Here is a 40636-nt window from a genome sequence, read left to right on the forward strand (position 1 = left end):
GGCCACCCATCAGGATACCGTGTGGGTGGCCGGGTGGGGGAGCGGGCCGGCACCGCACGCAAACTCGCTCTTTCGCGAGTTTGCGCGACAGTCGCGGCGCTGCTGCTGACCGCGCAAGCCAAGCCCGTTCTGGTCCCCGACGTGTCGCAGCGCGAGGTCGAGATCGTCTACAGCTTCACCGGCGCCGACCTGCTGCTGTTCGGGGCGATCCTGTATCCCGGCGGGCGGGTGGCGGCGGCGGAGCGATCCGCCGACATCGTCGTCGTGGTGAAGGGGCCGACCCAGTCGATCCTGATGCGCGAGAAGGAGAAGGTCGCGGGCATCTGGGTCAACGCCGCGCGGCTGCGCTATCGCTCGGCGCCGTCCTTCTACGCGATCGCCTCGTCGAAGCCGATCGACCGGCTGGTCGACGAGCGCACCCGTGCGATCTACGAACTGGGGCTCGACAGCCTGCAATTGTCGCCAGCCTCGAGCGCGCCGTCGGGCGAGCAGGACCGGTTCAGCCGCGGGCTCGTCGACCTCAAGCGCCGCGCCGGCCTGTATTACGAAGCGCCGCGCAGCGTCGAGATCACCGATGGCGTGCTGTACCGGGCCCGCGTCACCATCCCGGCGCGCGTGCCGGTGGGGCGGTTCACCGCCGAGACCTTCCTGATCCGCGACGGGCGCGTGCTGGCAGCGGCGGTGCGCGACATCGACATCCGCAAATCGGGGTTCGAACGCTTCGTCGCCCGCGCCGCCGACCGGTCGGCCTGGCTATATGGGCTGGTCGCGGTGGCGCTGTCGATCGGGCTCGGCTGGCTGGCGGGGTGGATCGCCGGGCGGCGCTGAGGTGAGCGCACAACGCCTTCTTTACCACTTGTGCCGTACGGTCGCACCATGAGTGCCAAGGATACCGCATGACCGAAATGCCCCGATCTGAGGTCTTCGACCGCGCCCGGCGCGATGCGCGCGACGAGCAGGAGCCGATCGGGTTCGTGCTGGCGGTGGCGGGATCGAGCAGCCGCGTCGTCTTCGATCGCGCCGCGTTGATGGGCAGCGCGGACGACGAGGATCTGGTCGCGGCGAGCGCGGGGCAGGTCGGCAGCCAGATCAAGATGCGCGTCGGCCCCGCCTGGCTGGTCGCCAACGTCCGCAGCCTGGCGCTGGAGGGCGTGGCGAGCGACCGGATCGTCGCCGACATCGACTTCCTGGGCGAAGGCGACGAGGAGCGGCTGACCGCCAAGCTCTATAATTTCCGCCGCGGCGTGACCCGCTATCCGGTGCCCGGGTGCGACGTGTTCGCGGTGACGACCGCGGACCTGAAGCAGGTCTATGCCGCCGAGGACCGTGCGAGCATCGGCATCGGCACGGTCTATCCGACCCGCGACGTGCGCGCCTCGCTCTATATCGACGCGATGCTCGGCAAGCATTTCGCGCTGGTGGGCTCGACCGGCACCGGCAAGTCGACGACGGCGGCGCTGATCCTCCACCGCATCTGCGAGCTGGCGCCGCAGGGCCATGTCGTGATGATCGACCCGCACGGCGAATATGCCGCGGCGTTCAAGGGCAATGGCGCGCTGTTCGACGTGTCGAACCTGGCGATGCCCTATTGGCTGATGAACTTCGAGGAGCATTGCGAGGTGTTCCTCACCACGCAAGGGTCCGAGCGGCAGGTCGATGCCGACATCCTGGCGAAATGCCTGCTCGCGGCACGCGCCAAGAACCGGCTGGGGCAGGAGATCGCCAAGCTGACCGTCGACGCGCCGATCCCGTACCTGCTCAGCGACCTGACCAGCCTGATCCAGAACGAGATGGGCAAGATGGACCGCGCCGGCGACACCGCGCCGTACCTGCGCGTGAAATCCAAGGTCGAGGAGATCAAGGCCGATCCGCGCTACGGCTTCATGTTCTCAGGAATGCTGGTCGCGGACACGATGGCGGCGTTCCTGGCGCGCATCTTTCGCATGCCGGGGGAGGGCAAGCCGATCTCGATCGTCGACGTGTCGGGCGTGCCGTCCGACATCACGTCGGTGGTGGTGGCGGTGCTGGCGCGGACGACCTTCGATTATGCGATCTGGTCGCGCAACGAGCCGCAGCGGCCGGTGCTGCTGGTCTGCGAGGAAGCGCATCGCTACATCCCGAGCAGCGGCGGCGCGAGCTCCTCGGTCGGGCGCATCCTGGGGCGGATCGCCAAGGAGGGGCGCAAATACGGCGTCAGCCTGGGGCTGGTGACGCAGCGGCCGTCGGACCTGGCGGAGGGCGTGCTGTCGCAATGCGGCACGATCATCGCGATGCGCCTGAACAACGACCGCGACCAGGCCTTCGTCCGCGCCGCGATGCCGGAGGGCGCGCGCGGGTTCCTCGATTCGATCCCGGCGCTGCGCAACCGCGAGGGCATCGTCTGCGGCGAGGGCGTGTCGATCCCCATTCGCGTGTCGTTCGACGCGCTGGACGAGGCCAAGCGGCCGGCATCGAGCGACCCGCTGTTCTCCGAATTGTGGTGCGAATCGGGCGGCGAGGACCAGATCATCAGCCGCACCATCGCCCGCTGGCGCGCGCAGGGGCGCTGAGGCACGCGGAAGGTGAGGCTAAGGTGAGGCCAACGCGGCTACGGGCGCAGGCCCGGAAGTTGGCGAAGTTGCCGCCCATCGCGGCCATTGCCCCCGTGATCCTTGCGGCGTGATCCTCGCGGCGATGGAAATGAGCGCGCCCGGGCGGACACCCGAGTCGGACGCGACCATGCACGGGTTCGGGCTTGTAGGACAGGCGGTCGGCGCGTGGGTTGCTGCCGTGGGGTGAGCGCGCCGATCCGGGGGAGGCATGGTCGGCACCGGACGGGACGTCGAGCGCATGTCCGCGGTGGCGGGTCGCAGGCAGCCGCATTGTCGGCGTGTCCTCGGTCGCATGCGCCAAGTAGACCTTGAGCCGAGTCGCGCTGTCCGCTGAGTCCGGCAAGATGCTGTCCGTGGCTTCCGGTCGGCTTGGAAGAACAAGACCATGCCGTTCATCGCGAGTCGCCGCCGTATGTACCTGGAAAGCTGGGCGATGTCCTCGCCATCAGAGTCGCCGGGCAGTCGTTTCGCAGCGATTTTCACCCGCCGAAAGTATTGCACGTCACACATCCCCATCGTATCCTGGTTGCCGAAGACCGACTTCGCAGGTGTTTGGAGGGGGAGAGGAAGCGTGCGCTACGCCGGAATGCACAATCAAGTGTTCAACCTTGTTCCGCAGATCACGTTGCCGGGCGCGAAACGGCAGAAGAAGCCGATCAGGGTCGCGACGGGCGGTACCGCCGGCGACCTCACGGAGCAGGAGATCGCGGACATCATCAAGGGGCGATCGGGCCGCAACGTCAGCAATATGGCGGCGCTGTCGTGCGCGAACTACATCACCGGGCATCCGGGCGGCGACAAGGCAGGCGAAGCGCTTGGCGGCATTCAGTACAAGGGCCATGCCGTCTATCACCATACCCGCAACAAGCCGACTACCTCTCAAGGGGTATCGGTGTTCTTCTGCGATCCCGGCGCGGGCTATGCCAAGATCCTCGCGGTCGCAAACCACATCGGTGCGGCGCCCGAAGTGTACGCGATCGAGTGGCTGGCCTCCGATTTCAAGCCTGCGGGTTGGGCAGTCGGCACAAGCATCAGCCTGTAGACCGGCCAAGCCGTTCGATACCGGCGGCAGGCGTCCATAGACCAGGACTCCCAAGTGTTGGTCTGTATTGGGTCGATCTTCAGCAACTCTTTCCCGGAGGGGAGGGGGACCTGCCGCAGGCCGGCGGAGGGGGTTCTCCGCGGGCGGTGTCGCTCGTGGCGATCCCCCTCCGCCACCGCTTTGCGGAGCGCAGGGTCGACCCGTCCCCCGGACGGTTCTTGAACACGCGGGGCGCGTTCCACCCTGCACTTCCCCTACCCTTCCGGGGAGGAATTTGCGACCGATCCGCTGAATGTCGACCCGCCCGAGCGATGCAGACTGAAATCGTCAAGCAGCCGGGCGCGGTTGTCTCGGCACCGTACGGCCGCGCCGCTCAGCTCCCCGGTCGCACCGCGAGCAGCCCCGCCACCTTCGCCTTGAACGCGCGCAAGGCGGCACCCGAGAGCTGGCCGACCTGGGCGAAGGCGATGCTGCGCGGGTTGACCGAGGCGCCGTTGCGCCAGACTTCCCAGTGGAGGTGGGGGCCGGTCGACATGCCCGTAGACCCGACGTAGCCGATCACCTGACCCACGCGGACCCGGTTGCCGCGCGCGACAGCGATGCGGCTCATGTGGCCGTAGCCGCTGGCCAGGCCGCCGGCGTGCGCGAGCTTGACGAAATTGCCGTAGCCCGCGTTGCGCCCGGCCGACGCCACGACGCCGTCCATGGCGGCATAGATCGGCGTGCCGTAGGGTGCGCCGATGTCCATCCCCTTGTGCATCCGCATGAAGCCGAGCAGTGGGTGCATCCGCATCCCGAAGGTGGACGTCACCCGGCCCGCGACCGGCAGCCCCATCGTGCCGCGGCGCTCGGTCTGGCCGTCCGCGTCGAACCAGTCGTTGTTCTTGCCCCAATGAAGTAGCTGGATGCGTTTGCGGCCCTGGTCGAGGCCGGCGAACAGCAGGTCGCCGGTCCGGGTCTCGCCGGTCGCGGCGCGGTCGCGTTCGATGACGATGTCGAACGTGTCGGCGGCGTCGACGTCGCGGCCGATCGACAGGCGAGTGGCCAAGGCCTTGATGTAGCTTTCCACCGCCTTGGCGGGGACCCCTGCGGCGCGCGCCGAGCGATAGAGGCTCGCGCCGACGAGCCCCTGAATGCGCCACGGCGTGTGGTCGATCGCGATCGGCTGGCGGGTCATCGTCAGGCCGTTCCCTGCGCGCGTGAGCGTGACCGCGAGGTCGAAGCGGGCGCGCATCCTGAGCGATTCGAGCGGGCGCGCGACCGTGCGGTCGGGGCGGCGGCCGAGCGTCAGCGCGATGCGGGTGCCCTCGGCGATGTCGCCGCGGCCGACCGCATCGGCTACCAGATCGGCGGCGGCCTTTGCGTCGGTGCGGCCGACCCCGGCGCGCACCAGCGCGCGGTCGAACGCGTCGCCTTCGCCGATGGTCGCGGAGAGTTCGACGCTCGGGCGCTCGGGCGTTTCGGCGAGCGGCGCGACCAGGTCGTTGGCGGCCATGCGGCGGCCGGTGTCGGCGCCCCATGCCAAGGGCGCGATGCCTTGCGCGCGGGTCTCGTCCCACGCGGCCTCGCCGAGCGGGGCGGCGACCACGCCTGGGATGGTGCGCCAGCCCGGCGCGAGGCCGGCGGGCGACAGCGCGACCGCGGCGGCGCAGAGCGTCAGGCAGGTGGCCGCGCCGCGCCACCAGTCCCGCGTGCCGATCCGCGCGCCGAGATCGGGCACCCAGTCGACTGCATGAAGCCGGGCGGCATGAAGGCGGTCCGCGAGCGGGCGGGCGGCGGGCAGGCGCGGCGCGGACGGACGGCCGAAGGCGCGCGTGCCGCCGCCGGCAAGTTCCAGTCCCTGATCGCTCGGCATGAACACGGCGGACGGCTGCCCTCGATTACGCGTCGCCGTTCCCCCCGGCGCCGGTGGCAGCGTTGTGAAGGCGAGGTGCTAAAGTCAAATTAACCCTGTCACGGCACGACTTCGATGACGACGAGCCGTGGCGTGGGTGCGCCGGGATGTGGCAACGATGCGGGAGTCCATTGCATGATCGGTGCGCACCGCCGATGTTGTGCGCATGACGTCGCACAGCGGGATCGCGCCAAAGGTCACGGCAGTCCTGGGGCCGACCAACACCGGCAAGACGCATCTGGCGGTGGAGCGGATGTGCGGGCATTCGAGCGGCACGATCGGCTTTCCGCTGCGGCTGCTGGCGCGCGAAGTGTACGACCGGGTGGTCGCGATCAAGGGCGCCAAGCTGGTCGCGCTGGTGACGGGGGAAGAGAAGATCGTGCCCCCGGATGCGCGCTATTTCCTGTGCACCGCGGAAAGCATGCCGGATCGCGAAGTTGGCTTCCTGGCGCTCGACGAGGCGCAACTGGGGGCGGATACCGAGCGCGGCCACGTCTTCACCGACCGGCTGCTGCGCGCGCGCGGTCGCGACGAGACGATGATCCTGGGATCGGCGGCACTCAAACCGATGGTGCGCGCGCTGGTGCCCGACGCCGAGATCGTCGAGCGCCCGCGGTTCTCGACGCTGACCTATGCGGGGGCGAAAAAGATCAGCCGGTTGCCCAAGCGATCCGCCATCGTCGCGTTTTCGGCGGAGGAAGTGTACGCGGTCGCGGAAATGCTGCGGCGCTTGCGCGGCGGTGCGGCGGTGGTGATGGGAGCGCTCTCCCCCCGGACGCGTAACGCGCAGGTCGCGATGTTCCAGGCGGGCGAGGTCGATTACCTGGTCGCGACCGACGCGATCGGCATGGGGCTGAACATGGACGTCGCGCATGTCGCGTTCGCGGGCCTCAGCAAGTTCGACGGGCGCAGGCAGCGGCGGCTGACCGTCGCCGAAATGGCGCAGATCGCGGGGCGCGCGGGGCGGCACCAGCGCGACGGGACGTTCGGGGCGCTGGTCGAGGAAGGGCCGGGGGCGTTCCTGCCCGAGGAGGTGCTCGCCATCGAGGAGCATCGCTTTCCGCGGCTCGATCACCTGTACTGGCGCGACGGCGAGCCGGATATGACCAGCATCGACGCGCTGGTCGCCAGCCTGGAGCGGCCGCCCGAGCCCGGCGTGCTGCGCGCGGCGCCGCCGGCGATCGACCTGTCGGTGCTGAAACGCCTGGCGGACGAGCCGTGGGTGCGCGACCGGGTGCGCCGGCCCGCGATGGTGGCGCGGCTATGGGCGGCGTGCGGCATTCCCGATTTCGGCAAGGCGGGGATCGACCCGCATGCGCGCTTCGTCGCGCGGGTGTTCGGCTATCTGTCGGAAGGGCACGGACATCTGCCGCACCAATGGTTCGCCGACGAGATCGCGCGGCTCGACACGATCGCGGGCGATGTCGAGACGATCGCGGGCCGCGTCGCGCAGGTCAGGACCTGGGCCTATATCGCGCAGCGCGCCGACTGGCTGGCGGATCCGGCGCATTGGGCGGAGCGGACGCGCGAAATCGAGGAGCGGCTGTCCGACGGGCTGCACGCGAGCCTGACCCAGCGCTTCGTCGACAAGCGGACGACTGCCCTCATTCGCCGGATCGGCGCCGACGCAGGCGTGCTGCCGGTGACGATCGGGGCTGAGGGCGAGGTGCTGGTCGAGGAACACGCCATCGGCCGCCTCGACGGCTTCCGCTTTACCGCGGAGCCCGGCGCGCGCGCGGCGGATATGCGGATGCTGCTCGCCGCCGCAGAGAAAAGGTTGGCGGGCGAGCGCGCGCGGCGGGCGGCGGCGCTGGTCGCGTGCGAGGACGCGGCGCTGTCGGTCGATGCGGCGGGCGCGATCCTTTGGCAAGGCCATGCGGTCGCGAAGCTGGCCGCGGGGCGATCGCTGGCGAGCCCGCGAATCGTCGTCCACCGCGATCTCGATTGCCTCGACAAGCCGGTGCGCGAGGGCGTCGCGGCGCGGGTGACCCGGTGGATCGGGGCAACGCTCGCGCGCAAGGCGGGCGGGCTCGTGCGACTTGCCGAGATGGCGCGCGATCCCGCGGCGACCTCCGCGCTGCGCGTCGTGGCGCAGGCGGTCGAGGCAGGGGCTGGCCTGACCGCGCGACTGCCGATCCGCGCCGCAGTCGAGGCGCTGTCTCCCGAAGAGCGGCGGCAATTGCGCAGCGCCGGGCTGACGATCGGTGCGCTCGACGTGTTCGACGCGCGGTTGCTCAAGCCCGAGGGTGCGGGCTGGCGGCGGATGCTGCTGGGGTTGCGGGGCGAGCAGCTGCCGCAAGCACCCGACGGCGCGACGGTGCTGCCGCGCGATGCGCCGGCGGCGATGCTGGCGGCGGGGTTTCGCCCGCTGGGATGCCAGGCGGTGCGCGTCGATCTGGTCGAGCGGGTGGCGCGTGCGGCGCACGATGCCAGAAAGGGCCGTGCGCCGTTCGCGCCCGATCCCGCGCTGGCGCTGTCGATCGGGCTGGAGCCCGCGACGCTGGAGCGGCTGATGGTCGAGCTCGGCTTCAAGGAATTGCCGGGCGACATGCCGCGGTGGGTCTGGCGAGGGCGGCCTCCGGCGCGCGCGGTGACCGTCACGCCGGTGCCGGGGAATGCCTTTGCCGAGCTGGCGGAAATGGTGCGCGGTGCCTGAAGGAGCCATGCGCCTCGACCGCTTCTTGTGGTTCGTGCGGGTGGCCAAGACGCGCTCCGCCGCGCAGGCGATCGCGGCGGACGGGCGGGTGCGGATCGATGGGCGTGCGGTCGACCGCGCGCATGCCGCGGTCCGGGTCGGCAACGTGCTGACCTTTATCTGCAACGGCGATGTCCGGGTGCTGCGGGTCGCCGCCTTGCCCCCGCGCCGCGGCCCGGCGCCCGAGGCGCGGGCGTGCTACGACGAGATCGGGGCCCCCGTTCTTGACGCTACGGGGAACCCCGCATAGCAGCGTCGCGTTCGCGCCCAGAGGTATTGCAAAACCATGACCTACGTCGTCACCGACGCCTGCATCCGTTGCAAGTACATGGACTGCGTCGAAGTGTGCCCGGTGGACTGCTTCTACGAGGGCGAGAACATGCTCGTCATCAATCCGTCGGAATGCATCGACTGCGGCGTGTGCGAGCCCGAATGCCCGGCGGAGGCGATCCTGCCGGATACCGAGAGCGGGCTGGAGCAGTGGCTGGAGCTCAACACCACCTTCTCGGCGCAATGGCCCAACGTCACCCGCAACGCGCAGCAGACGCCGCCCGATGCGGACGCGTTCAAGGGGCTGCCCGACAAGTTCGACAAATTCTTCTCGCCCGAACCCGGCGCCGGGGATTAAGCGTTTTTGCTGATCCGGTGTAGCGGGATCAGCGCGGTACCGGCCCGCTCCCCTACCCGGCCACCCAACGGGATATTCTATGGGTGGCCGGGTGGGGGAGCGGGCCGGTACCGCCTCCGCGTGAGCGGGGAAAACTGCCCCGCTGGTAATTTTGTTGCGGAACTGCTACATAGAGCGGGACGGACGCCGACCTGCGCCCGATGACGTTTGACCATCCCCTTTTCACGCGACCCGCACGGCGTACCGAGATCGTTCGCCTCCGCGGTCGTGGGAAAGATACGTGAAAGGCCCTTCATGGCTGCTGCGCCCAAGCCCCTGTTGTTCGATGTCGGTGATTTCGTGGTGTACCCCAAGCACGGCGTCGGCCGGGTGATCGAGCTGCAGAAGCAGGAGATCGCCGGGCTTACGCTCGAGCTCTATGTCCTGCGTTTCGAGAAGGAACGGATGACGCTGCGGGTGCCGACCAACAAGGCCGAAAGCGTCGGCATGCGCAAGCTGTCCTCGGAAAAGACGCTGCGCGAGGCGCTGGATACGCTCAAGGGCAAGCCCAAGGTCAAGCGGACGATGTGGTCGCGCCGTGCGCAGGAATATGAGGCGAAGATCAACTCGGGCGACCTGGTGTCGATCGCCGAGGTGGTGCGCGACCTGTTCCGCGCCGACGACCAACCCGAGCAGAGCTATTCCGAGCGGCAGATCTTCGAAGGCGCGACCAGCCGCCTTGCGCGCGAGCTGGCGGCGATGGAAGAGGTCGACGAACCGCGCGCGCAGGAGAAGATCCTGGAAATCCTCCGTGCCTCGGCCGCGATCTACAACAAGGAAAAGGTCGCGGTCTGATTTCCGCGCGGTCGGTGTCGGAAAGGGCGGCTCCGCCAAGGAGCCGCCCTTTTTCGTTTGCGCGAGCAGCGGTAGCGGTGTATTAAGACGGCAATACACAGGAGGATGCCATGCGCCGTTCGATCTTCGCCGCCCTGACCCCCATCGTGCTTGCCGCCTGCTCGATCGGCGGGAGCGGCGATGCCGATGCGCAGGGCCCCGGCGCACCGGCCAGCGGATCGGGCAATGCGCGGACCTTCGCGGTCGCCGATTTCGACACGGTCGACCTGCGCGGTGCCGACGATGTCGACGTGCGGGTCGGCAGCGGCTTTTCGGTGCGGGCCGAGGGGCCCTCCGACATGCTCGACCAGCTTCGCGTTACGCGCGACGGCAAATCGCTGCGTATCGATCGACGCGGTTTCCATTGGGGTAGCGGGACCGTCAAGGTCCTGGTGACGATGCCGCAAATCGCGGGCGCCAAGGTGTCGGGTTCGGGCGACGTGGCGATCGACCGGGTCGAGGGCGAGCGCTTCGATGGCGCGATCGCGGGATCGGGCGGGCTTGCCATCGCCGCGATGCAGGTGAACGCCGCCTCGCTGTCGATCGCCGGATCGGGGGACGTGAAGGCAGCGGGCACGGCGCGAAGGCTGACCGTCGACATTGCGGGATCGGGCAATGTGGATGCGGCCGACCTGCGCAGCAACGGGGCCAAGGTGTCGGTCGCGGGCTCGGGCAATGTGCGCGCAGGCGTCACCGGCGACGCGCAGGTCGACCTGGCGGGCTCCGGCGATGTCGATCTGGGTCCGGGCGCGCGCTGCACGACGCGCAGCCACGGATCGGGGACGGTGCGCTGCGGCGGTCGCTGATTCGCTTGCATCGCGGCGGCTGCGGTGGAACGTAGGCGCGATGATCCGTCTGGCTACCGCTGCCCTGTTGCTCTGCACCGCCGCCGCGGCATCGGCGGCCGATCGTCCGGTGGGCATCGGCACCTTCGACCGGGTGCGGATCGATGGCGCGTTCGACGTGCGGATCGCGACAGGCCGGTCGCCGCGCGCCACGCTGTCGGGCGACGCACGCGCGCTCGATATGGTCGACCTCAGGGTCGAGGGCACGACGCTCTACCTTCGCCGGCGCAGCAACGATGCGGCCGTGCGTGCCGTGTCGCCGGTGGTCGTCGTCACGCTGTCGACGCAGACGCTGGCGTCGGTGGCGATGCTGGGCAGCGGCAAGCTGACCGTCGCGGGCATGCACACCGAACGCGCGAACCTGTCGGTGGCGGGGACCGGCGAGATCGCGGTCGAGGGGATGGACGCGCAGCAGACCGACGCGCTGGTCGTCGGCGGCGGATCGATCGCGCTGGCGGGGCGTGCGATCAAGGCCAGGCTGTCGACCAACGGCCCGGGCGAGATCGATGCCGCCGGGCTGGCGACGGACGACCTGACGGTGCGGGTCGACGGACCCGGCGAGACGCGGGCGCAGGCGCGTTATCAGGCGGCGATCAGCATGACCGGGCTGGGGCGCGTCGTGGTGACGGGCAACGCGACCTGCACGATCCGCGCGCCCGCGGGCGGCGATGTGGTGTGCGGGAATCCTTAGGACTGTATTGAGACGTGACGATCCCCCGCAAGGGGGAGGATCGATGTAGACCCTAACGCACCGCCTGGATGTGGCTGGTGACGAAGTGCCCAGCTGCGGCGGGCTGGAGCGCGACCATGCCGATCGTGCCGAGCAGGAAGCCACCGGCGAAGCGGCGGAAGAAGCTGGATTTCAGGACGCTCGTCATGATCGGTTCTCGTTCGGGGATGCAGCGGGATACGCCGCATCGGATGTCGAGAATGCAGATCGTGTCCCACCGCTCCCGCGACAATGCCGTTTCTAGAAACGGTGCGATGAACGATGCGTGACACGCGCATTCACCGCAGGTTGTGGCAGGCGTCCTGGATTCGCGCGCACGCCTCGCGCAGCAAAGCGTCCGACGTCGCATAGCTGATCCGCATCGCTGGCGAGAGCCCGAAGGCGGCGCCTTGCACCGCGGCGACCTTCGCATCGTCGAGCAGATAGCCGACGAATGCCTCGTCGGTGTCGATGACGCGGCCGTTCGGCGCGGTCTTGCCGATCAGTCCGGGGAACGACGGATAGACGTAGAACGCGCCTTCCGGGGTCGGGCAGTGCATGCCGGGAATCGCGTTGAGCATCGACACGACCAGGTCGCGGCGAAGCTGGAACGCGGCATTGCGCTCGGCAAGGAACGACTGGTCGCCGTTCAGCGCCGCGGTGGCGGCGGCCTGCGCGATCGAGCAGGGATTGGAGGTCGATTGCGACTGAAGCTTGGCCATCGCCTTGATCAGCCACGGCGCGCCTGCGGCATAGCCGATCCGCCAGCCGGTCATCGCATACGCCTTTGAGCAGCCGTTGACCGTCAGCGTGCGCGAATACAGCTCGGGCACCACCTGCGCGATCGTCGCGAAGGCGAAGCCGTCGTAGACGATGTGTTCGTACATGTCGTCGGCGAGGACCCAGACTTGGCGGTGGCGCAGGATGACCTCGCCCAGCGCCTTCAACTCGGTGGCGGTGTAACCCGCGCCGGTCGGGTTCGACGGCGAATTCAGGATCACCCATTTGGTACGCGGGGTGATCGCAGCATCAAGCGCCTCCGGCGTCAGTTTGTAGCCCTGTTCGGGGCCCGCCGCGACGAACACCGGGGTGGCGCCGGCGAACTGGACGACGTCGGGGTAGCTGACCCAATAAGGCGCGGGGATGACGACCTCGTCGCCGGGGTTCACGCTGGCGACGATCGCGTTGAACAGCGTGTGCTTGCCGCCGACGTTCACGCTGACCTGGTCGGGGGTGTAGGTCAGCTGGTTGTCGCGCGCGAACTTGGCGACGATCGCGGCCTTCAGCTCGGGGGTGCCGTCGACGTTGGTGTATTTGGTCTTGCCATCGCGGATCGCCTGGATCGCGGCATCCTTGACGAAATCGGGCGTGTCGAAATCGGGTTCACCCGCGCCCAGGCCGATGACGTCGACTCCGGCCCGCTTCAATTCCATCACGCGCGTGGTGATCGCCAGCGTCGGCGACGGGCTGATGCGCGCGAGCGCGGCGGACTGGTGCATGGAGCGGCCCTCTGGGCTGGAGACGCCGCGCCCTATAGCGAGGCAGCCGGTCGTGCGCCATCCGAAACGACCGCTGCCAGAAGACCGCGCAGCGCGTTGCCGACAAAGAAGCCGCGATCGAGATCGGCCCGCGTGACGACACCCTCGTGCGCGCGGCCGGTCGCCAGCAGCTCGGCGCGCAGCACGCCCGGCAGCAACGCGCCTGCCGGGGGCGTGACGAGGGTGCCGTCGCGCGCGACGAACAGGCTGGTGAAGCTGCCCTCGGTCAGGGTGCCGTCGGGAGCCTCGAACACGACCTCGAACGCGGACCCGCGCGCGCTGTCGTAGAAGCCGCGGTCGCTGGTCTTGTGGCGCAGGCGGATGTCGGACGGTGCGACGGGGAGCGGCACGACGCGGACCTCGACCGGCGCGGCGGGAGCGGGCGGGATTGGCGACACCTCGACCGCGACCGCGCCGGAGGGCGAGAGGAGAAGCCGTACGCGGCGTGAGCCGCGCAGGCGGAAGGTCGCGGCCTGGAGCTCGTTGCGCGCGCTATGGCGATCGAAGGGAAAGCCGAACGTCCCGGCGCTGATCCGCATCCGCTCCAGATGGCGTTCGAGCAGCCGGATGCCATCCACGGGATCGAACGCCATCGTCTCGATGAGGTCGAACGCGCGGGTGCCCGCGTGAAGGAACGCCGCCTTGGCGTGGCATTCCGCCCATTCGTCGTCGGTCCGGCTGTCCGCGACAATGCCCGAGCCCAGGCCGAGCGTTGCGTGATCGGCGCCGTTCGCGACCGTCAGCGTGCGGATCGCGACGTTGAACATCGCGCCGCCGCCGCTCGCGTTCCTGGCGGCGTCGACCCGCCCGATCGCGCCGCAATACGCACCTCGCGGGCTACGCTCGATGGCCGCGATCGCCTGCATCGCGCGGACTTTCGGCGCGCCGGTGATCGAACCGCAGGGGAACAGCGCGGCGAGCACGTCGACCGCGTCCTTGCCATCGCTCAACGTCGCGGTGACGCTCGACGTCATCTGGTGGACGGTGGGATAGGTCTCCACCGCGAATAGGTCGGGGACCTTGACCGAGCCCGCCACTGCGACCCGCGCGAGGTCGTTGCGCATCAGGTCGACGATCATCAGGTTTTCGGCGCGCTGCTTCTCGTCCGTCGCGAGCGCGGCGGCGGCGGCGCGGTCGGCCTGGGGATCGACGTCGCGCGGCGCGGTGCCCTTCATCGGGCGGCAGGTGAGGCGGCCCCCGTCGAGCGCGAAGAACAATTCGGGCGACAGCGACAGCAGAGTCTGCGCGCCGGTGTTCACGACTGCGCCCCAGCCTGCCCCGGACGCGGCGCGAAGGCGGGCGTAGAGCGCGAGGGGATCGCCCTGGAGCGGCACGCGTGCGCGAAAGGTGAGGTTCGCCTGGTACAGGTCGCCCGCTGCGATCAGCCCCAGGACCTCGGCCAGCTGCGCATCATAGGCGTCGCGCGAGACCTCGGGCTCGACCGCGCCGATCCACGCGCCGGCTGCATCCGGCAGGCGCGCGGTGACGTCGTCCAGCGTCTCATATCCTTCGAAGAGACCGAACCAGGCGAGCGGGGTCTCGGGGGCGGCGAGTGGCCCGGCGGCGGGCTCGAACGCCTCGCCCGCCTCATAGGCCAGGAAGCCCGCTGCGTGCAGGCCGCCGCGGGTGGCCGCGCGTACCGCGTCGAGGACGCCCTGCACCTCGCCCGGCGCGTGCGCTGCGACGATGCGCACCGGCTTGGCATACAGCCGCGCGGGTGCGCCGCCGTCGCGAGCGTCGTCGAGCAGGACGAAGGGGGGTGCGGCAAGCATCGCCGCAACAGATGCACGCGCCACGGGCCCTGCGGCAAGCGCGGATTGCCGCACTGGCGTCCGCCGCCTATCTGCGGGGCATGAGCACACAGCCACCGATGCGGGTCACCATCGTTCCCGTGACCCCGCTCCAGCAGAACTGCACCGTCATCTGGTGCACGCGCACCATGAAGGCCGCGGTGGTCGATCCCGGCGGCGACCTGCCCAGGATCGAGGCGGCGATCGCGCAGGCCGGGGTGAGCGTGGAGAAGATCCTGCTCACCCACGGCCATATCGATCACGCGGGCGAGGCCAAGCCGCTGGCCGACAAGCTGGGAGTCGCGATCGAGGGGCCGCACGAGGCTGACCGCTTCTGGCTCGCCCGACTCGACGAGGACGGCCGCAACTACGGCATCCGCGGGGTGGTGTTCGAGCCCGACCGCTGGTTGGTCGAGGGCGACATGGTGAGCGTCGGCGACCTCGCGCTCGACGTCTACGAGACGCCCGGGCACACGCCGGGGCACGTGATCTTCCACCATGCGCCCTCTCAATTGGCGCTGGTCGGCGACGTGCTGTTCCAGGGATCGGTCGGGCGCACCGACTTTCCGCTGGGCAGCCATCCGCAACTGATCGAGTCGGTGGTGACCAAGCTGTGGCCGCTGGGCGATGCGACGACGTTCATCCCGGGGCACGGTGCGGCGAGTACGTTCGCACATGAGCGGCGGAATAATATGTTCGTGAGCGACCGGGCGTTGGCCGAATAATACTTCCCCGTTCCGTGGAGGTAAACGTCAAGCCTCCACGCGCCCCTTGAACCCCTGCGCGATCACGTACCATTCGGACGAATCCTTGCGGCTCGCGGGCGGCTTGGCATGCTTCACGGCGGTAAAGTTGCGTTTGAGGATCGCGACCAGATCGTTATCCGCGCCGCCGGCCAGCACCTTGGCGACGAACGCCCCGCCCGGGCGCAGGATCTCGCACGCGAACTCCACCGCCGCCTCGACCAGCCCCATCGTGCGCAAGTGATCGGTCTGCGGGTGGCCGACGGTGTTGGCGGCCATGTCCGACAGCACCAGGTCCGCCGCGCCGCCCAGCCCCGCCGCGATCAGCTCGGGCGCGCGCGCGTCCATGAAGTCGAGGTGGAGGATCTCGACCCCGTCGATCGGGTCGACCGGCAGCAGGTCGATGCCGACGATCGCGGCGGCGGGCACCTGCCGGCGCACCACCTGGCTCCAGCCGCCCGGTGCGATGCCGAGATCGACGACGCGGCGCACGCCCTTCAGCAACGCGAACCGCTCGTCGAGCTCGATCAGCTTGTACGCGGCACGACTGCGATAGCCTTCCGCGCGCGCCTTGCGCACATAGGGGTCGTTCAGCTGTCGCTCCAGCCAGCGGTTCGATGCCGCGGTGCGCCCGCGCCCGGTCTTGACCCGCACCCGGCCGCCCGAGCCGCCCCTGCTCATGGCCTTACGCTCCCCATCAGGCGGCGCAATATGCCCTCGCGGATGCCGCGATCGGCGATGCCCAGGCGGTCGGCGGGCCAGAAATCGAGGATCGTCTCCAGGATCGCGCAGCCCGCGACCACCAGGTCGGCGCGCTCGCTGCCGATGCACGCAACGCGCGCGCGCTCGACCAGCGACATGCCCGACAGGTCCGTGCTGATCTTGCGCATCGCCGCGGCGGGCACGATCAGCCCGTCGACCGCCGAGCGATCGTAATGGCTGAGCCCCAGATGGACGCTGCCCAGCGTCGTCACCGTCCCCGACGTGCCGAGCAGCCGCGGTGTCGCGACCTGCGGCAGCCGCGCGGCGAAATCGGCGAAACTGTCGGTCACCAGCGCGCGCATTCGCCCATAGGCGCGCGCGCGCTCCGTGGCATCGTCGCCGCCACCGGCATGTTCGGTCAGCGACACGACGCCCCAAGGCGCCGAATGCCAGTCGAGCACCCGCGGCACCGCGTCGCGGGTGTCGACGAGCACCACCTCGGTCGACCCGCCACCGATGTCGAAGACCAGCGCCGGATCGTCGCCCGGCTCGATCAGGACATGGCAGCCGAGCACCGCGAGCCGCGCCTCCTCCTCGGCGGTGATGACGTCGAGGTGGATGCCGGTCTCGGCGCGCGCGCGGGCGATGAATTCGGCGCCGTTGGCGGCACGGCGGCAGGCTTCGGTGGCGACCGATCGCGCCAGCGTCACGTCGCGGCGGCGCAATTTGTCCGAACAGACGCGCAGCGCGGCCAGCGTGCGCTCGACCGCATTGTCGCTCAGCCGCCCGGTCGCCGCGAGCCCCTCTCCCAGCCGGACGACGCGCGAGAAGGCGTCGACGATCGCGAAGCCCCCCGAACCATTGGGCCCTTGCGGGCGCGCGATCAGCAGGCGGCAATTGTTGGTGCCCAGATCGAGCGCGGCATAATAGCGCGCCTCCGGCCAGCGCCCGCGCGGGGGCCGGGGAAAGGCCGGACGGGCAGGGGGATCCTGCCGGTACGGCAGGTCGGCGGATGCATCGCCCATGCCGTGTGACTCGCTTGTTCTGTTCTGCCGTCGCGCGAGGGTTGGCCCCCGCGTTCGGTGCTTGACCGCAGACGTAGCGCGCGCCGCGGGTTCGAGCAAGGCGGCGGCGCACGGCGTTGACACCCCGCTTCCCCGAGCCTAGATGCGCGCCCGCTGTTGCCCCGTCGTCTAATGGTAAGACTGCGGTTTCTGATACCGCCTATTGAGGTTCGAATCCTCACGGGGCATCCAGCTACCGCCCTCGAATCCCTGGCTTTTCGCGCTTGCCGGTGCACCGTTGACGCGCGCGTGTTCACCGACTATTTACACGAGTGTCAGTAGAGGGCTCGTCATGACCACCTATCAGGTTCCCCGCCGCGATTGGCGCGCGGCTGCATCGGCACTGCGCAAGCTGCTCGCCAATGGCGACGATACGACGCAGGTGTTCGTCATCATGCGCTCGCTCAACGGCAACCAGACGCCGCGGCAATATGCGCAGCTGATGGCGACTGCGGACGGCCCGCGGCTGGCGTACCGGCGGGTGGAACTCGCCGAACGCTTTTCCGACCCCGCGTTCATCGCGGGCTTCGCACCCGGCACCGTCGGCGCGGCGTACCGCGCGTTCCTGGCGGAGACCGGCTATACCGCCGCCGGACTGGCCGAAATCTCGAACCTCGACGGCGTGGCGTTGATCGAGCACCCCTATGCGTGGTTCGGCAGGCGGACGCGCGACGTCCACGACATCTGGCACGTGCTGACCGGCTACAAGGCCGACGAGACGATGGGCGAGGCGGCGCTGGTCGCGTTCAGCTATGCGCAGACCGGCGGGCTCGGCTGGGCGTTCATCGGCGCGGGTGCGGCGCTGAAAAGCATGCGGGTGACCGGCGGCACGCTGTTCGCCAAAGCGGTGTGGGAGGGCTATCGCCACGGCCGCAAGGCGGCGTGGCTGATGGGCGAGGATTACGAGGCGTTGATGCACGAGCCGCTGGAGGCGGCGCGAGCCCGCCTGCGCATCGCCGAACCGGTGGCGTACAAGCATGCGCAGGCGGAGCTCGGCGAGCAGATGGCGTCCTATGCCAGTGCCCAGAAGGCGCAAACGGGCGCACTCGCCTAACCCGCCGGGTTCGCTACACAGGCGCTGCAATGCTGACGCGCCTGGTCCTGACCGATTTCCGCAACCACGCCGACCTGACGCTGGCGCCGGGCGCCGGCTTCGTCGTGCTGTTCGGCGAGAACGGCGCGGGCAAGACCAACGTGCTCGAAGCGGTGTCGCTGCTGGCGCCCGGGCGCGGGCTGCGGCGTGCGGCGCTGTCGGCGATGGCGCGGATCGGCGGGACCGGCGGCTTCGGGGTGGCGGCGACGCTTGCCGACGAGACCGCGCTGGCGACCGGCACGCAAGTCTCACACCCCGAGCGGCGCATCGTCCGGGTCAACGGCGCCGCCGCCAACGCCGCCGCGCTGGCCGAACGGGTGACGGTGCTGTGGCTCACCCCCGCGATGGACCGGCTGTTCGTCGAGGGCGCGGGCGAGCGGCGGCGGTTTCTCGACCGGCTGGTGCTGGCGCTGTTCCCGGGCCATGCGGTGCATGCCACGCGCTACGACGCGGCGATGCGCGCGCGCAACCGGCTGCTGGCGGACGCGGCGCCCGATGGCGACTGGCTGGGCGCGCTGGAGGCACGGATGGCCGAGCATGGCGCCGCGATCGACGCGGCGCGGCGCGAGACGCTGGCGCTGCTCGGCGCGGTGCTGGCGGCGCAGGCACCGGGCGTGTTCCCGCGCGCGACCGTGGCGCTGGCCGGAGAGGCGACTCCCGACGATCTCGCCCAGGCACTGCGCCGGAGCCGCGCGCGCGACGCGGCGGCGGGGCGGACGCTCGCCGGGCCGCATCGCGCCGATCTGGCGGTCACCCATGTCGACAAGGCGCAGGCAGCCGCGCTGGCCTCGACCGGGGAGCAGAAGGCGCTGCTGCTCGGCATCGTGCTGGCGCATGCGGACCTGGTGGCGGAGCGGGTCGGCCGCGCGCCGGTGCTGCTGCTCGACGAGGTCGCAGCGCACCTCGACCCCGCGCGCCGCGCCGGGCTGTTCGCGCGGTTGCAGGGGCGCGGGCAGGTGTGGATGACGGGGACCGAAGAGGGGCTTTTCGCGGATGCGGGGGCGGCGACGCGGATCGGGCTGGGAGGGTAGGAATCGGCAGCGCCTGCTTGCGATGTTGGTGGAGAGCCGACCCAACCCGACGATTGATAAAGGAAAAGGCCTGCTTCTTAGCCCTCTCCCGCCTGCGGGAGAGGGCTAAGAAGGACGACGTCTGCCGTTGAAACCGGACAATAGTTCGCGCACGCCGACCAACAGAAGCCGCTGTCCTACACGCCGCGCTTGTGATCCACCCTGGTCCATGACCGACTCGCCCGCCATCGCCGCCCCGCCCGCGCCCGTCCAGCCGCGCGCGCATTGGACTCCCGCCAGGCAGCGAATCTTCCTCCATTGCCTGGTCGAAACCGGCAGCGTCGCGCGCGCGGCGCGGGCGGCGGGCATGTCGCGGTCCAGCGCGCACCGGCTGCGCGTCCGGCTCGCCGGCACGCCATTCGATCGCACCTGGGATCATGCGCTGACGGTGCACGCCGAGCGCCTCGCCGATCCGTTCGCCGCCGATGCGGCAGGCGGCGCGCCGACGCAGCCTGCCGGAGGCGTTCCGGTCGCGGAGGTGGCGCGCCTGTGACGCCCGCGCGACGCTTGGGTGGCGCGCATACGGCGCTCCGATGTCGCACAGGTGTCGCGTCGTGGACGCCTGGCAGGCGCTTCGGCGGTGCAGGGGGCGCAAACACCCGTTTGGGCGTCAACCGTGTCAACGTCGGACGGCCACCGCAACCGGCCATTTCGCTTCCCTGTCGGCCCCCTCGTGCCTATATCTTCGGCATGAACGACGACATCCCCAACTCCGCCGAAAACCCCAATCAGAACGATTACGGCGCCTCCTCGATCAAGGTGCTCAAGGGCCTCGACGCAGTGCGCAAGCGGCCTGGGATGTACATCGGCGATACCGACGATGGCTCGGGCCTCCACCACATGGTGTTCGAGGTCAGCGACAACGCGATCGACGAGGCGCTGGCCGGGCATTGCGACCGGATCGACATCGTCCTGAACCCCGACGGGTCGGTCAGCGTCACCGACAACGGCCGCGGCATTCCGACCGGCATCCACCCCGAGGAAGGCGTGTCGGCGGCCGAGGTCATCATGACCCAGCTCCACGCCGGCGGCAAGTTCGAGAATACGTCCGACGACAACGCCTACAAGGTCTCGGGCGGGCTGCACGGGGTCGGCGTGTCGGTGGTCAATGCGCTGAGCGAATGGCTCGACCTGACGATCTGGCGCGACGGCGAAGAGAATTATATGCGCTTCGCGTTCGGCGATGCGGTCGCGCCATTGAAGCGGGTCGGCGATGCGATCGGAAAGAAGGGGACACGCGTCACCTTCCTGCCCTCGCCCGCCACCTTCAAGATCGTCGAGTTCGATTTCGACAAGCTGGAGCACCGCTACCGCGAGCTGGCGTTCCTCAATTCGGGCGTTCGCCTGTTCCTGACCGACGCGCGGCATGACGAGCCCAAGACGGTCGAGCTGTATTACGAGGGCGGGATCGCCGCGTTCGTGAAATATCTCGATCGTGCCAAGACCCCGCTGATGCCCGAACCGGTGGCGATCAGCGGCACCCGCGACGACGTGACGATCGATGTCGCGCTGGAGTGGAACGACAGTTATTACGAGAACGTCCTGGCCTTCACCAACAACATTCCGCAACGCGACGGCGGCACGCATCTGGCCGCGTTCCGCGCGGCGTTGACGCGCACGCTCAATAATTACGCCGACAAGAGCGGCATGTTGAAGAAGGAAAAGGTCAGCCTCACCGGCGACGACATGCGCGAGGGGCTGACCGCGATCGTCTCGGTCAAGCTGCCCGACCCCAAGTTCAGCTCGCAGACCAAGGACAAATTGGTCTCGTCCGAAGTCCGCCAGCCGCTCGAATCGCTGATGGCGGACAAATTGGCGCAATGGCTGGAGGAGAACCCCGGCCATGCGAAGTCGATCGTCGCCAAGGTGATCGACGCCGCGGCGGCGCGCGAGGCGGCCAAGAAGGCGCGCGAACTGACCCGGCGCAAGGGCGTGATGGATATCGGCGGGCTGCCCGGCAAGCTCCACGACTGCCGCGAAAAGGATGCGTCCAAGGCCGAATTGTTCATCGTCGAGGGCGATTCGGCGGGCGGCTCGGCCAAATCGGGGCGCGACAGCGAATATCAGGCGATCCTCCCCATTCGCGGCAAGATCCTGAACGTCGAGCGTGCGCGCCACGACCGGATGCTGTCGTCCAAGGAGATCATCTCGCTCATCCAGGCAATGGGCACCGGCATCGGCCGCGACGAATTCAGCGTCGCCAAGCTGCGCTATCACAAGATCGTCATCATGACCGACGCCGACGTCGACGGCGCGCATATCCGCACGCTGCTGCTGACCTTCTTCTATCGCCAGATGCCCGAGATCATCGCCGCGGGGCACCTCTTCATCGCGCAGCCGCCGCTGTACAAGGCGACCAAGAACCGCTCCGAAGTGTATCTGAAGGACGATGCCGCGCTCGACGACTATCTGGTCGATGCGGGCGTCGCGGCGATGATGCTGGAAACCGCGGGCGGCGCGCGGTTCGGCCCGGACCTGAAGGACCTGGTCGATCACGCGCGGCGGATGCGCACGCTGATGCGCTACGTGCCCAGGCGCTACGATCCGATGATCATCGAGGCGCTGGCGCTGGGCGGCGCGCTCGATCCCGCGCTCGACCGCGCGGGGCGCGAGGCTGCGGTGCAGGGCGTCGTCGGGCGGCTCGACGACGGCGACGTCGAGGCGCGCTGGTCGGCAGCACTGACCGAGGACGGCGGCGTGCATTTCGAGCGGCTGTGGCGCGGGGTGACCGATCATCACATCGTCGAGGCGACGTTCGTGGCATCGGCCGAATCGCGCAAGCTCCACGCGTTGACCGCAGAGCAGGCCGAGAGCTTCGCGACCGAAGCCAAACTGGTGCCGATGAAAGGCCTGGCGCAGGTCGCGCCGCCGCTCGAGGACGATGTCGCCACCGACGAGGACGGCAACGCGACCACGCTCACCCGCGGCCAGTCGCGCGTGTCGCGGCCGAGCCAGTTGCTGGAGGCGATACTGGCGGCGGGGCGCAAGGGGCTGGCGATCCAGCGCTACAAGGGACTGGGGGAGATGAATGCCGAGCAGCTGTGGGAAACAACGCTGGATCCGGCGGTGCGCACGATGCTGCGGGTCACCAGCGACGATCTGTCGGCGGCGGACGAGGTGTTCAGCCGTCTGATGGGCGAAGTCGTCGAACCGCGGCGCGAGTTCATCCAGGACAATGCACTGAACGTCGCAAATCTGGACGTCTAGGTGGGGTTGAGCGCCCACCGCAGCACCCGGCCGAGCCGCTCCACGCCTGCGCGCACGATGGGCTTGGTCAGCGCAGGCCGGTCGAATCCGTGCATCGCCGCGGCCCACGGCGGCAACAGGTCGATCGCGCCCTCGATCAGGATCGCCTGCATCGGCGCGAGCGCGGACGTGTCGCGGGCGAGCAGCGCGCGTGCGACCGAGGCTGTCCGCGCGTCGTGGCGCAGCGCCGGGCGTGCTTCGCGCAGGCAGGCGTCGAGCTCCGCGCGGCTGTGCGGCACCTGCATCGCGCCAAGTCCCTCGGCGACGACCGCGGTCTCGGCGCAGTAACGATCCTGTTCGGCGACCGGCATCCGTGGCGTGACATAACGGCGGTGTGCGGCGAGAAAGCTCCATGTCTCCGCGACATGGACAAAGCGCAGCAGCGCGGGGTCGGTTGCGGCATAAGGCGTGCCGTCGGGCAGGACGCCGGCAACATGGTCATGGATGCGGCGGACGCGCGCGATCTGCGCCTCCGCCCGGGCTGTGGCGCCGAAGGTCGTAACCGCGATGAACTGCGCGGTGCGCCGGAGGCGGCCGTAGCGGTCGCGGCGGAAGTCGGAATGGTCCCACACCCCTGCGAGCGCCGAGGGATGCAGCATCTGGAGCAGCAGCGACGCGATACCGCCGACCATCATCGCGGGAAAGTCGCCGTGGACGCGGGCGGCGACCGGGTCGGGGCCGAACAGTCCGTGGTCGTCGGCTGCACGCGACAGGTCCTGCGTCCCCGAGCCGACGAGGGCGCGCAGCCGCATGCCGATTCCCTGGCGAATGGTGTCCTTCACGCAAGTGCGCGGATCGTCGGGGGCTGGTCGCGCGGCATGGCAGTCTCCCGGTGCTCGCGTTCGCCAACGCCCGGGCGTATCGGTCGATCCGCCTCGACAGCGGGGCCGCCGCACGCAATGATGCGCGCCGAAGCACCGCAGGAGACCGTTCCATGAAGACCTTCGTTCCCGTCGTCATCGCACTGGCGCTCGCCACCGGTGCCTCCGCGCAAACCGTGCCGCCCGGCGTCACCGCGGCGCTTGCCGACCCTGCGCGCGCCGACCAGCAGGGCGACGACGCGCGGCGCCAGGCGGCGGCCGTCGTCGCCTTCTCCGGTGCGAAGCCGGGCGACGTCGTCGTCGATTTCCTGCCGGGCGCGGGCTATTGGACGCGCATCTTTTCGGGTGTCGTCGGACCCAAGGGGCATGTCTATGCGGTGTGGCCGGCGGCGGGCGCGAAATACGCGGAAAAGACGTTGCCCGGGATCCAGGCGCGCGGGCTCGCCAACGTCACCGCCGAGGTACAGGCGACCAATCTGCCGACCGCGCCCCGTCCGGTCGACGTGTTCTGGACCGTCCAGAACTATCACGACATCCCCAACAAGGGCGCGGGCGAACCGGCGCTACGCGCGTTCGATGCGGCGGTGTTCAAGTTGCTGAAGAAGGGCGGCACCTATGTCGTCATCGACCACGCCGACGCGGCTGGAAGCGCGATGACGGGGACCGAGACGAAGCACCGGATCGACCCCGACGCGGTCAAGCGCCAAGTCCAGGCGGCGGGCTTCCGCTTTGTCGGCGAGTCGCGGGTGCTGCGCAACCCGGCGGACGATCACGCGAAGAACGTGTTCGACCCGGCGATCCGGGGGAGGACCGACCAGTTCGTCTACAAGTTCCGGAAGCCCTGAGACCGCTTACAGCAGCAAATCCTGCGCGCTCGGCTTGCCGACCGAGCCGCCGCCGCTGCGCCGGTCGAACTCGGCCTGCGCGGTGAAGCGGATGTCGGCGTCGCGGTCGGTGAGGAACGCCATCAGCGATTCGTGCCCGATCTCGCGCCAGTCCTTGCCGCGGTCTGGGCCGTAGCGGACGCGCGGTAGCAGCCCGGGGTTGCGCGACCATTCGATCAGCTGCGCCACGCTGGCTTCGTTGAGCATGTCGCGCAGATGGAACGCGGTGACATAGGCGTCGGGGAAGGCACGGTGGGCGGGCAATCCGCGTTCGTGGTCGATGCCATGCGGGCGCCGCCAGTAGCGCAGCACCTGATTGGAGAAGCTGGGCGAGTCGGGCCAAAGCCTGAGCGCGCACTTCCAGGTGCAGATCCAGTCGGCGTTGCGAGTCAGCGCAGGCGTGCAGAAGCTCTGTTCGAAGTCGGCGCGGTGCGCGGCAAGCGCGACGCGCCGCGGCCAAGGATCGAGCACGGGCCGGGCGCAATCCTGCCACCACGGCGACTCCGCGACGTCCTCGTCGCGAATATGGTGGATAGCCATCGTCACCGGTGGGATCGGGCGTCCCGGGTTGACGAGCGTGCTCCCGCCCTCGCCGTGAAGCTCCCAGCGGCCGTCCTTGCCGAGCGCCACGTCCTGCCAGCCGATCTCGCACACCCCGTGCGCGGGCGGTGCGCTGCCGGTGGTTTCCAGGTCGACGACGCGGACGATCTCGGGCTGCGGTGCGGGCATGGTGCCTATCTGGGATCGCCGGCTAGAAAAATCGAGACGCCCTCGATACTTAGCCGCGTCTCAATCTCTGCGAGGAGCCGGTCGAGTCCCGGCTGGTCGGGGGCTTCGGCGCGTACGGTGAGCGCGGGTTCAGTGTTCGATGCGCGCAGCAGCCACCAGCCGTCGCCGGTCGTCACGCGCGCGCCGTCGGTGCGGTCGATGTCGGCACCCTCGGCGTTCAGCCTGGTCACCACCGCATCGACGATGGCGAACTTGCGCGACTCGTCGACGGGCACGCGGATCTCGGGACTGGCGACCAGCGAGGGCAGCGCGTTGCGCAAGTCTGCCAGCGAACCGCCCGACAGATGCACCGCGCGGATCAGCTGGACCGCGGCATACGGTGCGTCGTCGAAGCCGCCTTGCGCCTCCCCGAAGAAGATGTGCCCCGACATCTCGCCGCCCAAGGCCGCGCCGGTCTCGATCATCTTTTCCTTCATCAGACTGTGGCCCGATTTCCACATCACCGGCCTGCCACCGAGCGCGGCGATCCGGTCGAACAGCGTGCGGCTCGCCTTGACGTCGCCGACGATCGTCGCGCCAGGATGCGCGCGCAGCGCGGGTTCGGCAAGGATGGCGAGGAGCTGGTCGCCCCAGACGACCCGGCCGTGCGCATCGACCGCACCGATCCGGTCGCCGTCGCCGTCGAAGGCGACGCCGAAATCGAGGTTCCGCTCAGCAACGACGCGCTTGAGATCGGCGAGGTTCGCCTCGATTGTGGGGTCGGGGTGATGGTTGGGGAAGGCGCCGTCGACCTCGGCGAAAAGCAGGTAATGTTCGCCGGGCAGCTGCGCAGCGAGGCGCTCGATCGCGGGCCCCGCCGCGCCGTTGCCGCAGTCCCAGGCGATGCGGAACGCGCCGCCCGCATAGCCCGACAGCAGCCGCCCGACATAGGCGTCGAGGACATCGGCGTCAGTGACGGTGCCCGCGCCTTCCTCCCAATCGCCTGCCTCGGCCATCGTCGCGAGCCCCTGGATGGCCGCGCCGAAGAAGGAGCGGTGCGCGTGGACGAGCTTGAAGCCATTATACTCCGCCGGGTTGTGACTGCCGGTGACCTGGACGCCGCCGTCGACCTCAAGGGTGCGCTCGGCGTGGTAGAGCATCGGCGTTGGGCCCAGCCCGATGCGGACGACGTCGACGCCGCTCGCTGCCAGCCCCTCGATCAGCGCGGCTTCGAGCATCGGCGAGGTGGTGCGCCCGTCGCGTCCCACCGCGAGGCGCGTGCCGCCTGCTCGGCGGATGCACGTCGCGAAGCCGCGGCCGATCGCATAGGCGTCGTCCTCGCCGAGCGTCTGGCCGACGATGCCGCGGACGTCGTACTCGCGCAGCGCCGCGGGGTCGATGCGGTGCGTCAAGTCGTGCCTTGGCGCAAGGACAGCAGCAGGTCGCGCGCAGCGTTGGCGCGGCCTGCGAGCTCGGTCGATCCGCCACGGTCGGGATGGACGTCGGCCAGGATGCGGCGGTGCGCGGCGCGGATCGCGTCGGCGTCGTCGTGCGCCGACACGCCGAGAATATTGCGCGCCTCTGCGGCATCGCGCACCAGCCTGGCGTCGACCGCGGCGCGCTTGCGCTTGCGGCGCAGGAATACCCACGCACCGTAGACGATCGCCAGGACGAGCAGCCACTTCATCATGCGGCGACGCCGGGGATTGCGGGTTCGGTCGCGACAGGGTCCGGCAGCTGCAACGCGGCCATCATCTCGCGCAACTCCTGCCGCGCGGCGACATGGGCGAGTCCCATCGACCCGAACGCCTTGGAATCGATCATCGTCAGCCCGGCGGGGAACATCTCGCGGTAAATCACGCGTTCGCCGAGTCCCGGAATGAGACGGAAACCGACCCGCTTCGACAATTGCCCGAGCGCGTCGGAGACGCGGCGCATATTGCGCGCCTCGATATGCTGGAGCCGGTTGCGCAGCACGACCCAGTCGATCGTCGTCCCGTCGGCGCGCGCGCGCTGCTTGCGGACGTCCCAGATCAGTTCGGAATAGAAGCTCGGGCGCTTGACCTGATAGGTCTCGGGATCGACCTGGCCGATGAGGTCGAAATCGACGAAGCTGTCGTTGATCGGGGTGACCAGTGTGTTCGACAGCGTCGCGGCGGTACGCGCGAACTGGTCGTCGCGGCCGGGGGTGTCGACGACGAGATAGTCGGTACCTTCCGACAGGCGGCCCCACAGGTCCTGGAAGCCGTCCTCGGACTGGCTGGTATGGGTCGCGTGGGCGGGCATCGGCAGCTCGGCGCCGGTGCGCTTTACCGTCTCGGCGCGGTTGTCGAGGTAGCGGCCAACGGTGCGCTGGCGATGGTCGAGATCGAGGCAGGCGACACGCGCGCCCTTGGCGGCGAGCGCGATCGCGACGTGGACCGCGGTCGTCGACTTGCCGGTGCCGCCCTTCTCGTTGGCGAAGACGATGATGTGCGGTGTGGCCCCCGGCAAGTCGGCGCATCCCTTGTTGATTGCGTGGTTTCCCCTCCATAGAAGCCCCGGGGCCGGGGAACGAGGGGAAAAACGTGTTGACCATTCGCGAGCTTGCGCCGTTGCGTGAGGCCCTCGCCGCCTGGGGGTCGGAGGGCGCGCGCGTCGCGCTGGTGCCGACGATGGGGGCGCATCATGCCGGGCACATGGCGCTGGTCGAAGCGGCACGGCGACCGGGCACCAAGGTGGTGGCGTCGATCTTCGTCAACCCGAAGCAGTTCGGCGCGAACGAGGATTTGTCGCGCTATCCGCGCAAGGAAATGGCGGACCTCAGGATGCTGAGCGAGGCGGGGTGCGACCTCGCCTGGCTGCCCTCGGCCGAGGAGATGTACCCGGCGGGCTTCGCGACCAACGTGTCGGTGTCGAGGGTGAGCGACCGCTTCGACGGCGCGGCGCGGCCCGGGCATTTCGACGGGGTCGCGACGGTGGTGGCGAAGCTGTTCAACCAGGTCCGCCCCGATGCCGCGTATTTCGGCGAAAAGGATTTCCAGCAATTGGCGGTCATCCGCCGGATGGTCGCAGATCTCGATTTCGCCGTCGAGATCGTCGGGGTGCCGACCCAGCGTGAGGACGACGGGCTCGCGCTGTCGTCGCGCAATGTCTATCTCGACGACGACGAGCGCGCGCGCGCCGTCGCGTTGCCGCGTGCTCTGGGTGTAGCGGCGCGTGCGATCGCGCGGGGGGACGCCGTCGAGGATGCGCTGAACGACGCGCGCACCGCGCTGGCCGGGGCGGGGTTCACGGTCGACTATGTCGCGCTGGCCGACGCCGAGACGCTCATCCCCGATCCCGCGCCCGATCGTCCGCGCAGGCTGCTCGCGGCGGCGCGGATGGGCGCGACCAGGCTCATCGACAACGTGGCGGTATGACACGGTTAACCCGTTAACCATTTGTAGACACGACTCGTCCCATACCGCCCCATCACGATAGGGTGACGGGGGCGACACATGGGCCAGAGCCTGAAGAGCGCGCAATTCCTGATGGAACGCCGGCTGATCGACGCCGCACGCGGCGACGCGAACGCATTGTACGATCTGGGGATCGTCTATTCGATGGGAACGTCGGACTATGGCATCGACCTGATCGAAGCGCACAAATGGTTCAACCTGGCGGCCGTGTCGGGCATGGTCGAAGCGGCGGAAGCACGCGCTGACGTGGCCGAGGACATGACCGCGCGCGAGATCGCCGAAGCGCAGCGGCAGGCGCGGGCGTGGCTGGGCGCGACGCGCCGATTGGCGGCTTAACCGAGGTCTCAGCCCACGCTGCATGCTCCGTCCCGGACTTGTTCCGGGGTCCAGCGCGAGGCAGGCGATGCGCTCAGAGATCATAGCCTTTCGCGCGAAGCACCCCGGACCCCGGAACAAGTCCGGGGTGACGGGATAGAGATCAGCCCGCCTTTTTGGCCGCAGGCTTCTTCGCGGCGAGTTTTGTTCCCGTAGCTTTCGCAGGTGCCTTCTTCGGTGGCGCCTTCTTGACCACCTTCTTCTTGCTCTTGCTCGGCGCTGCCGCGGCGCGCGCGTCGATCAGTTGCGCGGCTTCCTCCAGCGTCAGCGCGTCGGGCTGAATTGTCTTCGGCAGCGTCGCATTGGTCTCGCCGTCGGTGACGTAAGGACCGTAGCGTCCCTCCATCAGCCTGATCTCCGCCTCGGTCCGCGGATGCGCGCCCAGCACCTTGAGCGGCGCGGCGGCTCCGCGTTGCGGCCGTCCGCCGCCCGCCGCGGCTTCCGCCAGCTTGACCACCGCGGCGTTCATCCCTGTTTCGAACACGTCAGCGGTCGAGGTCAGCCGCGCATACTTGCCCGCATGCGCCAGATACGGTCCATACCGCCCGATCGACGCGGTGATCGGTTCAGCCGTCTCCGGGTGCGTGCCGATCGTCCTCGGCAGGCTCAGCAGCTTGAGCGCCCATTCCAGATCGAGCTCGGGAATATCCTTGGGGATCGACGCGCGCTTGGCCTCCTTGCCTTCGCCGAGCTGGATGTATGGCCCGAACCGCCCCGATTTGCGCTCGACCGGCAAGCCGGTTTCGGGATCCTTGCCGAGCGACTCGGGTACGGAATCCTCGCCCTCGCCGCCGGGCTGCGCGAAGCGACGGGTGTATTTGCATTCCGGGTAGTTGGAGCAGGCGATGAACGCGCCAAATTTGCCGCCGCGCAGCGCCAGACTCCCCACGTTGCAATTGGGGCACAGCCGCGGGTCGGTGCCGTCGGCCTTGTCGGGAAACAAATAAGGCGCGAGAAACTGGTCGAGTTCGGCGGTGATCGCCGAGGGTTGTTGCTCCATCACCTCGGTCGTCAGCGGCTTGAAGTCGCGCCAGAAGGCGTCGAGCACCGCCTGCCACCCCGCGCGGCCCCCCGACACCTCGTCGAGCTCGTCCTCCAGCTCGGCGGTGTAATCGTAGCCGACGTATTTGGGGAAAAAGCGCTCCAGGAACGCGGTCACCAGCCGTCCGCTCTCCTCAGCCTTGAAGCGGTTCTTCTCGACCTGGACGTAGGCGCGGTCCTTCAACGTCTTGATGATCGACGCATAAGTCGACGGACGGCCGATGCCGAGCTCCTCCATCCGCTTGACCAGCGACGCTTCGGAGAAGCGTGGTGGCGGCTGGGTGAAATGCTGCTCGGCGTTGACCGCCTTCTTGGCGGGGGCATCGCCCTCGCGCAGCCGCGGGAGGCGCCTGGCGTCCTCATCCGCGCTATCGTCCTGACCTTCCTCGTAGAGCGCGAGGTAGCCGGGAAAGAGCACGACCTGCCCGGTCGCGCGCAGGACGTGGCGGCCGGTGCCCTCGGACAGTTCGACCGTCGTCCGTTCCATTCTCGCGGAAGCCATTTGGCTGGCGAGCGCGCGCTTCCAAACGAGGTCGTATAGACGGGCGTGGTCGCCCGATCCCACCTTGTCGCGCCCGAAATCGGTCGGGCGGATCGCTTCATGCGCTTCCTGCGCGTTCTTTGCCTTGGTCTGGTACTGCCGCGGCTTGTCGGGGACGTAGCTCGCGTCGTAGCGATTGGCGACGGCGAGCCGCGCGGCGGAGATCGCCGAATGATCCATCTGCACGCCGTCGGTGCGCATATAGGTGATCGCGCCGTCCTCGTAGAGCTGCTGCGCGATCCGCATCGTATGATCCGCGGAGAAGCCGAGCTTGCGCGCCGCCTCCTGCTGCAAGGTCGAGGTGGTGAAGGGCGGCGGCGGGTTGCGGGTCGTCGGCTTGGTCTCGACGGTCTGGACGGAGAAGCGGCCGTCCTCGACCGCCGTCTTGGCTTTCAGCGCATCGCCCTCCCCGCCGATCGAAAGCCGGTCGAGCTTCTTGCCCTCCCATTGCACCAGCCGCGCCACGAACGGGGTGCCGTCATGCTCCAGATCGGCGATCACCGACCAATATTCCTGCGCCCGGAACGCCTCGATCTCGCGCTCGCGCTCGACGATCAGGCGCAGCGACACCGATTGCACGCGTCCTGCCGACTTGGCGCCGGGCAGCTTGCGCCACAGCACCGGCGACAGCGTGAAGCCGACCAGGTAATCAAGCGCGCGGCGCGCCCGATAGGCGTCGATCAGGTCGGTATCGAGTTCGCGCGGCCGCGCCATCGCCTCGGTCACCGCCTGTTTGGTGATCGCGTTGAAGGTGACGCGCTGAACGTCCTTGGGCAGCGCCTTGCGGTTGCGCAGCACCTCCTGGACGTGCCAGGAGATCGCCTCGCCCTCGCGATCGGGGTCGGTGGCGAGGATCAGCCGCTCGGCGGTCTTCGACAGGTCGGCGATGGCTTTGAGCTGCTTGGCCTTGTCGGCATAATTCTCCCACAGCATCGCGAAACCATCGTCGGGATCGACCGACCCGTCCTTGGGCGGCAGGTCGCGGACGTGGCCGTACGAGGCGAGGACCCGGTAGTCCGAGCCCAGATATTTCTCGATGGTCTTCGCCTTGGCGGGCGACTCGACGATAACAAGCTGCATGAGTTGGAACAGGTCCTTACGTGTACGCGCGAGGATCGGGGGATGGATCGCCTGCGTCAAGCGAGGTGCGAAGCTCCAGCGCGCGGGCGAACACCGCTTCGAACATCGGCGTCGTCAGACGGCCGGTGTTCTGATTGTAGCGCGAGCAGTGATAGCTATCGAGCAGGATGCGGCCGTCGGGCATGCGGTGTTCGGCGAGGTGGCCGAACTTGGCCTTGGGCAGCCGTCCGCCGAGCACCTTCACCGCGGATTGGTGCGCGATCTGGCCGAGCGCGACGAACACGCGGGCGTGGGGCAGCACCGCGGCTTGCGCTTCCAGAAAGGGGCGGCAGGTGCGAATTTCCTCGGGCGTCGGCTTGTTGGCGGGCGGCAGGCATTTGACCGCGTTGATGACAATGGCGCCGTGGAGCCGGAAATCGTCCTCGGGCGTCGCGGCATAGGTTCCGCTCGCCAGCCCGTATTTGCTCAACGTGTGGAACAACAATTGCCCTGAGAAATCGCCGGTGAAGGGGCGGCCGGTGCGGTTGGCGCCGTGCTTGCCCGGCGCCAGGCCGATGACGCCGAGCCACGCCGCGCGGTCGCCGAACGCGTTGACGGGCGCGTTCCACCACACGGGATATTCGGCGCGCAACTCTTCGCGAAAGGCGACCAGGCGCGGGCAGCGCGGGCAATCGAGCGGCGGTTCGGTTTCGGGGATCGGGGAGGGTGCGAAGATCATCGCGACCCGTTACGCGCTCGGGCATGCCGGCGACAACCTATGCCATCGCACTCGGATCGAACGTGTACGGCCGTCACGGTGCGCCGGAGCGGACGCTTGCGGCCGCGCTGGCCGCGGTCGGCGGCGTGCTGGCGGCGGCGCCGGTGATCCGCAGCGACGCGGTCGGACCATCGCGGCGGCGTTACGCCAATACGGTCGCACTGATCGCGAGCGAAGAGCCGCCGCCTGCGCTGCTCGCGCGGCTGAAGCGGATCGAGCGCGCATTCGGGCGCAGGCCGGGGCGGGCTTGGGGCGCGCGGGTGCTCGATCTCGACATCGTCCTCTGGTCGCAGGGCGCGTGGCGCAGTGCCGGGCTGACGGTGCCGCACCGAGCCTTTCGCACTCGCGGCTTCGTCCTCCATCCGCTGGCACGCATCGCGCCGCGCTGGCGCGATCCGGTGACGGCACGCACGGTCCGCCAATTGGCCCGGGCGGTTGACCGCCCGCGCCCACGCTCCTAGGTCGCGGCAACGCCGAACGTGGGTCCGTAGCTCAGTTGGTAGAGCAAGCGACTTTTAATCGAGAGGTCCCGGGTTCGAGCCCCGGCGGACCCACCACGGCGGTGCAGGACGTCCCCTCGCGTCCGTGGCCATGGGCGACAAGGCTCGGCTCACGGCGCCAGCGCGATCTCGAACGGCCCTGCGGGCAGCCCGGCGGCATCGAACAGTTTGACCGAGGGACTACCGGCCCAGGCAACCAGGGATGCAGCGCGGTTCGCCGATTGCCCATGATCCCGTCCTCTCCATGAGGGTCTTTCGAGTCGCGGGAGCCCCTGCTAGGTTGCGGTAACACGAACGCTAGGGAGAGCCGATTGTCGACCCATCCCTTGCCCGCCACGTGCCAGGCATCGCGCCCGGCGATGCTTGCGGCAGCCCTGGCCTTCCTGTGGTGCGCCATCGTGCCTGCCGCGGCGCAGACCGCCTTGCCCAACGCCGCGCCCGCGCCCGCCAGCGCACCGATCCCGCCGATGGGCTGGAACAGCTGCAACAGGTTCGGCTGCGACGTCGGGGCGAACGGGCTGGCGCTCTCCGCTCGCGGCGGCCTGCTCATCGCCGACAGCGGCCGGCGCAGCCCCGACCGCATCGGCCCGCATACCCGGCGGCGTACGATCCCGGTCGATCGGTATCGCAGCCGGCGGTTCAACAGCCCCAAAGATCTGCACGTCGCGTGCGACGGCGCGCTGTTCTGTACAGTACCAGGAGGCTGCATGGTGATGACGTCCGCAGCCGAGCCGCTGGGGCTTATCGAATGGAGCGGCTCGATCGCCAATTGCATCTTTGATGAGGGCGTATGGACCTTCTTCCTGACCGCATCGGGCAGCGTGTTCGGTATGCCGTTCGCGCGCGGTCATCAGGCATGATCCCTTCTGGTGACCGGCGGTTGCCCGCACCGCTCATCGGTGCCGGGCTGGGCGCGGTGGCGATCGTCGTCGTGCTGCTGGCGGGAATGGCGATCGACCGCTGGCCGTTCGAATTCGACCGCGCGATCCTGACCGGCTTGCGTGCCTGGGGCGGCCCCGCCGGGCTGGCGGGCGCAGCGATCAACGTCACCGCGCTGGGCAGCGGCACGGTGCTGACGATCGTCGTGCTCGCGGTCGCCGGGCTGCTGCTGGTCCAGCGCCTGCCGCTCACCGCCGCTGCAACGGTCCTGGCGTGCTGGAGCGGCGGGCGGGTCGTCGATCTCGCCAAGGATCATTTCGCGCGTGCTCGCCCCGAGCTGGTCGCGCATCTGGTTCCCGTCACCAATGCCAGTTTTCCGAGCGGCCATGCGGCGTCGAGCGCGGTCTGCTACCTGACGCTGGCGGCACTCGCCGCGCAGGTGACGCAGGACCGCCGAACGAAACGGTATCTGGCAATCGTCGCGATCCTGCTGGTCGGCGCGATCGGCGCCAGCCGGGTGTATCTCGGGGTGCATTGGCCGAGCGATGTGCTGGCGGGATGGAGCTTCGGCACGCTGTGGGCGCTCGCATGGTGGTTCGCGACCGCAAAGGCGCGCGCATCACTCGGCGGCGAGCGTTAGCAACGCTTGCGCCGCCTTCAGATGCGGCGCGTCGATCATTCGCCCATCGAGCTGGAGCGTGCCCGCGCCCGGGTTTTCGGCGAACGCCTCGACGATGCGGCGGGCGTGCGCGATCTCGTCCGCCGAGGGGGTGAAGGCGGCGTTGATCACCGGCACCTGCGAGGGGTGGATCGCCATCATGCCGGTAAAGCCGTCGCGCCGTCCCCGCGCGGCATAAGCGGCGAGGCCGTCGAGGTCGCGAAAATCCGGGTATACGGTCTCGATGGCGGGCACCCCTGCGGCATGTGCGCCGAACAGGACGAGTGCGCGGGCCACCTGATAGGGGGCGGTGTAGCTGCCATCGGCTTCACGTGCGGTCGCCGCGCCGATCGCGGCGGGCAGATCCTCGGCACCCCAGGTCAGGCCGCACAGCCGCTGGGTCACGCCGCCATAGGTGCCGAGGGTGAAGATCGCCGCCGCGGTTTCGCTGGCGATCGGCAGGATGCGCGTGCCGTCCGACAGCATGCCGTCCAATCGCGCCAGCGACGCCGCGCCTTCGGCCTTGGGCAGGACGATGCCGTCCGGTGCGGCGCTCTGCACCGCAGCCAAATCGTCCTCGGCAAGCCCGGACTCGAGCGGGTTGATGCGCACGAAGACCGCGACACGCCGCGGCTCGTGAAGGAACGCCGCCACCGCGGCCCGTGCGCGGGGCTTGTTCTCGGGCGCTACCGCATCCTCAAGATCGAGGATCAACGCGTCGGCTTCCAGCTGCGCGGCTTTGACCATCCGCTCGGGCCGATCGCCAGGAACGAACAATAGCGAGCGCAACCTCATGCCCGTTCGGCCAGCTTGCGCTCCCAGGCGAGCGCGTCGCGGACGATGCCGTCGAGATCGTCGCGCTCGGGCCGCCACGGCAGCGCGGACAGGATCGCCGCATTGTCCGCGATCAACGCCGCGGGATCGCCCGCGCGGCGTCCTTCGAAACGCCGCGCGATCGTCAGATTGGTCACCCGGTCGACCGCGTCGAGCACCTCCAGCACCGAGAAGCCGCGCCCGTAGCCGCAGTTGAGCGTGTGGCTCTCCGCGGGTCGCTCGATCAGCAGCCCGAGTGCGGCGACGTGCGCGGCGGCGAGGTCCGACACATGGATGTAATCGCGTACGCCGGTACCGTCGGGGGTGTCGAAGTCGGTGCCGTACACCCCGACGCCATCGCGCTTGCCGATCGCCGCCTCGACCGCGATCTTGATGAGATGGGTCGCGCCGATCGTCGACTGGCCGCTACGGCCCTGCGGATCGGCGCCCGCGACGTTGAAATAGCGCAGGCACGCGTAGTTGATCGGGTGCGCCGCGGCGACGTCGCGCAGCATCGCTTCGGTCATCAGCTTCGACATGCCATAGGGATTGATCGGTATCGTCGGATCGCCCTCGGCGACGGGCACCTTTGCGGGCGTACCATAGGTCGCCGCGGTCGAGGAGAAGATGAAGTGCGCGACGCCCGCCGCCACCGCGCTCTCGATCAGCGATCGGCTCGCGGCGGTGTTGTTGCGATAGTATTTGAGCGGGTCGGCAACCGATTCGGGCACCACCACCGACCCTGCGAAATGCAGGATCGCAGCGACCCGGTGTTCGGCGATGACGTCGCGGATGCTTGCGTCCTCCACCGCCAGCTCGACCAGCGTCGCGCGGGCATCGACCGCCCAGTCGAACCCGGTGACGAGATTGTCGACGACCACGACCTGGTGGCCCGCATCGAGCAGCGCAAGCACCGCGTGGCTGCCGATATACCCCGCGCCACCCGTTACCATCACCTTGCCGTCCAGCATTTGCATCTCCTCGGTTGGCGGCGGCTTAGCGGCTTCCTATCTCCTGGGGAACATGACGGAGGCTTGCATGACCGAATACGTGACCCTGGCGGGTGGTTGCTTCTGGTGCACCGAGGCGGTGTTCAAGGACGTCATCGGCGTCGAGAGCGTCGAGAGCGGCTACATCGGCGGCGATGTCGAAAACCCGACGTACAAGCAGGTGTGCGGCGGCGACACCGGCCATGCGGAGGCGATCCGCATCGGCTTCGACCCCGCGCAGCTGCAATTGGGCGACCTGCTCGATATCTTCTTCGCAACGCACGACGCGACCCAGCTGAACCGTCAGGGCAACGACGTCGGCCCCCAATATCGCTCGGCGATGTTCCCGGTCGACGATGCGCAGGAAACCGAGATGCGTGCGGCGATCGAGCGCGCGCAGGCCGATCAGTCCCGCCCGATCGTCACCACGATCGAACCGATGACGATCTGGTACGAAGCGGAGGGCTATCACCAGGATTACTGGGAAACCTCGGGCCGGACGAACGGCTATTGCATGGCGGTGATCCCGCCGAAGCTCCAGAAGCTGCGCAAGAGCTTCGCGGCACGATCGAAGGCGGCGGTGACCGCCTGAGAGTCCGTTTGCAAACGCGCCGCGGCGCTTTTTTACGGTGCCGGCTCGAAACTCGCTCCTCCGCGAGTTTCAAAAACAGACTCTGAGACACATAACGGCTGCGGAACAATCGTGAGGGTGGCCGGTTCTGCGCTCCGCAACACCGGAGTATCCCCATGAAGCTGCACGCCCTCGCCGCCCTCGCCCTTCTCTCCGCGCCGCTCGCCGCGTGCGGTGGCAAGGGGGACGACAAGCTCGCCGGTCAGGTCAAGGATGCGGGAGACAACCAGGCGGATGCGCTCGACGCCGCTGCCGACAACCTTCACGAACAGGCCGACGCGGTAAAGGACAATGCCGAGGACCGCGCCGATGCGGTCGACGATGCCGACGTCAACGCCGATGCGATGACCAACGAGCAGAAGGCCGCGGTGATCAACGGCACCGCGACGGTCAAGTAAAGGACCTGAGTCACCCCGCTTGGGGTGGCTCAAACGTCAATGGTGCGCTGCCCGCCGCAGGCGATCGGCAATCGCCGCGCCGATGTCGGCTTCGGGCACCGGCGCGACCGCAATTCGCGGCTTTGCCGACGCATCGGCACGGTGGAGTGCGTCGAACAGCAGTGATGCGGCCTCCACAACGTCCCCGGATGCGGACAGCGTATCGTTGCCCGTGACGGCACCGAAGCCGATCATCCATTCGTCGGGATCAGGCCCGGTGGCGTCGAGCCGCAGCGGCTTGTTGGGCGCGTAATGACTGGCAAGCTGTCCTGGCGCGGTCACCGCTTCGACGCCTTCAGCCACCGCCGCCCGCCCCAGCACAGCCGCGATCATCGCCGCGGTCACCGGTCCCTGGCGCAGGATGGTATGGCCCGCGACGATGGTGGATTCCACGCCTGCGGTGCACGGACCATCGTCGAGGATCAGCGGCGCCGTGTCGCCAAGGCTGGTGGCGACATGTCCGGCCCGCGTCGGGCTGATGCCGTTGCTGCGGTTGGCAGAAGGTGCCGCCAGCGGCCTGCCCGTCGCAGCCAGCAGCGCCTGCATCGCGCGGTGCGCCGGCACCCGGATCGCGATCGTCGAAAGCCCTGCGGTCACCAACGACGCGATTCCCGCATCCTCGCGCAACGGCAGCACCAATGTCAGCGGCCCGGGCCAGAACGCCGCTGCCAACGCACGCGCGTCCGTATCGAACAGCGCCAGCGCCTCTGCCGCTGCGGCGCTGGCGACGTGAACGATCAGCGGGTTGAACGCAGGTCGGCCTTTGACGGCATAGATATTTGCAACCGCCTGCGCCTGCGTGGCGTCGGCGGCCAAACCGTACACCGTCTCGGTCGGCACTGCTACGATGCCGCCTTCCAGGATCGCCTGCGCGGCGGCGGCCAGGGCAGCCGTTTCGTAGCGGCGGATGCGGGCGTTTGGATTGGCCATCGCCCGGAGCTATAGCGGCGGCGACCGACCAGCATAAGAGGACGCCGATGCCCTTCACCCCGCCGCTGCGCGAGCAGCGACTCGTCCTCGACACCGTTGTGCGAATCGCCGATCTCGCGGCGACCGATCGCTTCGCCGCCGCCTCCGACGACGTTGTCGATGCGGTGCTCGAAGGCGTCGGCGCGTTCGCGGCCGGTGAATGGGCGCCGCTCGCGCGGATCGGCGATACCGTCGGGGCAAAATGGACGCCCGACGGGGTCGTCATGCCCGAGGGCTACGGTCAGGCATATCGCGACTATGTCGAGGGCGGCTGGGGAACGATCGGCGTGCCCGAGGACTTCGGCGGGCAGGGGCTGCCGTTCGTGATCCAGACCGCGGTGCTGGAGACGCTTGGCACTGCCAACATGGCATTCGCTCTCTGCCCGACGCTGACCGTCGGGGCGATCGAGGCGTTGCAGCATCACGGGTCCACGAAGCAACAGACGGACTATCTCCCCCGTCTTGCGACCGGCGAATGGACCGGCACGATGAACCTGACCGAGCCGCAGGCCGGGTCCGACGTCGGTGCGCTGCGCACGGTCGCCACGCCGCTCGGCGACGGCCGCTGGTCGATCAAGGGCACCAAGATCTACATTTCCTTCGGCGACCACGACATGGCGGATAATATCGTCCATCTCGTCCTCGCGCGCACGCCGGATGCCCCGGTGGGCACGCGCGGCATTTCGCTGTTCCTCGTGCCCAAATACCGGCTCGACGCGGATGGCAAGCCCGGCGCGGCGAACGACGTCCACGTGGTCTCGATCGAGCACAAGATGGGACTGCATGCCTCGCCCACCTGCGTGCTGAGCTTCGGTGACACCGACGATTGCATCGGCGAACTGATCGGTGCCGAGCATGGCGGCATGCGTGCGATGTTCACGATGATGAACAACGCACGCCTCAACGTCGGCCTGCAGGGGGTGCAGGTGGCGGAGGGCGCGACCCAGGCCGCAGTCGCCTACGCACTCGACCGCGTGCAGTCGGCGCGCGCGGGTTCGCCTGTTCGTGACTCGGTGCGGATCGTCGAGCACCCCGACGTGCGGCGTATGTTGCTCCGCATGAAAGCGCAGACTCAAGCCGCGCGCGCGCTGGTGTACTATGCCGCGGGGCAGGTCGATCGCGCGACGCTGGGGGAGGCGGGCGCAAAGAACCGGCTCGAACTCGTTACCCCGCTGGCCAAGGCGCACGCAACCGACCTCGGCAACGAGGTCGCCAGCATCGGCATCCAGGTCCACGGCGGCATGGGCTATGTCGAGGAGACCGGCGCCGCGCAGTTTTTCCGCGATGCGCGGATCACTCCGATCTACGAAGGGACGAACGGAATCCAGGCTGCCGACCTCGTCGGACGCAAGCTGGCACTCGATAATGGCGGCGTGTTCGCGGCGCTCGTGAGCGATATTCGGGCCGAAACCAAGGACACCCGGCTGCTTGCGCTGGTCGATTCGTGCGAGCGCATCGGCCGCCGCCTTGCGACGGCCGATGCCGACGACAAACTGGCGGCGAGCTATCCGTTCCTGACCATGCTGTCGGTCGCGACCTGTGGGTGGCTGATGGAGCGCGAGGCGGCCAGCGTCACCGGCACCGACGATTTCGCCGCCTTGAAGCGCGCGTCCGTCCGCTTCTACCTCGAACAGATCGTCCCCGAAGCGCTCGGCCTCGAAGCCGCTGCGAGCGCCGACGCCGGCATTCTCTACGCGGTTGCAGCCGAGGCGTTCGCGGCGTGAGCCGACTCTAGCGCGCCAGCGTCGGGAACCCCGCCTTGAACGCCGCGACCTTGGGCTTGTCCCAGGTCACGATGTACGGATGGGTGGGGTTCCGGTCGAAGAAGTTCTGGTGATACGCCTCGGCTGGGAAGAAGCGGCCCTGCTCGATTCGCGTCGCGATCGGCTGTTTCCAGGCACGGGTGCGGCCGAGCTGTGCGATGTACGCACGTGCGACGCGGGCCTGATCGGGGCTCTGTGGAAAGATCGCCGAGCGGTAACTCGGGCCGCTATCGGGGCCTTGCCGGTTCACCTCCGTCGGATCGTGCGCGATCGAGAAATAGACGCGCAGCAGCGTCGCGTAGCTGACCTTGGCGGGATCGTAGGTGATACGGATCGCCTCGGCATGCCGCGTCGTCTCGGTCGACACCGCGTCGTAGGTCGCGGTGGCAGGCGTGCCGCCGGCATAGCCGGCAGTCACGCCGGTCACGCCCTTCACATGCTCGAACACCGCCTCCATGCCCCAAAAGCAGCCGCCCGCGAGTACTGCGACCTGCGGCCCTTTGGCGGCGGGCACGTCGATGGCGGCGGCGGGAATGACGACCGCGCGCTCGGCGCTGGCGCCGGTAGTGGCGAAACCAAGGGCGAGGGCGCCGATTGCGGCGGCGGAGAGGATGGCGGTGCGCAAGCAACCCATATGGGTTTCATTCGCCGCCGCGCTAGATAAGCGCCACTTCGGCCAGTCGGCCGACCAGTTCCGGCGGCATCTCGGCCAGCCCCTGCGCGCCGTTGCCCAGATCGACCGGCGCATCGGCATGCTCGAGATAGCGCCAGCCCTGGTGCGCGCGCTTGGGACGCGCCTGGACGAGGACCAGTGCGGCGTCGATGTG

41 protein-coding genes and 2 tRNA genes are annotated in these 40636 nt (G+C 68.9%); 25 read left to right on the plus strand and 18 right to left on the minus strand.

Annotated elements, in window-relative coordinates; translation table 11 throughout:
• Positions 1-99: 99 nt before the first annotated feature.
• The 3 genes from ACE5C1_RS16970 (at position 100) to ACE5C1_RS16980 (ending at position 3633) form a co-directional block, all read left to right on the plus strand.
• The gene (locus ACE5C1_RS16970) at positions 100-828 is read left to right on the plus strand and encodes a TIGR02186 family protein (RefSeq protein WP_374945298.1); all 729 of its coding nucleotides are present in this window, start codon (positions 100-102) and stop codon (positions 826-828) included.
• A gap of 68 nt (positions 829-896) precedes the next feature.
• Entirely contained in the window at positions 897-2549 is a 1653-nt protein-coding gene (locus tag ACE5C1_RS16975) for an ATP-binding protein (RefSeq protein WP_374945259.1), read from the plus strand.
• 427 nt (positions 2550-2976) lie between these two features.
• A complete protein-coding gene (locus tag ACE5C1_RS16980) occupies positions 2977-3633 on the plus strand; it encodes a hypothetical protein (protein WP_374945260.1) in 657 nt (218 codons plus the stop codon).
• 373 nt (positions 3634-4006) lie between these two features.
• Here the strand turns inward: ACE5C1_RS16980 and ACE5C1_RS16985 are convergent, their stop codons facing one another.
• Positions 4007-5488, minus strand: a complete 1482-nt coding sequence (locus ACE5C1_RS16985; protein WP_374945261.1) for a M23 family metallopeptidase — start codon at positions 5486-5488, stop codon at positions 4007-4009.
• 205 nt (positions 5489-5693) lie between these two features.
• Between ACE5C1_RS16985 and ACE5C1_RS16990 the strand changes: the two genes are divergently transcribed.
• The 6 genes from ACE5C1_RS16990 (at position 5694) to ACE5C1_RS17015 (ending at position 11259) form a co-directional block, all read left to right on the plus strand.
• Entirely contained in the window at positions 5694-8183 is a 2490-nt protein-coding gene (locus tag ACE5C1_RS16990) for a helicase-related protein (RefSeq protein ID WP_374945262.1), read from the plus strand.
• 7 nt (positions 8184-8190) lie between these two features.
• The gene (locus tag ACE5C1_RS16995; RefSeq protein WP_374945263.1) at positions 8191-8472 is read left to right on the plus strand and encodes an RNA-binding S4 domain-containing protein; all 282 of its coding nucleotides are present in this window, start codon (positions 8191-8193) and stop codon (positions 8470-8472) included.
• A 36-nt stretch (positions 8473-8508) separates the two neighbouring features.
• Complete coding sequence (gene fdxA, locus ACE5C1_RS17000) at positions 8509-8850, plus strand: ferredoxin FdxA (protein ID WP_374945264.1); 342 nt, start codon at positions 8509-8511, stop codon at positions 8848-8850.
• Positions 8851-9144: 294 nt separating this feature from the next.
• Entirely contained in the window at positions 9145-9684 is a 540-nt protein-coding gene (locus ACE5C1_RS17005) for a CarD family transcriptional regulator (RefSeq protein WP_374945265.1), read from the plus strand.
• A gap of 110 nt (positions 9685-9794) precedes the next feature.
• Positions 9795-10529 carry a head GIN domain-containing protein gene (locus ACE5C1_RS17010; protein WP_374945266.1) on the plus strand — a complete coding sequence of 245 codons (735 nt, stop codon included), beginning with the start codon at positions 9795-9797 and terminating at the stop codon, positions 10527-10529.
• 40 nt (positions 10530-10569) lie between these two features.
• Entirely contained in the window at positions 10570-11259 is a 690-nt protein-coding gene (locus ACE5C1_RS17015) for a GIN domain-containing protein (RefSeq protein WP_374945267.1), read from the plus strand.
• Positions 11260-11311: 52 nt separating this feature from the next.
• Here the strand turns inward: ACE5C1_RS17015 and ACE5C1_RS17020 are convergent, their stop codons facing one another.
• From ACE5C1_RS17020 to pabB, 3 genes are all read right to left on the minus strand, one after another.
• The gene (locus tag ACE5C1_RS17020; RefSeq protein WP_374945268.1) at positions 11312-11446 is read right to left on the minus strand and encodes a hypothetical protein; all 135 of its coding nucleotides are present in this window, start codon (positions 11444-11446) and stop codon (positions 11312-11314) included.
• A gap of 130 nt (positions 11447-11576) precedes the next feature.
• Positions 11577-12776, minus strand: coding sequence for a pyridoxal phosphate-dependent aminotransferase (locus ACE5C1_RS17025; protein WP_374945269.1), 1200 nt, complete (start codon positions 12774-12776; stop codon positions 11577-11579).
• Positions 12777-12808: 32 nt separating this feature from the next.
• A complete protein-coding gene (gene pabB, locus ACE5C1_RS17030) occupies positions 12809-14587 on the minus strand; it encodes an aminodeoxychorismate synthase component I (RefSeq protein ID WP_374945270.1) in 1779 nt (592 codons plus the stop codon).
• Positions 14588-14667: 80 nt separating this feature from the next.
• On the opposite strand from pabB, the gene ACE5C1_RS17035 reads away from it, so the two are divergent.
• Positions 14668-15330, plus strand: coding sequence for an MBL fold metallo-hydrolase (locus ACE5C1_RS17035; RefSeq protein ID WP_374945271.1), 663 nt, complete (start codon positions 14668-14670; stop codon positions 15328-15330).
• A gap of 27 nt (positions 15331-15357) precedes the next feature.
• On the opposite strand, the gene ACE5C1_RS17040 is transcribed toward ACE5C1_RS17035, so the two are convergent.
• Both ACE5C1_RS17040 and ACE5C1_RS17045 read right to left on the minus strand, forming a co-directional pair.
• Positions 15358-16029: an RlmE family RNA methyltransferase gene (locus ACE5C1_RS17040; protein ID WP_374945272.1), complete on the minus strand. Its 672-nt coding sequence runs from the start codon at positions 16027-16029 to the stop codon at positions 15358-15360.
• Positions 16026-17075, minus strand: a complete 1050-nt coding sequence (locus tag ACE5C1_RS17045; RefSeq protein WP_374945273.1) for a Ppx/GppA phosphatase family protein — start codon at positions 17073-17075, stop codon at positions 16026-16028. Before ACE5C1_RS17045 ends, ACE5C1_RS17040 begins: the two co-directional genes overlap by 4 nt.
• A 157-nt stretch (positions 17076-17232) precedes the next feature.
• On the opposite strand from ACE5C1_RS17045, the gene ACE5C1_RS17050 reads away from it, so the two are divergent.
• From ACE5C1_RS17050 to gyrB, 5 genes are all read left to right on the plus strand, one after another.
• Positions 17233-17306 (plus strand) — tRNA-Gln (locus tag ACE5C1_RS17050).
• Between the two features lie 100 nt (positions 17307-17406).
• Complete coding sequence (locus ACE5C1_RS17055; RefSeq protein ID WP_374945274.1) at positions 17407-18168, plus strand: Coq4 family protein; 762 nt, start codon at positions 17407-17409, stop codon at positions 18166-18168.
• 29 nt (positions 18169-18197) lie between these two features.
• The gene (gene recF / locus ACE5C1_RS17060) at positions 18198-19238 is read left to right on the plus strand and encodes a DNA replication/repair protein RecF (protein WP_374945275.1); all 1041 of its coding nucleotides are present in this window, start codon (positions 18198-18200) and stop codon (positions 19236-19238) included.
• Between the two features lie 208 nt (positions 19239-19446).
• A complete protein-coding gene (locus tag ACE5C1_RS17065; protein ID WP_374945276.1) occupies positions 19447-19770 on the plus strand; it encodes a LysR family transcriptional regulator in 324 nt (107 codons plus the stop codon).
• Between the two features lie 197 nt (positions 19771-19967).
• Positions 19968-22484: a DNA topoisomerase (ATP-hydrolyzing) subunit B gene (gene gyrB / locus ACE5C1_RS17070; protein WP_374945277.1), complete on the plus strand. Its 2517-nt coding sequence runs from the start codon at positions 19968-19970 to the stop codon at positions 22482-22484.
• Here gyrB and ACE5C1_RS17075 read toward each other — a convergent pair.
• Positions 22481-23305, minus strand: coding sequence for an oxygenase MpaB family protein (locus tag ACE5C1_RS17075; RefSeq protein ID WP_374945278.1), 825 nt, complete (start codon positions 23303-23305; stop codon positions 22481-22483). The two genes, gyrB and ACE5C1_RS17075, sit on opposite strands and share 4 nt — an antisense overlap.
• A 152-nt stretch (positions 23306-23457) precedes the next feature.
• Here ACE5C1_RS17075 and ACE5C1_RS17080 point away from each other — a divergent pair, with 152 nt between their 5' ends.
• Complete coding sequence (locus tag ACE5C1_RS17080; RefSeq protein ID WP_374945279.1) at positions 23458-24189, plus strand: class I SAM-dependent methyltransferase; 732 nt, start codon at positions 23458-23460, stop codon at positions 24187-24189.
• A 6-nt stretch (positions 24190-24195) separates the two neighbouring features.
• Here ACE5C1_RS17080 and ACE5C1_RS17085 read toward each other — a convergent pair whose 3' ends face one another.
• From ACE5C1_RS17085 to ACE5C1_RS17100, 4 genes are read right to left on the minus strand one after another with little or no spacing between them, the layout of a single operon-like run.
• On the minus strand, positions 24196-24957 hold the full coding sequence (locus ACE5C1_RS17085) for an exonuclease domain-containing protein (RefSeq protein WP_374945280.1): 762 nt from the start codon (positions 24955-24957) through the stop codon (positions 24196-24198).
• Between the two features lie 5 nt (positions 24958-24962).
• A complete protein-coding gene (pgmG, locus tag ACE5C1_RS17090) occupies positions 24963-26348 on the minus strand; it encodes a phosphoglucomutase/phosphomannomutase PgmG (protein ID WP_374945281.1) in 1386 nt (461 codons plus the stop codon).
• On the minus strand, positions 26345-26626 hold the full coding sequence (locus tag ACE5C1_RS17095; RefSeq protein WP_374945282.1) for a J domain-containing protein: 282 nt from the start codon (positions 26624-26626) through the stop codon (positions 26345-26347). Before ACE5C1_RS17095 ends, pgmG begins: the two co-directional genes overlap by 4 nt.
• On the minus strand, positions 26623-27429 hold the full coding sequence (locus tag ACE5C1_RS17100) for a division plane positioning ATPase MipZ (protein ID WP_374945283.1): 807 nt from the start codon (positions 27427-27429) through the stop codon (positions 26623-26625). The genes ACE5C1_RS17095 and ACE5C1_RS17100 overlap by 4 nt, the downstream gene beginning before the upstream one ends.
• A gap of 74 nt (positions 27430-27503) precedes the next feature.
• Here ACE5C1_RS17100 and panC point away from each other — a divergent pair, with 74 nt between their 5' ends.
• On the plus strand, positions 27504-28337 hold the full coding sequence (gene panC, locus ACE5C1_RS17105) for a pantoate--beta-alanine ligase (protein ID WP_374945284.1): 834 nt from the start codon (positions 27504-27506) through the stop codon (positions 28335-28337).
• A 78-nt stretch (positions 28338-28415) separates the two neighbouring features.
• The gene (locus ACE5C1_RS17110) at positions 28416-28712 is read left to right on the plus strand and encodes a hypothetical protein (RefSeq protein WP_374945285.1); all 297 of its coding nucleotides are present in this window, start codon (positions 28416-28418) and stop codon (positions 28710-28712) included.
• Positions 28713-28854: 142 nt separating this feature from the next.
• Here the strand turns inward: ACE5C1_RS17110 and topA are convergent, their stop codons facing one another.
• Both topA and ACE5C1_RS17120 read right to left on the minus strand, forming a co-directional pair.
• The gene (gene topA / locus ACE5C1_RS17115) at positions 28855-31413 is read right to left on the minus strand and encodes a type I DNA topoisomerase (protein WP_374945286.1); all 2559 of its coding nucleotides are present in this window, start codon (positions 31411-31413) and stop codon (positions 28855-28857) included.
• Between the two features lie 16 nt (positions 31414-31429).
• A complete protein-coding gene (locus ACE5C1_RS17120; RefSeq protein WP_374945287.1) occupies positions 31430-32131 on the minus strand; it encodes a uracil-DNA glycosylase in 702 nt (233 codons plus the stop codon).
• Positions 32132-32154: 23 nt separating this feature from the next.
• Here ACE5C1_RS17120 and folK point away from each other — a divergent pair, with 23 nt between their 5' ends.
• From folK to ACE5C1_RS17140, 4 genes are all read left to right on the plus strand, one after another.
• On the plus strand, positions 32155-32631 hold the full coding sequence (folK, locus tag ACE5C1_RS17125) for a 2-amino-4-hydroxy-6-hydroxymethyldihydropteridine diphosphokinase (RefSeq protein ID WP_374945288.1): 477 nt from the start codon (positions 32155-32157) through the stop codon (positions 32629-32631).
• Positions 32632-32651: 20 nt separating this feature from the next.
• Positions 32652-32727, plus strand: a tRNA-Lys gene (locus ACE5C1_RS17130).
• A gap of 254 nt (positions 32728-32981) precedes the next feature.
• The gene (locus tag ACE5C1_RS17135) at positions 32982-33530 is read left to right on the plus strand and encodes a hypothetical protein (protein WP_374945289.1); all 549 of its coding nucleotides are present in this window, start codon (positions 32982-32984) and stop codon (positions 33528-33530) included.
• Entirely contained in the window at positions 33527-34189 is a 663-nt protein-coding gene (locus ACE5C1_RS17140; protein WP_374945290.1) for a phosphatase PAP2 family protein, read from the plus strand. Before ACE5C1_RS17135 ends, ACE5C1_RS17140 begins: the two co-directional genes overlap by 4 nt.
• Here ACE5C1_RS17140 and ACE5C1_RS17145 read toward each other — a convergent pair.
• Positions 34169-35002, minus strand: coding sequence for an HpcH/HpaI aldolase/citrate lyase family protein (locus ACE5C1_RS17145; RefSeq protein ID WP_374945291.1), 834 nt, complete (start codon positions 35000-35002; stop codon positions 34169-34171). The two genes, ACE5C1_RS17140 and ACE5C1_RS17145, sit on opposite strands and share 21 nt — an antisense overlap.
• The gene (gene galE / locus ACE5C1_RS17150) at positions 34999-35991 is read right to left on the minus strand and encodes a UDP-glucose 4-epimerase GalE (protein ID WP_374945292.1); all 993 of its coding nucleotides are present in this window, start codon (positions 35989-35991) and stop codon (positions 34999-35001) included. Before galE ends, ACE5C1_RS17145 begins: the two co-directional genes overlap by 4 nt.
• A gap of 67 nt (positions 35992-36058) precedes the next feature.
• On the opposite strand from galE, the gene msrA (ACE5C1_RS17155) reads away from it, so the two are divergent.
• Positions 36059-36601, plus strand: a complete 543-nt coding sequence (gene msrA, locus ACE5C1_RS17155; protein ID WP_374945293.1) for a peptide-methionine (S)-S-oxide reductase MsrA — start codon at positions 36059-36061, stop codon at positions 36599-36601.
• 155 nt (positions 36602-36756) lie between these two features.
• Positions 36757-37038, plus strand: a complete 282-nt coding sequence (locus tag ACE5C1_RS17160) for a hypothetical protein (RefSeq protein ID WP_374945294.1) — start codon at positions 36757-36759, stop codon at positions 37036-37038.
• A 36-nt stretch (positions 37039-37074) separates the two neighbouring features.
• On the opposite strand, the gene ACE5C1_RS17165 is transcribed toward ACE5C1_RS17160, so the two are convergent.
• On the minus strand, positions 37075-38007 hold the full coding sequence (locus ACE5C1_RS17165; protein WP_374945295.1) for an L-threonylcarbamoyladenylate synthase: 933 nt from the start codon (positions 38005-38007) through the stop codon (positions 37075-37077).
• A 47-nt stretch (positions 38008-38054) separates the two neighbouring features.
• Between ACE5C1_RS17165 and ACE5C1_RS17170 the strand changes: the two genes are divergently transcribed.
• On the plus strand, positions 38055-39770 hold the full coding sequence (locus tag ACE5C1_RS17170; protein ID WP_374945296.1) for an acyl-CoA dehydrogenase: 1716 nt from the start codon (positions 38055-38057) through the stop codon (positions 39768-39770).
• A 7-nt stretch (positions 39771-39777) separates the two neighbouring features.
• On the opposite strand, the gene msrA (ACE5C1_RS17175) is transcribed toward ACE5C1_RS17170, so the two are convergent.
• Both msrA (ACE5C1_RS17175) and ACE5C1_RS17180 read right to left on the minus strand, forming a co-directional pair.
• Positions 39778-40434: a peptide-methionine (S)-S-oxide reductase MsrA gene (msrA, locus tag ACE5C1_RS17175; RefSeq protein ID WP_374945297.1), complete on the minus strand. Its 657-nt coding sequence runs from the start codon at positions 40432-40434 to the stop codon at positions 39778-39780.
• Between the two features lie 31 nt (positions 40435-40465).
• On the minus strand, positions 40466-40636 hold a 171-nt coding region (locus ACE5C1_RS17180), incomplete at its 5' end, for a DUF1489 family protein (protein WP_374945299.1).

Source organism: Sphingomonas sp. (assembly GCF_964263785.1).
Lineage (GTDB): Bacteria > Pseudomonadota > Alphaproteobacteria > Sphingomonadales > Sphingomonadaceae > Sphingomonas.

Coding starts and splice junctions, on each gene's coding strand:
- ACE5C1_RS17080 (WP_374945279.1), top strand. CDS start 23,458: ATGAAGACCTTCGTTCCCGTCGTCATCGCACTGGCGCTCGCCACCGGT.
- msrA (WP_374945293.1), top strand. CDS start 36,059: ATGACCGAATACGTGACCCTGGCGGGTGGTTGCTTCTGGTGCACCGAG.
- fdxA (WP_374945264.1), top strand. CDS start 8,509: ATGACCTACGTCGTCACCGACGCCTGCATCCGTTGCAAGTACATGGAC.
- ACE5C1_RS16980 (WP_374945260.1), top strand. CDS start 2,977: ATGCCGTTCATCGCGAGTCGCCGCCGTATGTACCTGGAAAGCTGGGCG.
- ACE5C1_RS17085 (WP_374945280.1), bottom strand. CDS start 24,957: ATGCCCGCACCGCAGCCCGAGATCGTCCGCGTCGTCGACCTGGAAACC.
- recF (WP_374945275.1), top strand. CDS start 18,198: ATGCTGACGCGCCTGGTCCTGACCGATTTCCGCAACCACGCCGACCTG.
- ACE5C1_RS17025 (WP_374945269.1), bottom strand. CDS start 12,776: ATGCACCAGTCCGCCGCGCTCGCGCGCATCAGCCCGTCGCCGACGCTG.
- ACE5C1_RS17040 (WP_374945272.1), bottom strand. CDS start 16,029: ATGAGCAGGGGCGGCTCGGGCGGCCGGGTGCGGGTCAAGACCGGGCGC.
- ACE5C1_RS17110 (WP_374945285.1), top strand. CDS start 28,416: ATGGGCCAGAGCCTGAAGAGCGCGCAATTCCTGATGGAACGCCGGCTG.
- ACE5C1_RS17005 (WP_374945265.1), top strand. CDS start 9,145: ATGGCTGCTGCGCCCAAGCCCCTGTTGTTCGATGTCGGTGATTTCGTG.
- galE (WP_374945292.1), bottom strand. CDS start 35,991: ATGCTGGACGGCAAGGTGATGGTAACGGGTGGCGCGGGGTATATCGGC.
- ACE5C1_RS16985 (WP_374945261.1), bottom strand. CDS start 5,488: ATGCCGAGCGATCAGGGACTGGAACTTGCCGGCGGCGGCACGCGCGCC.
- pabB (WP_374945270.1), bottom strand. CDS start 14,587: ATGCTTGCCGCACCCCCCTTCGTCCTGCTCGACGACGCTCGCGACGGC.
- ACE5C1_RS17045 (WP_374945273.1), bottom strand. CDS start 17,075: ATGGGCGATGCATCCGCCGACCTGCCGTACCGGCAGGATCCCCCTGCC.
- ACE5C1_RS17095 (WP_374945282.1), bottom strand. CDS start 26,626: ATGATGAAGTGGCTGCTCGTCCTGGCGATCGTCTACGGTGCGTGGGTA.
- ACE5C1_RS16995 (WP_374945263.1), top strand. CDS start 8,191: ATGCGCCTCGACCGCTTCTTGTGGTTCGTGCGGGTGGCCAAGACGCGC.
- ACE5C1_RS17145 (WP_374945291.1), bottom strand. CDS start 35,002: ATGAGGTTGCGCTCGCTATTGTTCGTTCCTGGCGATCGGCCCGAGCGG.
- gyrB (WP_374945277.1), top strand. CDS start 19,968: ATGAACGACGACATCCCCAACTCCGCCGAAAACCCCAATCAGAACGAT.
- topA (WP_374945286.1), bottom strand. CDS start 31,413: ATGCAGCTTGTTATCGTCGAGTCGCCCGCCAAGGCGAAGACCATCGAG.
- ACE5C1_RS17010 (WP_374945266.1), top strand. CDS start 9,795: ATGCGCCGTTCGATCTTCGCCGCCCTGACCCCCATCGTGCTTGCCGCC.
- ACE5C1_RS17055 (WP_374945274.1), top strand. CDS start 17,407: ATGACCACCTATCAGGTTCCCCGCCGCGATTGGCGCGCGGCTGCATCG.
- ACE5C1_RS17170 (WP_374945296.1), top strand. CDS start 38,055: ATGCCCTTCACCCCGCCGCTGCGCGAGCAGCGACTCGTCCTCGACACC.
- ACE5C1_RS17120 (WP_374945287.1), bottom strand. CDS start 32,131: ATGATCTTCGCACCCTCCCCGATCCCCGAAACCGAACCGCCGCTCGAT.
- ACE5C1_RS17035 (WP_374945271.1), top strand. CDS start 14,668: ATGAGCACACAGCCACCGATGCGGGTCACCATCGTTCCCGTGACCCCG.
- ACE5C1_RS17065 (WP_374945276.1), top strand. CDS start 19,447: ATGACCGACTCGCCCGCCATCGCCGCCCCGCCCGCGCCCGTCCAGCCG.
- ACE5C1_RS17020 (WP_374945268.1), bottom strand. CDS start 11,446: ATGACGAGCGTCCTGAAATCCAGCTTCTTCCGCCGCTTCGCCGGTGGC.
- ACE5C1_RS17015 (WP_374945267.1), top strand. CDS start 10,570: ATGATCCGTCTGGCTACCGCTGCCCTGTTGCTCTGCACCGCCGCCGCG.
- ACE5C1_RS17160 (WP_374945294.1), top strand. CDS start 36,757: ATGAAGCTGCACGCCCTCGCCGCCCTCGCCCTTCTCTCCGCGCCGCTC.
- folK (WP_374945288.1), top strand. CDS start 32,155: ATGCCGGCGACAACCTATGCCATCGCACTCGGATCGAACGTGTACGGC.
- ACE5C1_RS17165 (WP_374945295.1), bottom strand. CDS start 38,007: ATGGCCAATCCAAACGCCCGCATCCGCCGCTACGAAACGGCTGCCCTG.
- ACE5C1_RS16975 (WP_374945259.1), top strand. CDS start 897: ATGACCGAAATGCCCCGATCTGAGGTCTTCGACCGCGCCCGGCGCGAT.
- ACE5C1_RS17140 (WP_374945290.1), top strand. CDS start 33,527: ATGATCCCTTCTGGTGACCGGCGGTTGCCCGCACCGCTCATCGGTGCC.
- ACE5C1_RS16990 (WP_374945262.1), top strand. CDS start 5,694: ATGACGTCGCACAGCGGGATCGCGCCAAAGGTCACGGCAGTCCTGGGG.